The following is a 40,393-nucleotide window of genomic DNA, read 5'->3' as shown; positions in this document are numbered from 1 at the left end:
CCGTATGCCCGGTGGTGTGAGAGGACGGGGGAGGCAACTCCCCCTCCTACTCGATGTCTTTTTCGGCCCATAGGGCCGCTTGGTCAATTTAACGCCAATTGTTACCAGGCCCCGTTTTACGGTGTTGTAAGGCACCTGTCCTTAGGGTGTTAACAAACTTGTCCACAGGTACTGTGGGTAACTGGTTCGTACCATCTGTGGCCGCGTCACCAAGGTTGAACGGGCAGAAAATTCTGTCAAAACTCTGTCATCCAGCGAATCCGGTCGCTTTAATAGCTCTGTAATTTATTGAAATTAATGCTTAAAGTGATTGTGGCCTGACCATTGCTTTGTCTTAATCAATACCGTTAGATCAGCAAGGCTTCCCACAACCGGGTGGTGTCAGGAGAAAGTTATGGTTCAGCGTGCCGACATTAACAGCGTTCTTTCCGATATTCGTTCACTGCGCTCGCAAATGAATCAGAACCAGCGTATTGAACAGGACCAGTCGGTGCGTGGCCGTATCGACGGGCCACGCCAGGTTGACCAAACCCGGGAAACATCAAACTTCGGCGATATGCTCAGCAACGCCGTAAACAACGTGAATGACGTTCAGCAGCACGCCAATGACCTGCGCACCGCCTATGACATGGGTGACCCCAATGTGGATATAACCCGTGTGATGCTTGCTGCCCAGAAATCGACTGTGTCCTTTGAAGCTCTAACCCAGGTGCGTAATCGCGTGGTTAGAGCGTACGAAGACATCATGAATATGCCAATCTGATAACGGAGCACAGACATGGCCAGCGTTCCCGCAGAAACCACCTCAAACATGCCAGCCGCCCAGGGTGGTGATAGCTCCGAGAGCAACAGTGATCTTTTTCTGGGATTTAACCGTCTGAACCTGCTGCGTCAGGTTGGTTTGATGGTAGGCCTGGCGGCCAGCGTGGCGCTGGGCGTTGCAGTTGTGCTCTGGGCCCAGGAGCCAAACTACCAGCCAGTGGTGGGGGACTTGTCAGCCTACAACCCTCAGGATGTCACAACCATTCTTGAGAGCAACGGTATTGAGTACAAGATGGACACTCGTACTGGTGCTCTGCTTGTGCCCTCCGATCAGGTTTACGATGCGCGTCTGAAACTGGCAGCTGAGGGTGTAACCGATCAGAAAACCATGGGTTATGAATTACTCGATAAGGATCGTGGCCTGGGCACATCGCAGTTTATGGAAACCGTAAGCTATCGCCGCGGCCTGGAGGGCGAGTTGGCGCGAACCATTGGCAGCATGCGCGGCGTTCGCAGTGCCAGGGTTCACCTGGCGATCCCTGAGCGTTCGGTGTTTGTGCGGGATGCCCGCGATCCGACGGCCTCTGTGTTTCTTGAAGCATTTGCCGGGCGCCGCCCGGAGCAGGAGCAGATTGCAGCGATTGTGAATCTGGTTGCCGGCAGTATCCCCATGATGAACAAAGACCACGTAACGGTGGTTGATCAAAATGGCAACTTGCTGACCGGCAAGGAAAGCCGGGACGATGGGGAGCGCATGCAGGATCAGTACGAATATACCTCCAGGTTTGAGGAGCGCCTGACGCGACGTGTGGCATCCCTGATAGCGCCCATTGTGGGTGAGGGCCGATACCGGGCAGAAGTGTCTGCAGATCTGGATTTTTCGTCGGTGGAGCAGGCAGAAGAGTTGTTTAACCCGGAACAACAGGCTGTTCGCAGTGAGCGTAACCTGACCGAGCAGCGTACCTCTGGCACTAATGGTGGCGTTCCCGGGGCATTGTCCAATCAACCGCCTGCCGATGCCACTGTGCCGGAGCAGGCAACCGCAAATGCAGATGATGAGGTGGCCGCAACGCCACCCCCGGTTAATGTGCGCAAGGAATCTACTCGCAACTATGAGATGGATCGCACGGTCAGCTACACTCGTCAGGAGCTGGGACGCGTAAGGCGTGTAACTGTGGCACTGGCTGTTGATGATATGAAAGTGGTTAATCCGGAAACCGGTGCAGTGACCTATGAGCCCTGGGCTGAACAGGAGTTGCAGCGTCTGAGCATGCTGGTGCGGGATGCGGTGGGCTATTCTGCCTCCCGTGGCGACAGTGTTACTGTGATGAACACCGCGTTTGCGCCTGAAGAAACCTATGAGTTTGAAGCCCCCGGATTCTGGGAGCAGCCCTGGTTTTGGGATTTGATGAAGCAGGTATTGGCGGGTTTGGTTATTCTGGTGCTGGTGCTTGGTTTGCTGCGCCCAACCCTGAAAAGCCTGTCTGGTAGCGGGCGCCGTGAGCGCGGAGACGAACCAGATGGCGACAGTGGCAGTGGGTTGGATGGTATAGAAGGTGGCGATGCCCTGCGCGAGGCTATGACCTCGCAAGACGACTTGCTTTTGCCGGGCGCTACAGACAGCTATGATAGACATTTGAACGCGCTTAAAGGCCTGATCGCTGAAGATCCGGCGAGGGTTTCTCAGGTGATGCGCCAGTGGGTGAATATTGATGACTGATCAGTCTATGCCGTCGGGTGTTGATGCGCCCCAGAAACCCCAGCGAAAAATTCCGCGGGTAGAGCAGGCTGCCATACTGCTGATGTCTTTGGGCGAGGCAGATGCTGCCGAAGTGCTCAAGCATATGGGCCCAAAAGAGGTTCAGCGAGTTGGTGTTGCCATGGCCCAGATGCAGGATGTCAGTAAAGACGACGTATCGTTTGTTCTGAGCCAGTTTGTAGATGCGGTCGGTGGTCAGACCGGGCTGGGTGTGGGTAATGATGACTATATTCGTGCCATGCTCACCCAGGCGTTGGGCGATGATAAAGCGGCCAGTCTGATTGACCGTATTCTCATTGGCGGTAATACCACGGGTCTGGATACCCTGAAATGGATGGAGCCGAGAGCCGTTGGCGACATTATCCGTTACGAGCACCCGCAGATTCAGGCCATTGTTATTTCCTATCTGGATCCTGACCAGGCCGCAGAAATACTCGCCACACTGGATAACAAAGTGCGCCTTGACGTGATGATGCGGGTTGCCTCTTTGGAAAGCATTCAGCCCCAGGCTTTGCAGGAGCTGAACGATATTCTGGAGAAACAGTTCTCTGGCGGTTCTGCAGCCCAGACCAGCCGCATAGGCGGTGTAAAGCGCGCTGCGGACATCATGAACTTTATGGATCGCAGTATTGAAGGCTCGTTGCTCGATTCCATCAAGGATATGGACCCGGACCTGGCCACCACCATCGAAGACCTGATGTTTGTGTTTGATAATCTTAAAGATATTGATGACAGAGGCATTCAGGCGCTGTTGCGGGAAGTGTCATCCGAGGTGCTGGTGGTTGCGCTGAAAGGCGCGGACGACGGGGTTCAGGAAAAAATCTTCAAGAATATGTCCAAGCGCGCGGCGGAATTGCTACAAGACGATTTGGAAGCCAAGGGGCCGGTTCGGGTGAGCGAAGTAGAATCTGCCCAGAAAGATATCATTACCATTGCCCGTCGGATGGCTGAAGCCGGAGAAATTACGCTCGGCGGCGCCGGTGAAGAAATGATGTGATGAAAGATTCCTCCAAAGACCTCAACCGTATTCCCAAAGAACAGTTAACCGCCTACGAGCGCTGGGAACTGCCGCTGCTCGATGCCCGTGGCAATGAGGTTGTCCGTGAGGAAGAGTTGAGTGTCAAACCTCTGACGGCCGGCGATATTGCCGAGATTCGCCAGGCTGCGCAGGAAGATGGCCGGGCTGAAGGCCGGGAGCAGGGCTTGAAAGAGGGCCATACCGAGGGCTACGAGCAAGGCCACACGGAAGGGCTGGAAGCCGGGCTGGCTGAGGGAAGAGAACGCGGACACAACGAGGGCTACGAAGAAACTCAGGCCAAAGTAGCCGCTAACCAGCAGCGCCTGGAACAGTTGCTGGGCGAGTTGGTACTGCCCATCAGCCAGCACCAGGATGAACTTGAAACCTCGCTGGTCAATCTCACCATGGTGCTTGCACGGGCGGTGGTGTACCGCGAGTTGACGATTGATTCGTCGCAAATCCGGCAGGTGGTTCGCCGGGCAGTGGAAGCGCTTCCTTCAACGGCAGAGAACATTCGCATTCATGTTCATCCGGATGACTACACTGTGGTCTGTGAAGTGGCAGAGCGCTTTGAGGCGACAGCCTCTGTGGTAGAGGACGAAGGCGTCTTACCTGGCGGCTGCCGGGTACAGACACGCAATAGTCTCGTCGACTTTACCGTTGAAAAACGCTTCCAGCGTGCTGTACAAGCCATGCTTGAGAAGCAGGCCGGCGACAATGAAAACGGCGAGCCGGATGAACTGGGCCCGCTGATGGATGATTTAACAGACTTTCATCGGGATGTGCTGAGCACTCCGGACAGCACGTCGCACGAAGACAATCCCACCAACGGTGAGCGTGATGACGACCTCCCTGGCTGATCGTCTGGATCAATACCAGGCCTACCTGCGCTCAAGCCCGGAACCCGAGTTGTCAGGCCGTCTGACCAGAATGGTAGGGCTGACACTGGAATGTGTGGGTTGCCCCATGGTGGTGGGCGATCGTTGCGTGATCAAAGGCGAAGGTAACGGTACTGTAGAAGCCGAAGTGGTGGGGTTTGAGGATGACAAAGTTTACCTCATGCCGTTAACCGCTATTGAGGGCCTGAAGCCGGGGGCCAGGGTAGTTCCCTTGTCTTCCGCCAGTCGTGTCCCCGTCGGCCCTCTGATGCTTGGTCGTGTGGTCGATGGCAGCGGCGAGCCTCTTGATGGCAAAGGGCCGCTGCAGGCTGAAGCGCGGGTGCCTCTTACCGGTGAAATCATCAACCCGCTCAACCGCGCCCCGGTGCGGCAATCCATGGACGTGGGTATCCGCACGATCAACTCGTTACTGACGGTCGGGCAGGGTCAGCGCCTGGGGCTTTTTGCCGGCAGTGGCGTGGGCAAAAGTATGCTGCTGGGCATGATGACCCGGTTTACTGATGCCGACATTACTGTGGTCGGTCTGATTGGTGAGCGGGGCCGGGAAGTCAAGGAGTTTATCGAAGATATTCTGGGCGAGGAGGGGCTATCCCGATCGGTTGTGGTGGCTTCTCCCGCCGATGATTCGCCCCTGATGCGCTTGCGGGCGGCTATGCTCACCACACGCATTGCCGAATACTATCGCGATAAGGGCAAGCGCGTGCTTCTGCTGATGGATTCGCTCACCCGATACGCCCAGGCCCAGCGTGAAATTGCGCTGGCGGTAGGTGAACCACCAGCCACCAAGGGTTATCCGCCTTCCGTGTTCGCTAAATTGCCACAACTGGTAGAGCGCACGGGCAACGGGTTGCCCGGTGGCGGCTCCATCACCGCGTTCTATACCGTACTCACCGAAGGTGACGACCAGCAGGATCCGATCGCCGATGCGGCCAGGGCGATACTGGATGGCCATATTGTGCTCTCCCGCCGTCTGGCCGAAGAAGGCCATTACCCGGCTATCGACGTGGAAGCTTCCATCAGCCGGGTTATGCCTCAGGTAACAGAAACCGAGCACTTTGCCCGGTCGCAGCGCTTCAAACAGGTGTATTCGCGATACCAGCAGGCGCGGGATCTCATTAGCGTGGGCGCGTATGTGAAGGGCTCGGATCCGGAAACCGATTTTGCCATCACCCATATCGGCAATATGCGCCAATTTCTGCAGCAAGGCCTCAACGAACGTGCGCCCCTTGCAGAAAGTATTGAAGGGTTGCTGTCTGTTGTACCCGAGCGACGCTCGCCGGATCGCCGCAAATCTGTGGTTCCGGACCCGACAGCGACTAGCACTAACAGAGGGGCTGGTTAATGCTGCGTTCTCAGCGGCTGAAGGTGGTGCTTGCTCTGGAAGAGCGCAAGGAAAAAGAAGCACTGGAGCTTATGGGCAAAGCCCGTGAGCTGGTGGAGCAGCACAGTGAGCAGGTTGCTAATCTGAACCGCTACCAACAGGAATACCGGGACCAGATTCGCCGCAACCAGCACGGCGTGGTTCAGGTCAGCCGTTTGCAGGCATGGCAGGCGTTTATTGCACAGCTTGATCAGGTTATCCTGCAGCAACAAAGGCAGCTTGATCAGGTTGAAGAAGCGTTTCAGGCCCGCCGGCAAGAGTGGCAACATGCCTGGGAACGCAGGCGAGGTATGGAAAAATACATCGAAACCTGCCGTCAGCAAGAATCCAGGGACCAGGATCTGAAGGAGCAGAAGTTGTCTGATGAGGCTGCGGGTCGCGCGTTTGCGCGCCGCCGCCGCTAATGCTTGCCTGAATCAACCCTGCTTCAATGCAAACTGGTGTTGCTGCGCTATCCTTAAGTGTGCGGGGCCGCCATAAATCAATCCAGGTGGTCAGACATTTCAGTGAATACCACCGGAGGTTTTGCGGATGCCAATTCAGACCTGCCGCAGTCACGACGGCCAGTCTTTGATCATAAAGATACAAGGGCGCTTCGACTTTAGTACTCACCAGGCCTTTCGTGATGCCTATGAGCATGGCGGAAAACATGTCGGTGGTTATATTGTGGACTTATCCGAAGCCACGTATCTCGACAGCTCTGCGCTGGGCATGCTGCTTTTGTTGCGAGACTATGCCGGGGGCGACAACGCCAGCATTGCCATTGAAAACTGCAACAATGATGTCCGGAAGATTTTAACCATTTCCAATTTTGAGCAATTGTTCACCATTCGATAATTGCGCCGGCCACTGGAATCTTCCATGGATGAATCTGCAGCAGAAAGTGGCCCTCTGAACATTCTCATTGCAGACGACAGTGATAGCGATCGTCTGATATTGAAAGCCCTGCTCAGGCAGCTTGGCCATGAGGTTTTAGAGGCAGCCAATGGCCAGGAAGCAGTCGCGCTGTTTCGTTCGGAAAACCCGGATATTGTGCTACTGGATGCCTTAATGCCCGCAATGGATGGTATGGAAGCTGCCAGGCAGATCAAACAGCTTGCCGGTGAGCATTTTGTGCCACTGATTTTTGTCACCTCTTTATCCGAAGCAGAAGGGTTGGCGGGATGCCTCGAAGCAGGTGGGGATGGGTTTCTTGGTAAGCCCTTTAACCGGTTGCTGCTCAAAGCCAAGATTAATGCTTTTAATCGAATGCGCTTGATGCACCAGGCCTTGTCGGATCAAAGAGATTTAATGCATGGGCATAACCGGCAATTGCTGGAAGAGCAGCACGTGGCGCGCCGGGTTTTCGATAACGTTGCGCACACCGGGTGTCTGGACGCAGCCAATATTCGCTTTCACGCCTCTCCCTTATCGGTTTTCAGTGGCGATGTACTGTTTGCCTCCCCCCGTCCTGCAGGCGGGATGCTTGTGTTTGCAGGAGACTTTACCGGGCACGGGCTACCTGCTGCCATTGGCGCTATGCCTCTGGCAGAAACTTTTTACGGCATGGCAAGCAAAGGCTTTGACGGGGTTGATATTCTCCGGGAGCTCAATCAGAAACTGGTGCGCATATTGCCCAAGGAGATGTTTTGTTGCGCGGTGATGGTTGAGGCGGATTTCGCGCTCAACCAGTTGAATATCTGGAACGGTGGCCTGCCTGATATATGGTTGATGCGCTCGAATACCGAGCGGTTTATTTTGCCTTCCAGACATTTGCCTTTGGGTATCCTGAGCGCTGAACAATTTAACGCCGGTATGGAAATCGTCAAGTCTCAGCCTGGGGATCGGCTGCTGTTGATGACCGATGGCGTACTCGAATGTACAAATGGTAGAGGTGAGCAATTTGGCGAGCAGGGAGTGCGCCTTGCTGTGGAGCAAGCTGGCTCTGAGGGCCACCCGTTTGATGCGCTGATGAGTGAGATACAGCGATTTACCGGGCACCAGAAGTTTGGCGACGATCTCACACTTTGCTGCCTGGAAATGGTGAGTGAAACAGGCCCTGCCAAGCTGTCAGATAACGCAGAGGCTTCTACTTTGGCCGGGCCCGAAGAATGGACCTGCGTGTATGAAATCCAGGGGCGCACAATGGCCGAATTCAACCCTCTGCCGCTGCTGTTGCACATTTGTATGGAAGTGCCTGGGCTGAGGCGCAAAAGTGGAGAAATTTATACTCTGCTGTCTGAGTTGTATAATAACGCCCTGGAACACGGCGTACTTGAGCTGCCCTCTGATTTAAAGCATACGCCTGAAGGGTTTGATCGTTACTATTCCGAGCGTACTGAGCGCCTGGCGCGGTTGAGCGGCCATTATATCCGGTTTTGTTTTTATCACGAGACTATGCAACAGGGTGGCCGCCTGATTATTGTTTGTGAAGATAGTGGCCGAGGATTTGATTTCAAAAGCCATCCCGTACTGCAAGCCACGAAGATGGCACAGAGTGGCCCGCGTTATGGGGGCAGGGGGTTGGCTTTGTTAAAACGACTGACAAAATCTGTCAGATTTCATGAACATGGCAATCGTGTAGAAATTGTCTATGACTGGCATTTTCAATGAGTGCTTTCAACAGAAACAAGGGAGTTGGTCATGGTTGATACACCACACCTTGATGAAGACGCTTTGGCAGAGCTTCAGGATGTAATGGAAGACGAGTTCGATATGCTGATTCAAACCTATATCAACGACTCGAGCGACCGAATTGCGAATCTTAAGACAGCCTTGATTGAGGGGAAGGCAGATGCCTTCACCAAAACGGCTCACAGTTTTAAGGGTAGCTGTATCAATATCGGGGCGCCCCGCCTGGGTGAGTTGTGCCGGGAAGCCGAGGCAGTGGGTCGGGATGAGCGCCTGGGCGACGCTCCACCCTTACTGGCCACCATAGAGGCAGAGTTTGGACGAGTGACCGATGGTCTCCATGCTTTGATGGCCCGTGGTGTAGGGTAGGCTGACTTCAAAGCAACGGAGTCTGGCTGGCATTGCTTTTGCCTTGGCATCGCTTTTGCAGCGGTATGGGAAATCGCCTGAAAGGCAGTCTTGAATCAGACTGTATCAGGTGCCTGCGGATCAAAAGCGGCAAGAGGTTGCCATGACACAGACGGTTCTCCCCCAGACTCCTGCGCCAGGGATGCAGAGTGATGCCGGTCCATCCAAAGCCGGTTCCGGTCGTGACAGCAGTGCCAGCGAAAGCCGGTATGATTCGGTTTCCCGTGCGGAGCAAAAGCGTCTCGACCAGAAGCAATCCGAACGTAGCGACAAGGCCCGGCAAGCCGATGCCAAAAACGCCAAAAATGAAGACAGTGCGCAGCCAGCGAACCAGGCCGGATCGGGCAGAAAAGCCAGTGAATCAGGTAAGGGAGGTAAGACTGGCGCAAAGGGTGAAGGCCAAGTGGCTGAAAATAACGCTGGCAACAAGAACCCGGAGACCGCAGCTGACATGGAAGCCACCACAACCCCGCTTACCTTTGCAGAACTGCAGGCGCTATTGCACCCGGCAACCGGTTCCGGTGCGAACAGCCCTGGTCTGGCACCGGGGACCGAGTTGTTTGCCAGGCTGATCGGTGGGAAGCCGGGGCAATCAAGTGCGGGCGGCCTGCCGCTTATGGATGCCCTGATGCCGGCGGCCGGGCAAAAAGCAGGCGCTATAGATCCCTCCAGTTTGTTGACCGGTACCCGGTTTGAATCCACCCTGGACCTGGTTTCCCAGCAAGGTGCCAACGCCACCGGAAAGCTGGCGGCAGAAGCCCAGGTGCCCCTGAGAGGCTACACAACGTCGCTGGATGTGCCGGTGAACCATGCTGAGTGGGGTGACAAGCTGATGGGGAAGCTCAGTTGGCTGACTGCCAAAAACCTGTCAGTTGCAGAAATCCATCTAACCCCGCCTGATATGGGGCCAATGGAGGTTCGTGTTCGCGTTCAAAATGACCAGGCCAATATCACTGTTCATGCGGCCAATCCTGTGGTCAGGGATCAGCTGGAACTGCACTCGCACCGGCTGCGGGACATGCTGGGTGAGCAGGGCCTGGATTTGGCCCGGTTTGATGTCTCCAGCAACTCCCAAAACCAGTCAGGAGAGCAGGATGGCACCGAGGGGGATGGTTCGTCGCCTGGCTCAGGTTCCTTGCAGCCAGGTGCGGAAAACGGTGACGGAGACATGCAGGTTGGTAACCTTGATCTGAGCTGGAAGGGCGCCGTCGACATCTTCGCCTGAGTGTCTGACATCTTATTGTGAGTGGCGCTTGCCAATCTGCTTTGCCCATCCAACCATGCGGCGCTAGACTGCGTTTCTGAGCGGAGGATTGGGCCTTTCTGGCCCGCCCTTTGCAGTCAATCTGTTAAAGTCATGGAAAACGACCTTCATCGACGGATTTCTGGCGAACAAAACTATGGCAGTGAACAGCGCAGCTGAAGCGGCACCGGCTAAAAAAGGTAAACTGAAACTCATCATCCTGCTTACATTAGTGGTGGTTCTGGCCATTGCACTGTCGATTGCAGGAACTTTATGGTTTCTTGGCGACGGGCTGCCCGGAATGGGTGATGATTCCGGCGCTGAAGGTGATGTGGCGGAGGAGTCTTTTACCCCAAGCGCCTATCTGGACATCGAAAAAGCTCTGGTCACAACGGTTCAGGCAGAAGGTGGTCGTCAGCGTTATGTTCAGGTGTACACCGCTTTCGGGGCAAAAGATCCACTGGCGTTAAATGCAGCCAAGAGGCATTTGCCCTTGATCCGCAGTCAGCTCGTGATGGTGCTCGGAAACAGCCATTTTACAGAACTGCGAACGCCCGAAGGCAGGCAGGGTTTAGCCGACCGCATGTTAGTCACGGTTAACCAGATGTTGGAGCAGGAAGGCGAGCCCGCAATAAACCGGGTGTTGTTCAAGAACTTTGTAGTGCAATAGTGTAGTGCAATAGAGTGCAACATAGCCCAACCATGGGCAGGCTTTTCAGCGGCAGGACGATGTATGCAGGATTTACTGTCACAGGACGAAATTGACGCACTCCTTCATGGTGTAGATGAAGGCGACGTTGATACCTATGAAGAAAGCGACGAAGCCGGCGTAAAGAATTACGATCTTGCCAGCCAGGACCGGATTGTACGGGGCCGGATGCCCACGCTGGAAATGATCAATGAACGCTTTGCCCGTTACACCCGCATAAGTTTGTTTAACCTATTGCGCCGTAATGCGGATGTCTCCACTGGCGGTGTTCAGATTATGAAGTTCGGCGAATACATACACACGCTGTATGTGCCCACCAGCCTGAATCTGTGCAAGGTTCGCCCGCTGCGGGGAACGTCTCTGTTTGTTATGGATGCCAAGCTGGTGTTCAAGCTGGTTGATAACTTTTTTGGAGGCGAAGGCCGGCATGCGAAAATCGAGGGCAGGGAGTTCACGCCGACCGAAAACCGCATTGTGCAGATGGTGCTCAATCAGGTTTTTGCGGATATGCAAGAGGCCTGGCAGGCGGTTTTAAAAGTCGATTTTGATTACCTCAGCTCCGAAGTGAACCCGGCTATGGCGAACATAGTCAGCCCCAGTGAAGTAGTAGTGGTTAGCACGTTCCACATTGAGCTTGATGGTGGTGGTGGCGAGCTGCATTTTGCTTTGCCCTATTCGATGATTGAACCCATTCGCGACGTGCTGGACGCTGGCGTGCAAAGTGACGTTGATGATGTAGACGAGCGCTGGGTAGGTGCATTGCAGGAAGACATCAAAGAAGTTGATGTTCCGATTAATACCACGGTCTGTCGGCGCCGAATTTCCCTGAGAGAAATTGCCAAGCTCAAAGCCGGCGATATCATACCGGTGGAGGTACCCGAATATCTGACAGTGACCGCCAATGGCATTCCCATCTATAAGGCCACCATGGGTACCCGGGACGGAAAGCTGGCGCTGAGAATTCACGAGCGGGCGGCACGCCCCAAAGTAAAAAAACAACTGAAGGTAGGACGCAATGGCTGACGACAAAAAAGACGGTCAGGAGCTGAGCGAGGACGAAAAACTGGCAGCTGAATGGGAAGCCGCCATGGAAGAGTCCGGTGATGAAGGTTCCGAAGAGTCGCGAGACGATGAGTGGGCTCAGGCCATGGAAGAAGCCGGAGAAACAGGCGAAGAATCTGCGGGCGATGCAATGGGTGAAGGCACCGACAGCGATGTATTTGCGGCACCCATGGAAGAGTTTGGCGAGGGTTCTATAGCCACAGAGGACGGCGGACCACCACCCGATCTGGATGTGATTCTGGATATCCCGGTTAGTATCTCCATGGAGGTGGGTAACACCCAAATACCTATCCGCAACCTTCTGCAACTGAACCAGGGCTCGGTAATCGAACTGGATCGATTGGCCGGGGAGCCACTGGACGTGCTGGTTAACGGCACGCTTATTGCCCACGGCGAGGTGGTGATGGTTAACGAAAAGTTCGGCATACGCCTGACTGACGTGATCAGCCCGGGCGAGCGTATCAAGCGGCTGCAAAAATAGTATGTGGATAAAGACAGCGGGTGCATCACTGTTTTTTCTGGTGGCACCGGTGATTGCAGAAGAAACGGCTAAAGCCCCGCAGAGCGCTGCGGCTAACCCCGCGGGCAACGCGCCAGATACCATGGGCACTCTGCTTAGCCTGGGAGCCGGCTTGCTGGCGGTGATCGCGATTATCTATGGCTGTGCCTGGATCATCCGTAGAATGAACGGCATGACAGGCATGAACAATAATGCCATCAAGGTTGTCTCCGTGATGGCTATTGGCGCCCGGGAGCGTATAGCCCTGATTGAAGTGGGTGGCCAGCAGATTCTTTTGGGTATTACGCCTTCCGCCATACGTACCCTGCAGGTGTTTGAAGAACCGGTTGTGGATGCCGGTAACGGCAACACCGGAGACTTCGCCAGGCGCCTGCAAAGCATGATTGGTAAATCCTGGACAGCGCCGAATAAGGAATGATTAGCCCTATGATGGTGGCAAGTCTCAAACGATTCATTCCGCTTTTTGTGGTGTTGGCAGGGGTTTTCTGGGCGCCTCTGGCACTGGCAGATTTACCCGGCATTCCGGCATTTACAGTTCAGCCCGGCGAAGGCGAAGGCGTTGAAGAATACACTGTAACCCTGCAGATCCTGGCGCTGATGACCGCGCTAACGTTCCTGCCGGCCATGCTGATGATGATGACATCATTCACCCGCATCATTGTGGTGTTTGCCATACTGCGCCAGGCGCTGGGCCTGCAATCCACACCTTCAAACCAGATATTGCTCGGCCTGGCCTTGTTTCTCAGTATTTTTATCATGAAGCCCGTGCTTGAAGAAGCCAACGAGGCGGGGCTGCAGCCGTATTTGCAGGAAGAAGTGACCTCTCTGGAGGCTGTCGAGCTTGCCAGTGAGCCCTTCAAAAAGTTCATGCTCGGGCAAACCCGGGAAGACGACCTTGCACTGTTTATGCGCATTGCCGACGTTGAATACGACACCGCGCAGGATGTCTCCTTCTGGATACTCATGCCTGCATTTGTAACCAGTGAACTCAAAACAGCGTTTCAGATAGGGTTTATACTGTTTATACCGTTTCTGATTCTCGACATGGTGGTGGCTAGTGTACTGATGGCAATGGGCATGATGATGCTGTCACCCATTATTATTTCGCTGCCGTTCAAGATCATGCTGTTTGTGCTGGTGGATGGCTGGGCCCTGATTATGGGCACCCTGGCTGCCAGTTACGGGATATAGAGGAGAGCACCGTGACTCCAGAAACCGTTATCGACATCCTCCGCGAAGCACTGTGGATGATCGTTCTCTTTGCCTCTGTCATCATCGGGCCTGGCCTGGTGATTGGTCTGGTGGTCAGTACCTTTCAGGCAGCCACCCAGATTAACGAGCAAACCCTCAGTTTCCTGCCGCGTTTGCTGGTGACACTCATCGTGATTATTGTCCTTGGGCCATGGCTGCTAACCAAGCTTCTGGATCACGCGCACCGGCTTATTTCCAGCATCCCTTACCTGATTGGCTGATTCATGATCCCTGCGGAACTCAATGCAGATATGCTGGGCCAGTGGGTGGGTCAGCACCTTTGGCCCCTGTTCCGCATGGCCAGTTTTTTAATGGTTATTCCTGTTTTTGGTACCCAGCTTGTGCCTGCCCGGGTGCGTTTGGGGCTTGCGTTATTAATGACCATTCTGATTGTTCCCATGATTCCGGAGGTGCCCAAGGTGGAAGCCTTGAGTGCCGATGCGGTGGTTATCACGTTGCAGCAGATTCTGATTGGCGTGGGCATGGGGTTTGCGCTTACGGCGCTCTGGCAGTTGTTTGTCGTGGCTGGCCAGATGATCGCCATGCAAATGGGGCTGGGCTTCGCCTCCATGGTCGACCCCGCCAACGGCATCAACGTGCCCGTGCTGTCGCAAATTTATACTATTACTGTCACCTTGCTGTTCCTGGCCATGAACGGTCACCTTGTGGCGTTTGAGGTGTTTATTGAAAGCTTTCGAACTATGCCCATTGGCATGGAAGGTTTGGGGCAGGTGGGTGTGTGGGAACTGGCGCACCGAATAAGCTGGATGTTCACCTCGGCCATGTTGCTGGCGTTGCCGGCCGTGACGGCGGTGCTCATTGTTAGCATTTCCTTCGGTGTCATGACCCGGGCCGCGCCCCAGATGAACATCTTTGCGCTGGGTTTCCCGATTGGCCTGATTTTCGGGTTATTTTCTATATGGGTATTGCACGCCAATTTCCTGCCGCACTTTCAGGAATACACTGAGCAAACGTTTGAATTTATGAGAGGCTTGCAGGGGCAACCCTAGCAAGCCAGACACCTCAAGAGTCACGATATGGCTGAAGACGATAACAGTCAGGAGAAAACCGAAGAGGCCACCCCGCGAAGGCTCGAAAAAGCCAGGGAGGATGGCCAGACCGCCCGATCAAAAGAACTGGCTACCATGGCCGTACTTATGGCCGGTGCAGGTGGTTTGTTGATGTTTGGGTCGCAGCTGGGCGCCGCGATGGAAGCCATCATGCGCGACAGCTTCACTCTGGAGCGCTCCGCCATATTCGACACCCGGCACATGAGTGTTCAGCTAATCGCCTCCGCCAAAGAGGCCGCCTGGGCACTGTCGCCAATTCTCGCGATTCTGCTTATCGCCGCTATTGCCGGCTCTATAGGCATAGGCGGTTTGCTCTTCAGCGGCAAAGCCATAGCCCCCAAAGCGAACCGTATGGACCCTGTAAAAGGCTTGGGCCGGATGTTCTCCGCGCGCTCTTTGATCGAGTTGGTCAAAGCCATCGCCAAGGTGGGCCTGGTTATGGCGATAGCCATTCTGATACTGAACGCTCGCACCGAAGATTTGCTCTCCATCGCCAATGAGCCTGCAGTGCCGGCCATGGAGCACGTGCTTTGGACATTGGGTTGGAGTTTTTTCCTGCTCGCCTGCGCGACGATTATTATTTCAATGATCGACGTGCCGTTTCAGATTTTTGATCATCAGAAAAAGCTGCGAATGACCAAGCAGGAAGTCAAAGACGAATTCAAAGACTCTGAGGGCAAGCCTGAAGTTAAGGGCAAGATTCGTCAGCTTCAGCGGGAAATGGCTCAGCGCCGGATGATGCAGGACGTGCCCACTGCCGATGTGGTTATCACCAACCCGACTCACTATGCCGTGGCTTTGAAGTACGACCCTGATGCCATGGGTGCACCGATGGTGGTTGCCAAGGGTAATGATCAAACGGCTTTCAAGATTATGGAAATTGCCCGCGAGCACAAGGTTGAAATCCTGCGCACGCCGCCGCTAACCCGGGCGGTTTATCACAACAGTGACATTGGTGAAGAGATTCCGGATGGCCTGTACATGGCCATTGCTCAGGTGTTGGCCTATGTGTTCCAGTTGCGACAGTTCCGCAAGGGGCGTGGGGAGAAGCCTGGCATGCCTGATTTTCCAATTCCCTCGAGTATGCGTCGGGATGTATAAGCTTGATTCTAGCCTGCTGGTGTTGGGGGGAGAGCGGTGGCGGGTGGCCTTTTCAGGACACGCTACGAGCCCATCCATGGGGGCTTGACGGTGGCCGTCCTTGGCCACCGACAGTCCTGAAAAGGCCACCCACCACCGCTCGTCAGACCTCACGATATCGCCATAAAACGTTATTCAAATGTTAGAGATACGCATACTTATGAGTGTATTAGTTTGCGATATCTGAAAAGCTGGATAGTTTGCAGGTGAGCATCCCTCCCAAAAATGTCGGAGGCCATGGACGGCCGGAGACAAGCGCACATGGATGTGCTCGTAGCGGTTTTTGGGAGGGATGCTCACCTGCAGACAAACCTCTCAACTGGCAGGCTACAGGCAGGAAAGCGCAAGCAAGGGCCAACATCGCCGCCAGTGCCAGAAAGCACCAGCGGCGAAAACATCACTCGTTGTTATGCTCGTAAATAGCCTTGCCCCAGGCTTCGTCGCTACCCGGGAGTACCAGGTTCAGAATGATAGCGGCCACAGAGCACAGGGCAATGCCTTCCAGGTGGCCCATCACCATGCCACCAATGCCGAACACCAGTGTGACAGCGACAATTACCAGGTTGCGGGCTTGCGAGAGGTCCACCTGATGACGTATCAATGTGTTTAAGCCGACCACTGCAATGGACCCGAACAGCAGGCATAAAATACCCCCCATAACCGGCACTGGAATGGTTTGCAGTACTGCACCAAACTTGCCCACAAACGCCAGGATGATTGCCGTACCCGCGGCCCACAGCATGATTTTGGGGTTAAAGTTGCGTGTCAGCATCACCGCGCCGGTGACTTCTGAATAGGTAGTGTTTGGCGGGCCGCCAAACAGGGCCGCAGCGCTGGTGGCCAGGCCATCGCCCAGCAGTGTGCGGTGCAGGCCGGGTTTTTTCAGATAGTTTTTGCCGGTTACGTTACCAATAGCGAGAATGTCGCCAATGTGCTCAATGGCAGGGGCAATGGCCACCGGCACCATAAACAGAATGGCCCCCCAACTGAACTCGGGCGCTATAAAGTTGGGTACGGCCAGCCAGGCGGCTTCTTTAATTGGCGTGATATCCACAATCCCGGCAAACGCCGACAGAATGTATCCGACAATAACCCCGAACATAATCGGCACAAGCCGGAAAAGGCCTTTGGCCCATACCGACATAATGACCGTTACCGCCAGGGAAATCATGGCAATCCACAGTGCTGTGATTTCCGGAACCAGTTGTGTTGCGCCATCTCCGGTGCGGCCAGAGGCCATTTCCACTGCGACTGGAGCAATACCCAGACCGATGGTCATAATTACCGGGCCAATAACAACGGGTGGCAACAGCCTGCGGATAAACGCCGTACCGCGCAGGCGAACCAGCCCGCTTAGTGCGATATAAAGGATGCCGGCAGCCATCAGGCCGCCCATGGTTTCTGCCATGCCGAATTTGCCTTTGGAGGCAATAACAGGCGCAATGAAGGCAAATGACGACGCCAAAAAAATGGGAATTTGCCCGCCGGTAACAATCTGGAAAATAAGCGTGCCAATACCGGCTGTAAACAACGCTACGCTTGTGTCCATGCCGGTAATAAGCGGCATCAGCACGAGCGCGCCAAAAGCTACAAGCAGCATTTGTGAGCCGGCTAGAGCCTGCTTCCAGCTTGAGCCGTTAGTGTGGTCTTCCATGGTTAGACGTCCTTTTGCTTGGTGCCGAAGATCTTGTCGCCGGCGTCGCCAAGCCCAGGCAGGATATAACCTTTGTCGTTCAGGCAGTCATCTACAGATGCGGTGTAGATCGAAACATCCGGATGCTTGTCCAAAACGTTCTTTATGCCTTCAGGCGCCGCCACCAGAACCAGTGCGCGGATTTCTGTGCTGCCCGCTTTTTTGAGCACGTCGATGGTGGAGATCATCGAGCCGCCGGTGGCAACCATGGGATCAACGATCAGTGCCATGCGCTCGTCCAGTTCCCCAACCAGTTTTTGCAGATAGGTGCTGGCTTCGAGGGTTTCTTCATTACGAATCTGGCCTACCACACTGACCCTTGCTACCGGGATCAGGCTCAGAACGCCGTCCAACATACCCAGGCCTGCCCGGAGAATGGGCACGATGGTGATTTTTTTTCCGTGAATTTGCTCCACAGCGACAGGCCCGGCCCAGCCCTCTATGGTTTTTTCCTGCAAATTAAAGTCTTTCGTCGCTTCGTAGGTGAGCAGCGCGCCGACTTCCTGTGCCAGTTCACGGAAGTTCTTGGTGCTTATATCGGCGCGGCGCATAAGGCCGAGTTTGTGTTGGATCAGGGGGTGTCTTACCTCGTGGGTCGGCATGGGGTCACCTGCTTGGGTCTGGGAGTGTGGATTTTGGGGTTCAATGTCTTGATCAAGTGGCGCAAGGATACCGCATCTTACAAGGTGAGTCAGGCAGGCAAACCCACCTCTGCAACGAAAAGTTGAACACGGTGGTATGGATCTTGCGGTACAACCATGAAAGACGCACAAGCGTCAGAATGTCGACCCTGAAAATGCCTTCAGAAACAGTGAATCGGAGATGCTTCCGGCATGGACAAAGCGCTAGCCCTAAATAATGTCAAATCCCTGACGCAGGGCAATCTTGGCGTACCCATTATGCTGATGGGGCTGCTGGGCATGATGATTTTGCCCATGCCTGCCTTTCTGCTGGACGTATTCTTTACGTTCAACATCACGCTGTCGATTGTCATTCTGTTGGTGTGTGTGTATGCGCTGCGGCCCATGGAGTTTGCCTCTTTCCCTACGGTATTGCTGGTTGCAACCCTGTTGCGGCTGTCGCTGAACGTGGCGTCTACACGGATTGTTTTGCTGGAAGGGCACGAAGGTGGCGACGCTGCCGGTAAGGTTATCGAATCCTTTGGTGCGGTACTTATTGGTGGCAACTATGCAGTAGGTCTGGTGGTATTTGCCATTTTAATGATCATTAACTTTCTGGTGGTCACAAAGGGTGCTGGCCGAGTGTCGGAGGTCAGTGCACGTTTTACGCTCGATGCTATGCCAGGTAAGCAGATGGCGATTGATGCCGACCTGAACGCCGGTTTGGTTAACCAGGATGAAGCCAAGCACCGACGTGAAGAGATAGCGACGGAAGCCGATTTCTACGGTTCTATGGATGGTGCGTCCAAGTTTGTGAAGGGTGATGCGGTCGCCGGCCTACTGATTCTGGCTATTAATATTATTGGTGGCGTTGCCATAGGTATGCTCCAGCATGGCCTTGGTTTTGGGCTTGCTGTGGAACGCTATGCGCTGCTTACTATTGGTGACGGCTTAGTGGCCCAGATTCCGTCGCTGCTTCTTTCTACCTCTGCCGCCATTATGGTTACCCGGGTTACGTCGAGCCAGGATATGGGCGGTCAGATACTGCAACAAATGTTCACGGCACCCAGGGCATTGGCCATTGCGGCAGGTATTTTGATCCTGTTGGGTTTGATTCCGGGTATGCCCCATGTGGCTTTCCTGGGGTTGGGCAGCCTTGCCGCGGCCGCGGCCTGGTTTATTTGGAAGAAAGACCGGCAAACGGTTGAAGAGGGAGGGGTGTTCCCCGGTCGCGGCGGGGCTGGCACCCTGGCCGGCTCCGGTGGGCGCGACGCACCGTTAGCTGGCGATACCGGTGGCGACCCGGGCCGTGAGTTACCTGCGCCAGGCGAAACCCGGGAGCTGGGTTGGGACGACGTTGCAACTGTAGATATTGTTGGGCTGGAAGTTGGCTACCGGCTGATCCCGTTGGTTGATAGATCTCAGGGTGGCCAGCTGTTAAGCCGTATTAAAGGCGTGCGTAAAAAACTCTCCCAGGACATGGGTTTCTTGATGCCCTCCGTGCACATCCGCGACAACCTGGATCTTATGCCTAATGTGTATCGCATCACTCTGATGGGCGTAACCATAGCTGAGGCGGAGATACATCCGGAGCGAGAATTGGCCATCGATCCAGGCCAGGTATTCGGTAAAATAGAAGGTATAGAGGGCAAAGACCCGGCCTTTGGTCTGGATGCGAGCTGGATTGAGCCAGAAAAGAAAGATCAGGCTCAGACTCTCGGGTACACAGTGGTTGATGCCAGCACGGTTGTAGCTACGCATCTGAACCAGGTGCTGCAAAAACACGCCCACGAACTTCTGGGGCACGAAGAAGTTCAAAAGTGGTTGGATCAACTGGAAAAAGTCTCGCCCAAGCTGGCGGAAGAGCTGGTGCCAACCACCATTTCCATCAGCCTGCTGCTGAAAGTACTGCAGAATCTGCTGAAAGAAGAAGTGCCGATTCGTGATATGCGCTCCATTGCTGAGGCCATGGTGAACGTGCACCCCAAAAGCCAGGACCCAAGTTTGCTAACCACCGTAGCGCGGCAGGCGCTGCGTCGAATGATCGTTCAGAGTATTTGTGGTGGTGATCAGGAGATACCGGTTATTACTCTGGATCCAGACCTGGAACAGTTATTGCTGAAGTCTGTTCAGCAGAGTCAACAATCTGGCGGCCAGGAAGATATAGGCATGGTTCTGGAGCCAAACATGGTGGAAAAGCTGCAGCGCTCTTTGCAGGACAGTGCTCAGCGCCAGGAAATGCTTGGCAAACCTGCCATTTTGTTGGTGTCTGGCCCCTTAAGGCCGGTGCTCGCAAAATTTGCCAGTTTTGGTGTGGAGCGACTGCACGTGCTCTCTTACCAGGAAATACCGGATAACAAGCAAATTACGATCGTGGCGTCCGTGGGTCAGTAAGCCCATAGATGAAAGAACGGACAGCGCAATGACGGCGCTGCCGGTGGAGGATGCAAAATCATGAAAGTGAAACGTTTTTTCGCAAAGAGCATGGCCGAAGCACTGAAGCAAGTCAGTGAGCAGATGGGCCCGGATGCTGTCATCCTTTCTAATCGCCGGGTAGACGGTGGCGTTGAAATTGTCACCGCGTTGGATTATGACGAAAACATGGCGCGCCAAAGCTTGGGCGAGCAGGCCAGTGAAGCCACCAACGGGACCCACCTTGCCGAAATGCAGGCAGAGCGCCATCGTCGGCTGGAAGATGAGTTGAGTCGTTCTCGCTCGCGCATTCGCGAAGTACGCGAAAGCCGGGTAGAGCGTAGCCAGGGCTATCCCGGTGCGTCATTCTCTGATGTGCAAGATGCGGTTATCGACGGCTTTGATGAGCCTGCCTCCTCATCTACCAGTAGCCATGCAGACTATTCTGATGAACTTGCTCGCATGCGTTCAGAGATCAGTTCGTTGCGAGAACTCATGGGCGGCCCGCGTAATGAGCCAGCAAAAACCGGCGTTAGTGCTGTTCAGCAGCGGCTCTCAGAGCGGTTGCAAGAATTTGGCCTAAGCTCTGTGTTGGCTGGGTCGCTTTCTCGCCAATACAAGAGCGGAAAGTTGGGTGATGGTTGGAGGCAGTCTCTGAAAATGCTCGCTACGGGTGTGCGTACGCCGCGCCAGGAATGGCTGGATGAAGGTGGTGTTTATGCATTGGTTGGCCCCACGGGTTCCGGCAAGACCACCACAATTGGCAAGTTGGCCGCCCGTTATGTGCTCAAGCACGGCGCCGATTCATTGGCGCTGGTCACCACAGACCGGTATCGGGTTGCTGCACATGAGCAGCTTTTTGTATTTGGCCGCATTTTGAATGTGCCAGTTCGAGTGGTGGATGAAAGCAATACTTTGGATGACATTCTTGATGAGTTATCAGATCGTCATCTGGTGCTGATTGATACCGCCGGTCTGACCAGTTCAGATAAAGGTTACCAGGAGCAGCTGGCAGAGCTGGCACGCAGCCACCATAATGTGCGCACGCACCTGGTCGTTTCCGCAACCAGTCAGCCGCGTATTATGAAATCCGTCTGGCATTGCTATAAGATGGCTAATTTGACGGGTTGTGTGATGACCAAAATTGATGAAGCCCTTACACTGGGCGAATCTCTGGGCTTTGTTATGGAAACCGGGTTGCCTGTGGCTTACTACACAGATGGCCAGAAAATCCCCGGGGACCTGCACCATGCCGAAGCTGTGCCGCTTGTGCGCCTGGCGGTCGAGCGCCTGAAAACACTGCAACAGCAGACGGCTGCAGAAAAAATAACTGGCACTGAGCGCCCGCGCGAAACGGCTTAAAACTCTGAAGAACTGAGTTGTACCCGGCTATGAATGACATCCGGCTAAACGTGGCGAGAGATAATAAATAGTATGAAAAAAGCACATCCGGTACAGGTGATCGCCGTTTCCGGCGGCAAAGGTGGGGTTGGTAAAAGCAATATTTCAGTCAACCTTGGCATCGCTCTGGCACAGAAGGGTCGTCGTGTGGTTTTACTCGATGCTGACCTTGGTCTTGGTAACCTGGACGTGCTGCTTGGCGTTACCGCCAATTATACCCTGCAGGATGTCCTGGCTGGTAAATGCGAGCTTAGAGACGTTTTGGTTGAAGGACCTGGCGGTATCAAGATAGTTCCGGCGTCCTCTGGCACTCAGCGCATGACTCAGCTTAGCAGTATGGAGCACGCGGGGCTGATCAATGCATTTAGCGAGTTGGGTGATCAAATCGATGTGCTCATAGTGGATACCGCAGCCGGTATTTCCGAATCAGTGGTCAGCTTTTTGCGGGCCTCTCAGGAGCTACTACTGGTCGTTTGTGATGAGCCCACGTCTATTACCGACGCCTACGCCCTTATTAAATTAATGAACCGCGATTACGGCACTAACCGCTTTCGTATTCTTGCCAATCAGGTGAGTGGTGAACCGGAAGGCCGTCATTTGTTTGAAAAACTCACCCGGGTGACTGAGCGCTTTCTTGATGTGGCACTGCAATATGTGGGTATGGTGCCCTATGACGAAGCCGTGAAAAAAGCGGTTCAGCGCCAAAAGGCCGTGCTGGACGCATACCCTCGGGCTAAAGCTTCGCTTGCGATCAAAGCACTGTCTGACAAGGTCGAAAGCTGGCCGCTGCCTACATCACCCCGCGGACACCTGGAGTTTTTTGTGGAGCGGCTCGTCGAAGTCTGAAACGGATCCCGTCTAAACAAAACCGGATGCATGACATTGACGAAAAACCTGGGAATTTACCACCAGTCTGGCGTGAAAAGCCCCTCTGAACTCATCGAGGCTCACGCGCCTCTGGTCAAGAAAATTGCACTTCATCTCTTGGCGCGGCTACCGGCATCGGTGCAGCTAGACGATCTCATGCAAGCAGGCATGATCGGGCTGCTGGAAGCTGCCCAACGTTATAGCTCAACCAAGGGTGCCACCTTTGAAACCTATGCTGGTATACGCATTCGTGGCGCCATGGTGGATGAAATCCGCAGAGGCGACTGGGTTCCGCGCTCTGTTCACCGCAATGCTCGCCGGATTTCCGGCGCCATCAAGATTGTTGAAGATCGCTTGGGCCGGGAAGCCCTGGATGTTGAGGTGGCCGAAGAACTCGATATGGGGCTTGCCGAGTACCACGCAACCCTGGCCGATACCAACACCGGACGACTTTTTAGCCTTGATGAGCTCAATGAATCCGGAGAGCTGCCGATAGAAGAAACACAGGCCAGTGATAATCCGTTGGATAGTCTGTCTTCAGATGCGTTTCGAAGCAGCTTGGCTGCCGCGATTGAGCGACTTCCGGAGCGTGAAAAGCTTGTGTTGAGCCTGTATTACCAGGAAGAGCTGAACCTTAAAGAAATTGGCGCTGTGCTCGGTGTCAGTGAAAGTCGGGTTAGCCAGATCCACAGCCAGGCAGCGTTGCGGCTGAAAGGGCGGCTTTCTGAATGGCAGTCTGAAGAGCATAGCCAGGCTCGGTAAGCGTTGTAGAATCGTGCTGGTGTGTAGTATTTGGTAACCGATGCTTTACAAGCGCGATAAAGACCAGACAATAAGTGATTAAACCAGCGGCCCGCTACACTTTGAGCGTAAAGGCCAAACGAATTCCGGGTCTTACTAACGGGAGGTCCCTTTGGACAAGAACATGAAGATACTCATTGTGGATGATTTCTCCACAATGCGTCGGATTATCAAAAACCTGCTCCGTGATCTGGGTTTTACCAATACCGATGAAGCCGATGATGGCAACACGGCCTTACCCATGCTTAAAAGCGGTAAGTACGATTTTTTGGTGACAGACTGGAATATGCCCGGAATGTCCGGCTTTGATTTGCTCAAGGCAGTGCGTGCCGATGAGGGGCTGAAAACCCTCCCCATACTGATGGTTACCGCCGAAGCCAAGCGCGACCAGATTGTGGCCGCCGCCCAGGCTGGCGTAAACGGGTATGTGGTGAAGCCTTTCACGGCCGCGGTTCTCAAAGATAAAATCGAAAAAATCTTTGAGCGAATCCAGTAAACAGTTATCGGACAGCTCTTATGAGTGATGACATTAAGGGGCACCGGGGTCTTGAGCCAGAGGTGACAGAAAAGCTCCGGCGGCAGGCCGCGGAGCTCATGGAGAGTGTTGAAGGCGGTGATTACGCCCGATCTATGACTCTGATTAATGAATTAAGTGACGTCAGGGACCAGAGCCTCTATCAGGAAGTGGGCCGCTTGACCCGAACACTTCATGAGGCCATTCGCAATTTTCAGATAGACCCGCGTAGCCAGGAGCAGAAAGAAGTTCTGTCGGTGATGACCGATGCGTCTGACAGGCTGGCTTACGTGGTGCAAATGACAAGCCAGGCGGCTAATCGCACCATGGATCTGGTCGAAGAAAGCATGCCAATCGCTCATACCCTACGCGATGAAGCCGTTGTATTAAGGGAGGAGTGGCAACGTTTGCGCCGCCGTGAAATGCAACCCGCAGAATTTCGCGAGCTGTATGGCCGCATTGATGCTTTTTTTCTGAGTGTCACCAAGGATGCGGATATCATTTACAACAGTCTTTCCGAGATTCTGTTGGCACAAGATTTTCAGGATTTGACAGGTCAGGTTATTCAGCGTGTGACAGCGCTGGTAAAAGAAGTGGAAGAACAGATGCTTAGTCTGGTGGTTATGGCCAGTCATGTGGATCAGCTTACCGGCACGGTGCATCAGATTGATGATCAGGATGTATCTGCCGAGCAGGGCGTGGGGCCTCAGGTAAAGGCTGAAGAGCGCGAAGATGTAGTCTCGGGACAAAATGACGTAGACGATCTGTTGTCCAGTCTCGGTTTCTGAATATATGAGGTTAACCCATGGCGTTTGATGCCGATGATGAGATCCTGCAGGACTTCCTTATAGAAGCCGGGGAAATTCTCGAGAAGCTGTCTGAGCAGCTTGTTGATCTTGAGCAACACCCAGATGACAGCGACCTGCTTAACGCCATATTCCGCGGCTTCCATACCGTAAAGGGTGGGGCAGGCTTTCTCCAGTTGGACGCGTTGGTTAGCTGCTGCCATTCTGCCGAGAACGTGTTCGACATTTTGCGTAACCATAAGCGTGCAGTTGATTCAGAGCTTATGGATATTGTTCTGGAGGCTCTGGACTACGTTAATGCCATGTTTGACCAGGTGCGTAATGGCGAAGAGCCTACAGCCGCGCCCGACGAGCTGATTGCTTCGCTGGATGCCCTTGCTCAGCCCCAGACGGCTACCGAACAACCGAACACCGAACCTGCGCCCACCGTTGAAGCCACTGAAAGCGGGCAGGATGGCGGTGATATTACCGACGATGAGTTTGAGAAGCTGCTGGATGCCCTACACGGTGATGCACCTGTTTCTGGCGCTGGTAAAGGCCAGGCCGCCGGGCAGCCTGCGGGCAATAATGACGATGCCGGCAGTGGTTCCGGTGATGACATCACCGATGATGAATTTGAAGCACTGCTGGATGACCTGCACGGCAAAGGCAAGTTTGCGGTCCAAACTGGCACAGATAAGAGTGCCGCGGCTGCAGCGACCGATGCAGCCGCGGGTGGTGATAGTGAGCTGATCACCGACGACGAATTTGAAAACCTGCTGGATGAGCTTCATGGAAAGGGGGGAAGCCCGACCACTGAGGGCTCTGACGTTCAGCCTGTAAACCCTGCACAGGGCAGAGCTGAATCTGCTAAGCCTGAGCCGCCGGAAAAAGCCGAAGCAAACCCCGCCGCTAATACACCCGAGAAAAAGGCCGCCCCCGCCAGGGATTCAGCGCCCGCTGTAGAATCAACCGTTCGGGTAGATACCAAGCGCCTGGATGACATTATGAACATGGTGGGTGAGCTGGTATTGGTGCGCAACCGGCTCCAGCGCCTGGGTTCCGACAGTGAAGACGAGCACATGCATAAGGCAGTATCCAGCCTGGATGTGGTAACCACCGATTTACAGGCAGCGGTTATGCAAACTCGTATGCAGCCCATCAAAAAGGTGTTTGGCCGCTTTCCACGAGTTGTTCGGGATCTTGCCCGGGGTATGAAGAAAGAAGTTAACCTGGTGATGCACGGCGAGGATACAGATCTTGATAAAAATCTCGTTGAGGCTCTTTCAGATCCGCTCGTTCACCTGGTTCGAAACTCTGTAGACCACGGTATTGAATCGCCGGATATACGAGAAAAAGCCGGCAAGCCGCGACAGGGCACAGTGACGCTATCAGCAGAGCAGGAGGGCGACCATATCCTGCTATCTATTGATGACGATGGCGCCGGCATGGACCCTGAAGTGCTGCGCCGCAAAGCGGTAGATAAAGGGATTTACGATCAAGACGCCGCTGATCGACTCACGGACAACGAGTGTTTCAATCTTATTTTTGCCGCTGGTTTCTCCACCAAGGATCAGATCTCTGATGTCTCGGGCCGAGGCGTGGGCATGGATGTGGTAAAAACCAAAATTAACCAGCTTAATGGCCAACTCAACGTTGTGTCAGCACTGGGTAAGGGTTCTCGCATCGTCATTAAAGTGCCCCTGACCCTAGCAATTATGCCAACGCTGATGATTATGCTTGGCGACCAATCTTTCGCACTGCCATTGGTGAACGTGGTGGAGATTTTCCATTTGGATCTAACCCGCACCAACATTGTAGACGGCCGTGAGTGTGTGGTTGTGCGCGACAAAGTATTTCCGCTGTTCCATGTTAAGCGCTGGTTGGTTAAAGGCTCTGCAGGCAAAAACGAGACTCAAAACGGGCATGTTGTGATTGTTGCCATGGGGACTCGTCAGGTTGGCTTTGTGGTTGATCAGTTGGTGGGGCAAGAGGAAGTGGTCATTAAACCGCTTGGCCGGGGCCTTCAGGGGACGCCGGGTATGGCTGGTGCAACGATTACCGGCGACGGCCGTATCGCGCTCATTATTGATGTACCTAGCTTGCTGCAGCATTACAGCTAAGGGTTTTGTATTGAGGATTAAGGCTCTGAGAGCCAAAGGTTTTTGCTAGGAGAAACGGATGACAGTGTCTGTCCTGGTCGTTGACGACTCAGGGTTTTTTCGCAAACGACTGACGGAGATACTCACTTCGTCGGGTCAGATCCGTGTGGTGGGTGTGGCCGCTAACGGCCGGGAAGGCGTGGAACTGTCAGAATCACTGCGCCCGGATGTTATTACCATGGATTACGAAATGCCGATTATGGACGGTATTTCGGCGCTACGCGAAATCATGAAAAAGCACCCGGTACCCGTGCTGATGTTCTCCTCCCTTACCTATGAGGGTGCCAGAATAACACTGGACGCGCTTGAAGCAGGGGCGGTGGATTTTCTACCCAAAAACTTCGAAGAAATCGCTCGGGATGGTAGTCAACTCCAGAAAATCCTGATAAATCGTGTGCTTGATGTGGCTCGTAGCCAGCCGGCCAACCGTGTGTCTCCACCTGTAAAGGCTGGGCAGCCTTCGCCTTCGCGGCCGATAGCCAAACCGCCAGTTGCCAGCCGCTCTGCGACGCCTGCTCGGCAGCCCGCACAGCCGGTGCCAGAGACGCCTGTCAGGCGTTCTTCACGAAAAACCCCGGCGCGGCATTATGCGGTGGTGGGTATTGGTACCTCCACCGGTGGCCCTGTGGCACTTCAGCGAGTACTGGCTGAGTTGCCCGCATCTTTTCCTTCGCCCATTGTTCTGGTTCAGCATATGCCGGCGAGTTTTACCCCGGCCTTTGCAGAGCGACTGAGCCGGCTTTGCAAGATAAGCGTACGGCAGGCAGAAGACGGCGATATCCTTCGCCCGGGGCTGGCGCTGCTTGCCCCTGGTGGCAAGCAGATGATGATTGAAAATCGTAGTGGCCAGCCCAGGGTGCGTATACTTCCAGGCGATGATCGACTGAATTACCGGCCCTGCGTAGATGTTACCTTTGGCTCCCTTGCCCGTGCATACCCGGGTAAAACCCTTGGTGTGATTCTTACCGGCATGGGGGCCGATGGTAAAGAAGGTTGCCGAATGATGAAGCAAAGTGGCTCGCCAATCTGGTCTCAGGATGAAAAGTCGTCCGTAATTTATGGCATGCCCATGGCCGTTGCGAAGGCCGGCCTGAGTGACGAGATTCTGTCGCTAAACGAAATAGGTCCCCGCTTGGTTGAGGGTGTTTGTTGATGGATGTTCTCAGCCTGCTAGGTGTTGTTCTGGCATTCGCCGCCATTCTTGGCGGTAACCTGCTTGAGGGTGGTGCTCTTGGCTCGCTCTTTAATGGCCCGGCGGCGATCATAGTGATTGGCGGCACTCTGGCTGCGACCATTTTGCAGACTTCCTGGCCGATACTGAAGCGCGCCTGCACGCAGTTTCAATGGGTGTTTGTGCCGCCTTTTATCAATATTGAAGATGGCATTGGTAAGGTCATCGACTGGAGCGTAAAAGCTCGCAAGCAGGGGTTGTTAGGGCTTGAGGGATTGGCTGAAAAAGAGCCTGAAAATTTTGCCCGAAAAGGCCTGCAGTTGTTGGTAGATGGCGCTGAAACAGAAACCATCCGCAGCATTATGGAAATTGATCTGGAGTGCCGGGAAGAGCGGAATCTGGAATCAGCCCGAGTGTTTGAAGCCATGGGCGGTTACTCGCCAACGATTGGCATTATCGGGGCCGTGATGGGGTTGATTCAGGTTATGACCAACCTTGAAGATCCGCAGTCTCTTGGCAGTGGTATTGCTACGGCGTTTGTTGCGACTATATACGGCGTTGCGCTGGCTAACTTATTGTTTTTCCCCGTTGCAAATAAACTGCGCGGGCTGGCCAAAGAACGCTCAAGGTATGAAGACATGATGATCGATGGTCTTATCGCCATCGCGGAGGGTGAAAACCCTAAATCCATTGAATTGCGGCTGCGGGGCTTCCTGCAGTAAGCACACCCGGTTTTTATTATGCGGCGACGCAGGCCACCCCAGGACGATTTGCACAACAAAGAACGTTGGTTGATTTCCTATGCAGATTTCATAACTCTGCTGTTTGCCTTTTTTGTGGTGATGTACTCGGTGTCGTCGGTAAACGAAGGCAAGTATAAAGTCCTCTCAGAAACGCTTACCGGCGTTTTCAATGCTCCCCAAAGATCGTTTCAGCCGATTGAAGTAGGCGATCAGCCTCCGCGTCCGGATGTTGGCCCTTCTCAAGACATCATTCCCCCTGCGGTCACGGAAGCCCCCGGAAATCCGGAACAGGAGGCTCAGGACCGTACGGAGGCCCTGCGCACTATGGCGGATCAGTTGGCCATGGAGTTTGAGGAGCTGATTAACCGTGGCGTAGTTACGCTTGAAACCAGCGATCAATGGTTAGCGCTAAACCTGCCCGATAGTCTGCTTTTTGGCAGTGGCGACGCGGAGCCACACTACGATGCGTTTGATGTTATCGACAAAATAGCCAGGGTGCTCAAAGATCGTGATAACGCGTTAAAAATTGAGGGTTTTACCGACAATCAACCCATACGCACCTCTCGCTTTCCCTCAAACTGGGAGTTGTCAGCAGCGCGGGCAGCCGCGGTTGTACGCATGCTGAGCATGGATGGTATTGAGCCTGAACGCATGGCTGCCGTTGGGTACGGGCAACACCAGCCCCTGGCTCGCAACGACACAGAAGAAGGGCGTAAGCGCAACCGGCGTGTTGTGCTGCTCATTTCCCGCGATGCCAGCATACGGGGTGTTATGCGCTAAGGGCGTGTCTTCAGCGCCGTGTCTGGCATGGTTTCTGTATTACTCCATCAAGTTTCTATCAGGCGGCAACTGGCTGCCGGTTTTCCGGTTCGTTTGCGTTCAAGTTGCGCGTGAGTTGGCCGATAAACCGGTACAAAGCGGAGTTTCAGTTGGTCGCAATAATGCATTTTCCGGAGTGAACACGTGCGAATCTGGGCAGTAGCCAATCAAAAAGGTGGAGTTGGTAAAACGACGTCAGTGGTCGCTTTGGGCGGCTTGCTGGCGGAGCGTGGTAAGCGTGTTCTGGTGGTTGATCTTGATCCTCACGGCTCGCTTACCAGCTGGTTCGGATATGACCCCGATACTCTCGCGCACAGTGTGTTTGATCTGTTTCAGCATCAGGGCAAGGTACCAGAGGGTCTGCCTGCCCAGCTTATTACCGAAACCAGTTGCGCGGGAATGTCGCTACTGCCGGCCAGTACTGCACTGGCCACGCTGGAGCGCCGCATGATTGGCGTAGATGGAATGGGGCTCATTGTGTCGCGTGCGCTTGCGCAGCTATGGGATGATTTCGACTATGTTATTCTCGACAACACGCCGTCGCTTGGCGTGTTAATGGTAAATGCGCTAGCAGCTGCGCAGCACCTGATTATTCCGGTGCAGACTGAGTTTCTCGCGATCAAAGGTCTTGAGCGCATGTTGCACACGCTACAAATGATTATGCGCTCCCAGAAAAATCAATTGCCTTATACCATTGTGCCGACAATGTTCGACCGACGTACTCAGGCTTCAGTAAAGAGCTTGAACCTGTTGCGAAAAACCTATCAAGACGACCTGTGGAAGTTTGCCGTGCCTGTGGATACAAAATTCCGAGACGCCAGCCAAGCGGGGGTTATTCCGTCGAAACTGGACTCGCAAACTCACGGTGTTCGAGCGTACCGGCATTTGTTGGATGAATTGCTGGCACGAACTGGTGCTTTGAAGGAGCGTCAGCATGGCTGACGAAAAACTGACACAGCTGGCGAATCCGACCAACGCCATTGCCAGTTATCTCGATGAATTGCTCCATACGGCAACAGGCACGGCTTTGAGTGAGGACATTCGCGAGCGAGAGGCTGAGCCCGTGCCCTTGGCGGAAGCACAACCACAACCCGCAGTTATCCAAGAGGTAGTGGTTTCTGCATTAAAGCCAACAATACAACCAGAACCAGAACCAGAACCAGAACCAGAACCAGAACCAGAACCAGAACCAGAACCACCAGCGCTGCAACCGGATTGGTCAGGGCAGCCGTTTGAATGCTTGATTTTCACCGTCGCTGGCCTGCAGTTGGCGGTGCCTCTTGTGTTGCTGGGCGCTATTCACCGTATAGAAGATGACATCCGGCCCGTTCCTGGCAGCCCGCGCTGGTACATGGGGATTCGTGCAGGCACGCAGCAGAACTTAAGAGTGGTGGATACCGCAGAATGGATTATGGCCGGAAGGGTTCCGCCTAACGCCCGCGACAATTATAAGTTTGTTATTCGCCTGGATAACAGCGAATGGGGCTTGGCCTGTGACGATGTGGCTCAGTCATTTACCTTGAGCCCGGCAGATGTGCGTTGGCGAACGGCTCGCAGTAAGCGGCCTTGGCTGGCAGGAACGGTGATTGAGCAGATGTGCGCCCTTGTTGATGTGCGCACCATGGCAGATTTGCTGGTGAGGGCGGAGCAGGAGCATCATTTGGATCTGAGCTGACCGGCTTTCCCGGTTACCGAATGAAACCGTGCTGTACTGGCACGGTTTGTGCCCCTTAATTATAGTATTGGGCACTGACGATGTTTTTTTGACGATCAGGTTGCCCGCCGGGCGGCCGAACAGGAGAGACAGGCTATGGCATCCCCGAGCGGACAGCAAAATCAGGCCCAGGACGATCAGGTACTGCAGTATGTGACGTTCCGGCTGGATAACGAGACCTATGGTCTGAATGTTATGCAGATTCAGGAAGTACTGAGGTACACAGAGATAGCCCCTGTGCCGGGCGCACCGGATTACGTGCTCGGCATTATCAATCTGCGGGGTAACGTGGTTACCGTTATCGACACTCGCCGTCGCTTCGGGTTGGCGGATGCAGATGTTACCGACGCCACGCGAGTAGTCGTCATGGAATCTGCCGATCAAGTGATGGGTATTCTGGTAGATTCCGTGGCCGAGGTTGTGTACCTGAAGGCCAGTGAAATTGAGACCGCACCGAATGTGGGTAATGAAGAAAGCGCCAAGTTTATCCAGGGTGTGTGTAACAAAGATGGTGAACTGATCATATTGGTCGAGTTCGACAAAATGCTGACAGACCACGAATGGGCTGAAATCGCAGGGCTATAAACCGGAGTTGTACCGGCCAGGCCTGATGATGGGCGCCTCCCGTGGCTAATAACCGGAGCCGCTCATCATGTTTACTGAAATTCCTACCTATATTCCTTGGTCGTTGACCGCCTTGGCGATTACGCTGGTTTTTGCGCAGGGTGTTATGCTCGGTCGTCAGAATAAACACCTTAAAAATCTACTCAAAGAGCGTTGCGACACTCTTGGCCGAGAACTGCATGCCACCGCAAGCGGCAGTATGGGCGTCGGTCAGCGGGTTGTTGTGTGCGAACGCCAGCTACACGAGTTGCGCACAACTATGGATGAAATGCGCCAGAACGACCCCTTACGTATTTCCTACGATGAAGCCTCACGGCTTGTCGACCTTGGTGCGGATATAGACGATCTTATGAACACTTGCGGAATATCCCGCCCCGAGGCCGAGCTGGTATCAGCGCTGAAAAAACGCCAAGTAGCTTAAAACGGCTCGGCGGTTTTAAGTGTCGTTGCGGTGGTTGCCGGCGTCTTCGGGCGTTCGGCCGCGGATATGAAACGCAAACGCAAGAATTTCTGCAATAACCCGGTATAGATTCTCCGGTATTTCGTCGTTCAGGGACAAGCGCGCGAGAATGCCTGCCAGCTCTGCGTTTTCATAAAGAGGCACATTGTGCTCTCTGGCTATTCTGATAATTTCATCTGCCAGTTCGTACGTGCCCGTTGCTGTGATGGTTGGCGCTTTTTCGCCATCGTATTTAAGGGCGACGGCCGCGCTGGATGATTGGTCTTCGTTTTGTTGTTTCATGCTCGGGTATCCACCAGCCTGTGCTCCAACTTGGTTGTGGGGTAAGAAGGGGCGCCTCGGCGGCATTCAAGGTCCGTCACTTCCAGGCCCAAGTCTGTAAGGCTGCGCCTTAGCAGTGGCAGTTCTTCATTTACCTGCTTGAGCGTCTCCTGTTTTTCAGCCCACACCCGCGCGCTTACTTGCTCGTGCCGTAGGGCGACTTCAAAATTCAGGGCGCCGGCAAGTTCCAGATCAATGGCAAGGTTAAGGCGCCATTCACTAACGGCTGCCTTTTTATCGCGCCGGCTCCTGGACTCGGATTCTTCTTTGTGCTGCTCTATGCGCAACTGCGCCACTTTAGGTTCGTTCTGGGGGGTTACCCAGGGTAAATCCATCAGCATAGTGGAGGCCGGCGCGGGGGTGTCAGGACCACCTCTGGCGGTCAGTATTTGGCTGTGCAACTGGTTAACTGTAATTCTGTTTAACATGCCGGCTAACAGTCGCAGTGTCTGGCCCGCCGACGTGGGATCGGAGCCACCGGCAGGAGATTGCGATGCTAACGCTTGCGGGAACTGTAAGGGTGCCTGAACTAAGCCGGGGCTGGCCAGTGGCGTCAGCCGGTTAAACAATGTTGCCGAGTCGCCATTTTGCTCGGCCAGCAGGCTGGTAATCATACGGCCGATGGCAAGCTTGAGGTCGGGCAAGGTGGAGGAGGGGGCTTGTGCCAGGCGCGATTCTGCGAATAGACCGCTCTCGGCTATCCACTGGCGTATGTGCTGGACTGTATGGCTCTGCCCGCCCGCACCGGGGGTTAAAGCGTTACTGGCCGGCAGCCTGGCAAGTAATGTTTGCAGGGCTTGTCGTGCGGCTTCTGGCAACGGTTGCAATTTTTGGCCTGCGGGTAGTTGCCCGGGGCTCAGTGCAGACACCATGCCTTGGTTCAGCGCTGTCATCAGCCTTGCCAAGCCGCTGTCCAGGCTCTGCTGCCAAGGCATACGCTGCGCGAGCGCCCGTGATATGGCGGCCTCTGGTGCGCCAGCCAACTTGCCCATCAGTTGTAGTTCATTGCCAGCCCGCATCACTTTCACCCAATCTCCAGGCGTCAGTTCCGTGGCACCTATGGCTGCATTAACCTGAAGCGGCTTACCTCGCACATCTAATAAAACCTCTGCGTTGCCACCGCCCTGGCGGTTGATGACTTCTGCCACTCGGGCCAGTATGGTTTCCCGGTTGGCGAGTTGAAGTTGATTCAGTTGTTGCCGGGCAGATGAGGCGGTAGCTTCTCGATGAGGCTGTGTGGCCTCATGAGTTTGCGCCGGCTTCGAGGTCGTCGGTGTTGATGGAGGCTGTTGGCCGCTGGGTAGTTTCATCGCTGCTGACTTGATACCAGACAAGAGTAATCTGTAGACGCTTTCGTTATAATACGCCGCGCCGGCAATTATTGTCGTGAATACACCCGATGCTTTTGCGCATCGTCCTGATTACGGGGCCCAGATGTCCGAGCCGTTACCCTCGATGCCCGAGCCATTACTACAGGCTTTTAATCTGCAGTGTGAGCGGGACAAGCGGATACTTTTCCGTGAGTTATCGTTTTCCATACTGCCCGGTACGGTCACCCGTGTCGAGGGGCCAAACGGCTCCGGCAAGACCACTCTGCTGAGAATGCTGGCCGGTTTGAACGATGCCTGGACGGGTGGGCTTAATTGGTGTGGGTCGCCGATCGCCAGTCAGCGAGAAGTGTTTACGCGTAATATGCTTTATATCGGGCATCGCCCGGGCATCAAACCCCTGCTTACCCCCATGGAAAATCTCCGGGCCTTGATGGCGGGCCGCAGACCTGTGTCCGATGCAGTTTTCCGCCAGGCCCTGCAGGGCACTGGCTTGGCAGGGTTTGAAGATGTGCCCTGTCGCAATTTGTCGGCCGGCCAGCAACGCAGGGTGGCGCTGGCCAGATTGTTAATTGCGGATGAACCCCTCTGGCTGCTCGATGAAGTGTTTACCGCCATAGATGCAGGTGGGGTGCAAGCGCTTGAAGCGCTTTTGCAGCAGCGTGCCGCTGAAGGGGGCGCGGTACTGGTAACCACCCACCATGACCTGGCATTGCCCGGTATGAAGAGGTTGAATCTTGGCGCGGGAGGCGTGTCTGATGAACGCTGAAGCTCACCCGATCGCTCGCCTCGCCAGCACAAACGTGGGCGCCCTGGCTGCCATGAGAGGGGTCTTTGCGCGGGATATGAAGGTCGCATTCAGGCAGAAGCAGGACCTGCTTAATCCGCTGCTGTTTTTTATTATGGTGGTTACCCTGTTTCCGTTAGGTGTCAGCCCGGAAGTATCATTCCTGAGTGTGGCCGGAGCGGGTATTCTTTGGGTTGCGGCGCTGCTTTCTGTGTTGCTGTCGTTGGATCATCTGTTTCGCCATGATTTTGACGACGGCACCCTGGAGCAACTTGTGCTTCAGCCGCAGCCTTTGTTTTTGTTGGTTTTGGCAAAAACCCTGGCGCACTGGATGCTGACAGGACTGCCTTTGGTGCTACTGACGCCGGTTCTTGGCGTAATGCTGCATCTCGAGGGGAACTCCATCGCTGTTTTGTGTCTAACGTTGCTGATTGGTACGCCGGTACTGAGTCTGATTGGCGCCATTGGCGCCGCATTGACCCTTGGTTTGCGATCGGCAGGTGTGCTCTTGTCTCTGCTGATCATTCCGCTGTACATTCCTGTGCTGATTTTCGGCACGGGCACAGTGGCGGCAGCCGCAGAGGGTGCGTCCGTAGGGGCCTATCTGGCTCTGATGGGGGCTTTTCTGATGCTCGCACTGACTCTGGCGCCGTTTGCAGCGGCAGCAGCGTTGAGAATTAGCTTGTCGAACGGGTAAACAAGGTAAACGGTAGGACGGTACCAACTGATGTGGCAAATTTTTCACAAACTGGGTTCTCCCAAATGGTTTTTCGGGATTTCCACCCGGTTCATGCCCTGGCTTCTTGTGGGTGGCGTACTGTTGCTGTTGGCCGGTGCTATCTGGGGCCTCGCCTTTGCACCTGAAGATTACCTTCAGGGCAATAGTTATCGAATCATTTTTATACATGTTCCGGCGGCATTTCTGGCCCAGTCTATCTATATCATGATGGCTTCGGCGGCCATTGTGACGTTGGTATGGCGCATGAAACTGGCCGATGTGTTCGTGAAGGCGGTTGCACCTGTAGGGCTGGTGCTTACGTTTTTGGCGCTGTTTACGGGGGCTGTTTGGGGCAAGCCTACCTGGGGCACCTGGTGGATTTGGGATGCCAGGCTGACCTCCATGCTTATACTGCTGTTTTTGTATGGCGGCGTTATTGCACTGGATCGCGCCATTAATGATGACAAGTCGGCCGCCCGCGCAGTAGCCGTGCTGGTGTTGGTGGGTGTCGTGAATATTCCCATTATCAAATATTCTGTGGAGTGGTGGAATACACTGCACCAGCCCGCAACGTTCAAGCTTACAGAAAAGCCGTCCATGCCGGCGGAGATGTGGGTGCCCTTGTTACTGTCGATATCAGGCCTGTACCTGATTTTTGGCTGGCTGGCCTGTGTTCGTATGCAAACAGAGATTCTATCCCGGGAGCAACGCACCCGTTGGGTAAAAGAGATTGTCATGAAGGGAAGGGGCTGATTTATGGCGTTTGATTCCTTTTCTGCGTTTATCACCATGGAAGGCCACGGACCCTACGTATGGGCCTGTTACGCAGTGTTTTTTGTTTTGTTGGTAACGATGATGGTTTGGTCTGCCCTGGCCAAAAAAGCCATTGTAGAATCCTGCCGTCGTCGTTATGAGTTTCAGGCTGAAAAGAGTAAAGTAGTCGCTCCGACATCTTCTGCTTCATTCGCGCGCGTAAACGTTTCCCAAGACTGACTAACAGGTATGTAAATGCACCCTATCCGTAAAAAGCGGCTGACGATTATTTTGTTTTTGCTGGCAGGTCTTACCGTTGCAGTGGGTCTGACAACCTATGCACTGCGCCAGAATATTAACCTGTTTTACGATCCCAGCCAGATTTCTGCCGGGGAAGCGCCGGTTGATGTGCGAATTCGCGCAGGCGGCATGGTAGAAGAAGGTACGGTAAAGCGGGATGCGGACAGTTTGAAAGTGGAATTTTTGGTGACCGATTACAACGCCTCGGTGCCTGTGGAGTACATTGGTATCCTGCCGGATCTGTTTGCAGAAGGGCAGGGCATTGTTGCGATGGGCCGGCTAAACAAAGAAGGCCGGTTTGTCGCAGACCAGGTTCTGGCCAAGCATGATGAAAACTATATGCCGCCAGAGGTCTCTGATGCCCTTGAGAAGGTCTCAAAACAGCAAAACAAGGCCGCAGCGCAAAGCACCAAGCCTGCAACCTATTAATCACATCACAATCAACAGCCTGATACCTGGAGAGCTTTGATGTACCCCGAACTTGGACAACTTGCACTGATACTCGCGTTGTTATTAGCAGTGCTTCTTTCAGTTGTGCCCCTGGCGGGGTCACTCACCGGCCGGGATAACCTGCAGGCATTTGCCAGACCCTTGGCCTCAGGCATGTTCGTGTTTGTGGGGTTATCGTTTGCTGTGCTTGCCCACGCGTTTTTAACCGACGATTTCTCAGTAGCCTACGTTGCCAACAACAGCAACAGCATGCTGCCCTGGTATTACAAATTCAGCGCGGTTTGGGGAGGACATGAAGGCTCGCTTCTGCTTTGGATACTGATGCTGACCGGCTGGACCATGGCAGTGGCCATTTTCAGCCGCCGCCTGCCATCGGTGATGATTTCTCAGGTGTTGTCTGTGCTCGGCATGGTCAGTGTCGGGTTCATACTCTTTATTGTCGTGACATCTAACCCGTTTGATCGTTTGTTGCCCAACGTGCCGGCCGACGGCGCAGACTTGAACCCGCTGCTGCAAGACTTCGGCCTGATTGTTCACCCGCCAATGCTGTATATGGGTTACGTGGGTTTCGCGGTGGCCTTTGCCTTTGCCATTGCCGCGCTGATTAATGGTCGCCTCGACGCTGCCTGGGCCAGGTGGTCGCGGCCCTGGACCACCGTTGCCTGGTCCTTCCTTTCTGTGGGTATCGCCCTGGGTAGCTGGTGGGCGTACTACGAGCTTGGCTGGGGCGGCTGGTGGTTCTGGGATCCGGTTGAGAATGCCTCCCTGCTGCCATGGCTCTCTGGCACCGCCCTGATGCACTCGTTGGCAGTGACGGAAAAACGCGGTGTCTTCAAAAGCTGGACAGTTCTGTTAGCGATCGTGACATTCTCGCTGAGCCTGTTAGGCACCTTTTTGGTTCGCTCCGGGGTGCTTACATCGGTGCATGCCTTTGCTTCTGACCCTGAGCGCGGTACCTTCCTGCTGGGGTTGCTGGCATTCACTATTATCGCAAGTCTGGTGCTTTATGCATTCAGAGCACCGGTGGTTCATGTGCGTTCCCGCTACGGATCCTTGTCCCGTGAAATATTCCTGCTGCTGAATAACGTGTTGCTGGTGTCTGCAACATTGCTGGTGGCGGTTGGTACCCTGTATCCACTGGTTCTTGATTTCTTTGAGTTGGGCAAGATCTCCATCGGCGAGCCGTTCTTTAATCTTACCTTCAGCCCCCTTGCCGTAGCCGCCGGCCTGTTGCTGGGCGTTGGTACCTTTTCCCGGTGGAAAAAAACAGACGTTGGCTGGCTTGCGCGCAAGCTGCTGTGGCCTTTGGCGGCAAGTATGCTGGTCAGCACGGCGGTTATGATGGTTTACGGTGGCTTCAAGCCATGGGCGTTCATGGGTGTGTTTACAGCCGTATGGGTAACCACCACAACATTCTGGGATTTGTGGGACAAGTCCTCTTCCAGGAAGGGGCGCATCCACGGCCTCAAGCGCCAGTCCCGAAGTTATTATGGCATGGTGCTTGGCCATCTTGGTCTGGCCATTACCATGGCCGGGGCTACGGTTGTGTCCAATTACGGCATAGAGCGCGATGTGCGAATGGTGCCGGGTGATATAGCCGAGGTGGGAGATTATCAATTCCGCTTTGTGGATATTGGCGAACGCCAAGGCAAAAATTTCACGGCTCAGTACGGCAGCTTCGACGTTATGCTCGATGGCGAGCCGGTTGCCAGATTGCACCCGGAAAAGCGCCAGTATGCCGTTGGAATGAGCGTGATGACCGAAGCGGATATTGATGGTGGCCTTTTCCGGGATATCTTTGTGGCAGTGGGTGAACGTATTTCTGATAATGCCTGGGCCATTCGGCTTCAGTACAAGCCGCTCATCCGCTGGCTATGGCTAGGGGCGCTGTTTATGGCGGCCGGTGGCTGTCTGGCTATATCCGATCGCCGATACCGCATACGTGAAAGCGCCAAAGAGCGCTCCTCAACATCGCCTCCGGCTCCAAAAGACGCAGTTGGGGCAACTTCATGAAGCGGGCTCTGCTTTTTCTGCCTTTGCTGGTAGCCGTGATAGTGGGTGTTGTTCTGTTCAGAGGCATTGGTAAGGATCCGACAAAACTGGATTCTGCGCTGGTGGGCAAGCAGGTTCCTGCGTTCATACTCAAAGATCTGCAAAGCCCTGAGAGCAAACTGGATGAGAGCCTGTTCCAGGGTGAGATTACATTGTTAAATGTTTGGGGCACCTGGTGCCCCTCCTGCCGTGACGAGCATGACGATCTGATGTGGCTGGCCCGGGAAAAAAAAGTTTCGATTATCGGGTTGAATTATAAGGATAATCGCGACGACGCGCTGAACTGGCTGGACAAACTGGGTGACCCGTACAGCACGGTTATCTATGACCCGAAAGGCACACTGGGTTTCGATCTGGGCGTTTACGGTGCGCCGGAGACCTTTGTGATTGATGCCTCAGGCGTGGTGCGTTATCGCCATGTGGGGGTTGTGAACCCCCAGGTCTGGAAGCAGGTATTGTTGCCGGTGATCAACGAAGCGCGGGAGAATAGTTAATGCTCCGTATTGTGTGTTTACTGGTAGCGATGATGGCACCAGGCATGACTGCTGCCGATGTAGATGCCGTCTACGATTTTGACAGTCGCAGCGAAGAGCAACGCTACCAGAATCTTATTTCGGAACTGCGGTGCCCCAAGTGTCAAAACCAGAATATTGCAGACTCGAATTCGCCGATTTCCAAAGATATGAGAAATGCGGTGTATCAGATGATGCTGGATGGCAAAAGCAACGACGACATTGTTGACTCTCTGGTGGGCCGCTTTGGTGAGTTTGTGAAATACAAACCGGATCTGGAAAGTCGTACGTTTGTGCTTTGGGCAACGCCTTTCATCGCTGTACTGGGGGGCATTTTATTGGTGGTGGGCGTGGTTATCCGCTCCCGTAGAGCTGGCATGGCAGCGCCGGAATTGAGCGCTGAAGAGCAAGCCCGCATTGATAAAATGCTTGCGGAACGAAATCAGAACGGCAACGACTGAACCGCATGCAGAGCAACTGCGATTCTGGCAACAACACACACCGCTTTATTCATTTTGAATCTGTGACGATATCTCCATGACCGAAACCTTTTG

The 40,393-nt window shown here is 54.3% G+C and carries 44 protein-coding genes; 40 read left to right on the top strand and 4 right to left on the bottom strand.

The genetic code is table 11. From position 1 onward, the window contains the following. The first annotated feature begins 394 nt into the window (after window positions 1-394). From fliE to flhB, 18 genes are all read left to right on the top strand, one after another. Window positions 395-763 carry a flagellar hook-basal body complex protein FliE gene (gene fliE / locus ACTHYN_RS11840; RefSeq protein ID WP_441812656.1) on the top strand — a complete coding sequence of 123 codons (369 nt, stop codon included), beginning with the start codon at window positions 395-397 and terminating at the stop codon, window positions 761-763. A gap of 15 nt (window positions 764-778) precedes the next feature. Beyond that, window positions 779-2,482 carry a flagellar basal-body MS-ring/collar protein FliF gene (gene fliF / locus ACTHYN_RS11835; protein WP_441812655.1) on the top strand — a complete coding sequence of 568 codons (1,704 nt, stop codon included), beginning with the start codon at window positions 779-781 and terminating at the stop codon, window positions 2,480-2,482. Between the two features lie 7 nt (window positions 2,483-2,489). Further along, window positions 2,490-3,518 (top strand): flagellar motor switch protein FliG, encoded by a 1,029-nt coding sequence (gene fliG, locus ACTHYN_RS11830; protein WP_441812658.1) that lies wholly within the window; start codon window positions 2,490-2,492, stop codon window positions 3,516-3,518. Beyond that, window positions 3,518-4,399 (top strand): flagellar assembly protein FliH, encoded by an 882-nt coding sequence (locus tag ACTHYN_RS11825; protein WP_441812654.1) that lies wholly within the window; start codon window positions 3,518-3,520, stop codon window positions 4,397-4,399. The genes fliG and ACTHYN_RS11825 overlap by 1 nt, the downstream gene beginning before the upstream one ends. Continuing rightward, the gene (gene fliI, locus ACTHYN_RS11820) at window positions 4,380-5,780 is read left to right on the top strand and encodes a flagellar protein export ATPase FliI (RefSeq protein ID WP_441812653.1); all 1,401 of its coding nucleotides are present in this window, start codon (window positions 4,380-4,382) and stop codon (window positions 5,778-5,780) included. Before ACTHYN_RS11825 ends, fliI begins: the two co-directional genes overlap by 20 nt. Further along, window positions 5,780-6,223 carry a flagellar export protein FliJ gene (fliJ, locus tag ACTHYN_RS11815; RefSeq protein ID WP_441812652.1) on the top strand — a complete coding sequence of 148 codons (444 nt, stop codon included), beginning with the start codon at window positions 5,780-5,782 and terminating at the stop codon, window positions 6,221-6,223. Before fliI ends, fliJ begins: the two co-directional genes overlap by 1 nt. Before the next feature lie 127 nt (window positions 6,224-6,350). Then, window positions 6,351-6,656 (top strand): STAS domain-containing protein, encoded by a 306-nt coding sequence (locus ACTHYN_RS11810; RefSeq protein WP_441812651.1) that lies wholly within the window; start codon window positions 6,351-6,353, stop codon window positions 6,654-6,656. Window positions 6,657-6,680: 24 nt separating this feature from the next. Then, window positions 6,681-8,411 carry an ATP-binding SpoIIE family protein phosphatase gene (locus ACTHYN_RS11805; protein WP_441812650.1) on the top strand — a complete coding sequence of 577 codons (1,731 nt, stop codon included), beginning with the start codon at window positions 6,681-6,683 and terminating at the stop codon, window positions 8,409-8,411. A 30-nt stretch (window positions 8,412-8,441) separates the two neighbouring features. Continuing rightward, window positions 8,442-8,798, top strand: coding sequence for an Hpt domain-containing protein (locus ACTHYN_RS11800; RefSeq protein WP_441812649.1), 357 nt, complete (start codon window positions 8,442-8,444; stop codon window positions 8,796-8,798). Between the two features lie 142 nt (window positions 8,799-8,940). Next, complete coding sequence (locus ACTHYN_RS11795) at window positions 8,941-10,062, top strand: flagellar hook-length control protein FliK (RefSeq protein WP_441812648.1); 1,122 nt, start codon at window positions 8,941-8,943, stop codon at window positions 10,060-10,062. Between the two features lie 175 nt (window positions 10,063-10,237). Then, window positions 10,238-10,750, top strand: a complete 513-nt coding sequence (locus ACTHYN_RS11790) for a flagellar basal body-associated FliL family protein (protein WP_441812647.1) — start codon at window positions 10,238-10,240, stop codon at window positions 10,748-10,750. A gap of 63 nt (window positions 10,751-10,813) precedes the next feature. Further along, complete coding sequence (gene fliM, locus ACTHYN_RS11785; protein ID WP_441812646.1) at window positions 10,814-11,812, top strand: flagellar motor switch protein FliM; 999 nt, start codon at window positions 10,814-10,816, stop codon at window positions 11,810-11,812. Further along, window positions 11,805-12,332, top strand: a complete 528-nt coding sequence (fliN, locus tag ACTHYN_RS11780) for a flagellar motor switch protein FliN (RefSeq protein WP_441812645.1) — start codon at window positions 11,805-11,807, stop codon at window positions 12,330-12,332. Before fliM ends, fliN begins: the two co-directional genes overlap by 8 nt. A gap of 1 nt (window position 12,333) precedes the next feature. After that, window positions 12,334-12,789 (top strand): flagellar biosynthetic protein FliO, encoded by a 456-nt coding sequence (gene fliO, locus ACTHYN_RS11775; protein WP_441812644.1) that lies wholly within the window; start codon window positions 12,334-12,336, stop codon window positions 12,787-12,789. 8 nt (window positions 12,790-12,797) lie between these two features. Further along, window positions 12,798-13,562, top strand: coding sequence for a flagellar type III secretion system pore protein FliP (gene fliP / locus ACTHYN_RS11770; RefSeq protein ID WP_441812643.1), 765 nt, complete (start codon window positions 12,798-12,800; stop codon window positions 13,560-13,562). An 11-nt stretch (window positions 13,563-13,573) separates the two neighbouring features. Then, window positions 13,574-13,843 carry a flagellar biosynthesis protein FliQ gene (gene fliQ / locus ACTHYN_RS11765; protein ID WP_441812642.1) on the top strand — a complete coding sequence of 90 codons (270 nt, stop codon included), beginning with the start codon at window positions 13,574-13,576 and terminating at the stop codon, window positions 13,841-13,843. A 3-nt stretch (window positions 13,844-13,846) separates the two neighbouring features. Further along, a complete protein-coding gene (gene fliR / locus ACTHYN_RS11760) occupies window positions 13,847-14,632 on the top strand; it encodes a flagellar biosynthetic protein FliR (protein WP_441812641.1) in 786 nt (261 codons plus the stop codon). Window positions 14,633-14,659: 27 nt separating this feature from the next. Continuing rightward, window positions 14,660-15,793 carry a flagellar biosynthesis protein FlhB gene (flhB, locus tag ACTHYN_RS11755; RefSeq protein WP_441812640.1) on the top strand — a complete coding sequence of 378 codons (1,134 nt, stop codon included), beginning with the start codon at window positions 14,660-14,662 and terminating at the stop codon, window positions 15,791-15,793. A 436-nt stretch (window positions 15,794-16,229) separates the two neighbouring features. On the opposite strand, the gene ACTHYN_RS11750 is transcribed toward flhB, so the two are convergent. Both ACTHYN_RS11750 and upp read right to left on the bottom strand, forming a co-directional pair. Further along, the gene (locus tag ACTHYN_RS11750; protein ID WP_441812639.1) at window positions 16,230-17,486 is read right to left on the bottom strand and encodes a uracil-xanthine permease family protein; all 1,257 of its coding nucleotides are present in this window, start codon (window positions 17,484-17,486) and stop codon (window positions 16,230-16,232) included. Between the two features lie 2 nt (window positions 17,487-17,488). Continuing rightward, on the bottom strand, window positions 17,489-18,127 hold the full coding sequence (upp, locus tag ACTHYN_RS11745; RefSeq protein ID WP_441812638.1) for a uracil phosphoribosyltransferase: 639 nt from the start codon (window positions 18,125-18,127) through the stop codon (window positions 17,489-17,491). A gap of 231 nt (window positions 18,128-18,358) precedes the next feature. Between upp and flhA the strand changes: the two genes are divergently transcribed. The 14 genes from flhA to ACTHYN_RS11675 all read left to right on the top strand — a co-directional run bounded on the left by flhA (window position 18,359) and on the right by ACTHYN_RS11675 (window position 32,579). Next, window positions 18,359-20,539: a flagellar biosynthesis protein FlhA gene (flhA, locus tag ACTHYN_RS11740; protein ID WP_441812637.1), complete on the top strand. Its 2,181-nt coding sequence runs from the start codon at window positions 18,359-18,361 to the stop codon at window positions 20,537-20,539. Between the two features lie 60 nt (window positions 20,540-20,599). After that, window positions 20,600-21,919: a flagellar biosynthesis protein FlhF gene (gene flhF / locus ACTHYN_RS11735; RefSeq protein ID WP_441812636.1), complete on the top strand. Its 1,320-nt coding sequence runs from the start codon at window positions 20,600-20,602 to the stop codon at window positions 21,917-21,919. Between the two features lie 72 nt (window positions 21,920-21,991). Next, window positions 21,992-22,804 carry a MinD/ParA family protein gene (locus ACTHYN_RS11730; protein ID WP_441812635.1) on the top strand — a complete coding sequence of 271 codons (813 nt, stop codon included), beginning with the start codon at window positions 21,992-21,994 and terminating at the stop codon, window positions 22,802-22,804. Between the two features lie 30 nt (window positions 22,805-22,834). Next, window positions 22,835-23,587, top strand: a complete 753-nt coding sequence (locus ACTHYN_RS11725; RefSeq protein WP_441812634.1) for an RNA polymerase sigma factor FliA — start codon at window positions 22,835-22,837, stop codon at window positions 23,585-23,587. A gap of 151 nt (window positions 23,588-23,738) precedes the next feature. Then, window positions 23,739-24,122 (top strand): chemotaxis response regulator CheY, encoded by a 384-nt coding sequence (gene cheY, locus ACTHYN_RS11720; protein WP_441812633.1) that lies wholly within the window; start codon window positions 23,739-23,741, stop codon window positions 24,120-24,122. A 20-nt stretch (window positions 24,123-24,142) separates the two neighbouring features. Further along, the gene (locus ACTHYN_RS11715; protein WP_441812632.1) at window positions 24,143-24,928 is read left to right on the top strand and encodes a protein phosphatase CheZ; all 786 of its coding nucleotides are present in this window, start codon (window positions 24,143-24,145) and stop codon (window positions 24,926-24,928) included. A gap of 17 nt (window positions 24,929-24,945) precedes the next feature. Then, window positions 24,946-27,048: a chemotaxis protein CheA gene (locus tag ACTHYN_RS11710; RefSeq protein WP_441812631.1), complete on the top strand. Its 2,103-nt coding sequence runs from the start codon at window positions 24,946-24,948 to the stop codon at window positions 27,046-27,048. 58 nt (window positions 27,049-27,106) lie between these two features. Further along, a complete protein-coding gene (locus tag ACTHYN_RS11705) occupies window positions 27,107-28,240 on the top strand; it encodes a protein-glutamate methylesterase/protein-glutamine glutaminase (RefSeq protein WP_441812630.1) in 1,134 nt (377 codons plus the stop codon). Next, window positions 28,240-28,980, top strand: coding sequence for a flagellar motor protein (locus tag ACTHYN_RS11700; protein ID WP_441812629.1), 741 nt, complete (start codon window positions 28,240-28,242; stop codon window positions 28,978-28,980). The genes ACTHYN_RS11705 and ACTHYN_RS11700 overlap by 1 nt, the downstream gene beginning before the upstream one ends. An 18-nt stretch (window positions 28,981-28,998) precedes the next feature. Further along, entirely contained in the window at window positions 28,999-29,781 is a 783-nt protein-coding gene (motD, locus tag ACTHYN_RS11695; protein ID WP_441812628.1) for a flagellar motor protein MotD, read from the top strand. Window positions 29,782-29,964: 183 nt separating this feature from the next. Further along, entirely contained in the window at window positions 29,965-30,762 is a 798-nt protein-coding gene (locus ACTHYN_RS11690; protein WP_441812627.1) for a ParA family protein, read from the top strand. After that, entirely contained in the window at window positions 30,755-31,495 is a 741-nt protein-coding gene (locus ACTHYN_RS11685; protein WP_441812626.1) for a chemotaxis protein CheW, read from the top strand. Before ACTHYN_RS11690 ends, ACTHYN_RS11685 begins: the two co-directional genes overlap by 8 nt. 135 nt (window positions 31,496-31,630) lie before the next feature. After that, window positions 31,631-32,119 (top strand): chemotaxis protein CheW, encoded by a 489-nt coding sequence (locus ACTHYN_RS11680; RefSeq protein ID WP_441812625.1) that lies wholly within the window; start codon window positions 31,631-31,633, stop codon window positions 32,117-32,119. Between the two features lie 67 nt (window positions 32,120-32,186). Then, window positions 32,187-32,579 (top strand): DUF2802 domain-containing protein, encoded by a 393-nt coding sequence (locus ACTHYN_RS11675; RefSeq protein ID WP_441812624.1) that lies wholly within the window; start codon window positions 32,187-32,189, stop codon window positions 32,577-32,579. 15 nt (window positions 32,580-32,594) lie between these two features. Here the strand turns inward: ACTHYN_RS11675 and ACTHYN_RS11670 are convergent, their stop codons facing one another. Next, window positions 32,595-32,900 (bottom strand): EscU/YscU/HrcU family type III secretion system export apparatus switch protein, encoded by a 306-nt coding sequence (locus tag ACTHYN_RS11670; RefSeq protein WP_441812623.1) that lies wholly within the window; start codon window positions 32,898-32,900, stop codon window positions 32,595-32,597. Then, complete coding sequence (gene fliK, locus ACTHYN_RS11665) at window positions 32,897-34,249, bottom strand: flagellar hook-length control protein FliK (RefSeq protein ID WP_441812622.1); 1,353 nt, start codon at window positions 34,247-34,249, stop codon at window positions 32,897-32,899. Before fliK ends, ACTHYN_RS11670 begins: the two co-directional genes overlap by 4 nt. Window positions 34,250-34,394: 145 nt before the next feature. Between fliK and ccmA the strand changes: the two genes are divergently transcribed. Genes ccmA through ACTHYN_RS11625 form a run of 8 tightly spaced genes read left to right on the top strand, consistent with a single transcriptional unit; the run spans window position 34,395 to window position 40,300 of the window. Then, entirely contained in the window at window positions 34,395-35,036 is a 642-nt protein-coding gene (gene ccmA / locus ACTHYN_RS11660; protein WP_441812657.1) for a cytochrome c biogenesis heme-transporting ATPase CcmA, read from the top strand. After that, entirely contained in the window at window positions 35,026-35,751 is a 726-nt protein-coding gene (gene ccmB, locus ACTHYN_RS11655; protein ID WP_441812621.1) for a heme exporter protein CcmB, read from the top strand. The genes ccmA and ccmB overlap by 11 nt, the downstream gene beginning before the upstream one ends. 30 nt (window positions 35,752-35,781) lie before the next feature. After that, window positions 35,782-36,525, top strand: coding sequence for a heme ABC transporter permease (locus ACTHYN_RS11650; protein ID WP_441812620.1), 744 nt, complete (start codon window positions 35,782-35,784; stop codon window positions 36,523-36,525). 3 nt (window positions 36,526-36,528) lie between these two features. Next, complete coding sequence (gene ccmD / locus ACTHYN_RS11645; RefSeq protein ID WP_441812619.1) at window positions 36,529-36,765, top strand: heme exporter protein CcmD; 237 nt, start codon at window positions 36,529-36,531, stop codon at window positions 36,763-36,765. 15 nt (window positions 36,766-36,780) lie between these two features. Then, window positions 36,781-37,254 (top strand): cytochrome c maturation protein CcmE, encoded by a 474-nt coding sequence (ccmE, locus tag ACTHYN_RS11640; protein ID WP_441812618.1) that lies wholly within the window; start codon window positions 36,781-36,783, stop codon window positions 37,252-37,254. Window positions 37,255-37,293: 39 nt separating this feature from the next. After that, complete coding sequence (locus ACTHYN_RS11635; RefSeq protein WP_441812617.1) at window positions 37,294-39,288, top strand: heme lyase CcmF/NrfE family subunit; 1,995 nt, start codon at window positions 37,294-37,296, stop codon at window positions 39,286-39,288. Beyond that, window positions 39,285-39,821: a DsbE family thiol:disulfide interchange protein gene (locus ACTHYN_RS11630; RefSeq protein WP_441812616.1), complete on the top strand. Its 537-nt coding sequence runs from the start codon at window positions 39,285-39,287 to the stop codon at window positions 39,819-39,821. Before ACTHYN_RS11635 ends, ACTHYN_RS11630 begins: the two co-directional genes overlap by 4 nt. Beyond that, window positions 39,821-40,300 carry a cytochrome c-type biogenesis protein gene (locus ACTHYN_RS11625; protein WP_441812615.1) on the top strand — a complete coding sequence of 160 codons (480 nt, stop codon included), beginning with the start codon at window positions 39,821-39,823 and terminating at the stop codon, window positions 40,298-40,300. The genes ACTHYN_RS11630 and ACTHYN_RS11625 overlap by 1 nt, the downstream gene beginning before the upstream one ends. Window positions 40,301-40,393: the final 93 nt, after the last annotated feature.

The organism is Marinobacter sp., from assembly GCF_052091845.1.
Lineage (GTDB): Bacteria > Pseudomonadota > Gammaproteobacteria > Pseudomonadales > Oleiphilaceae > Marinobacter.
Note: the sequence above shows the minus strand (reverse complement) of the source record. Positions and strands in the feature narration are given on the sequence as shown.

Excerpts from the sequence above, each read along its gene's own strand:
- fliE (WP_441812656.1), top strand. The coding sequence starts at position 395 with ATGGTTCAGCGTGCCGACATTAACAGCGTTCTTTCCGATATTCGTTCA.
- fliF (WP_441812655.1), top strand. The coding sequence starts at position 779 with ATGGCCAGCGTTCCCGCAGAAACCACCTCAAACATGCCAGCCGCCCAG.
- fliG (WP_441812658.1), top strand. The coding sequence starts at position 2,490 with ATGCCGTCGGGTGTTGATGCGCCCCAGAAACCCCAGCGAAAAATTCCG.
- ACTHYN_RS11825 (WP_441812654.1), top strand. The coding sequence starts at position 3,518 with ATGAAAGATTCCTCCAAAGACCTCAACCGTATTCCCAAAGAACAGTTA.
- fliI (WP_441812653.1), top strand. The coding sequence starts at position 4,380 with ATGACGACCTCCCTGGCTGATCGTCTGGATCAATACCAGGCCTACCTG.
- fliJ (WP_441812652.1), top strand. The coding sequence starts at position 5,780 with ATGCTGCGTTCTCAGCGGCTGAAGGTGGTGCTTGCTCTGGAAGAGCGC.
- ACTHYN_RS11810 (WP_441812651.1), top strand. The coding sequence starts at position 6,351 with ATGCCAATTCAGACCTGCCGCAGTCACGACGGCCAGTCTTTGATCATA.
- ACTHYN_RS11805 (WP_441812650.1), top strand. The coding sequence starts at position 6,681 with ATGGATGAATCTGCAGCAGAAAGTGGCCCTCTGAACATTCTCATTGCA.
- ACTHYN_RS11800 (WP_441812649.1), top strand. The coding sequence starts at position 8,442 with ATGGTTGATACACCACACCTTGATGAAGACGCTTTGGCAGAGCTTCAG.
- ACTHYN_RS11795 (WP_441812648.1), top strand. The coding sequence starts at position 8,941 with ATGACACAGACGGTTCTCCCCCAGACTCCTGCGCCAGGGATGCAGAGT.
- ACTHYN_RS11790 (WP_441812647.1), top strand. The coding sequence starts at position 10,238 with ATGGCAGTGAACAGCGCAGCTGAAGCGGCACCGGCTAAAAAAGGTAAA.
- fliM (WP_441812646.1), top strand. The coding sequence starts at position 10,814 with ATGCAGGATTTACTGTCACAGGACGAAATTGACGCACTCCTTCATGGT.
- fliN (WP_441812645.1), top strand. The coding sequence starts at position 11,805 with ATGGCTGACGACAAAAAAGACGGTCAGGAGCTGAGCGAGGACGAAAAA.
- fliO (WP_441812644.1), top strand. The coding sequence starts at position 12,334 with ATGTGGATAAAGACAGCGGGTGCATCACTGTTTTTTCTGGTGGCACCG.
- fliP (WP_441812643.1), top strand. The coding sequence starts at position 12,798 with ATGATGGTGGCAAGTCTCAAACGATTCATTCCGCTTTTTGTGGTGTTG.
- fliR (WP_441812641.1), top strand. The coding sequence starts at position 13,847 with ATGATCCCTGCGGAACTCAATGCAGATATGCTGGGCCAGTGGGTGGGT.
- flhB (WP_441812640.1), top strand. The coding sequence starts at position 14,660 with ATGGCTGAAGACGATAACAGTCAGGAGAAAACCGAAGAGGCCACCCCG.
- ACTHYN_RS11750 (WP_441812639.1), bottom strand. The coding sequence starts at position 17,486 with ATGGAAGACCACACTAACGGCTCAAGCTGGAAGCAGGCTCTAGCCGGC.
- upp (WP_441812638.1), bottom strand. The coding sequence starts at position 18,127 with ATGCCGACCCACGAGGTAAGACACCCCCTGATCCAACACAAACTCGGC.
- flhA (WP_441812637.1), top strand. The coding sequence starts at position 18,359 with ATGGACAAAGCGCTAGCCCTAAATAATGTCAAATCCCTGACGCAGGGC.
- flhF (WP_441812636.1), top strand. The coding sequence starts at position 20,600 with ATGAAAGTGAAACGTTTTTTCGCAAAGAGCATGGCCGAAGCACTGAAG.
- ACTHYN_RS11730 (WP_441812635.1), top strand. The coding sequence starts at position 21,992 with ATGAAAAAAGCACATCCGGTACAGGTGATCGCCGTTTCCGGCGGCAAA.
- ACTHYN_RS11725 (WP_441812634.1), top strand. The coding sequence starts at position 22,835 with ATGACATTGACGAAAAACCTGGGAATTTACCACCAGTCTGGCGTGAAA.
- ACTHYN_RS11715 (WP_441812632.1), top strand. The coding sequence starts at position 24,143 with ATGAGTGATGACATTAAGGGGCACCGGGGTCTTGAGCCAGAGGTGACA.
- ACTHYN_RS11710 (WP_441812631.1), top strand. The coding sequence starts at position 24,946 with ATGGCGTTTGATGCCGATGATGAGATCCTGCAGGACTTCCTTATAGAA.
- ACTHYN_RS11705 (WP_441812630.1), top strand. The coding sequence starts at position 27,107 with ATGACAGTGTCTGTCCTGGTCGTTGACGACTCAGGGTTTTTTCGCAAA.
- ACTHYN_RS11700 (WP_441812629.1), top strand. The coding sequence starts at position 28,240 with ATGGATGTTCTCAGCCTGCTAGGTGTTGTTCTGGCATTCGCCGCCATT.
- motD (WP_441812628.1), top strand. The coding sequence starts at position 28,999 with ATGCGGCGACGCAGGCCACCCCAGGACGATTTGCACAACAAAGAACGT.
- ACTHYN_RS11685 (WP_441812626.1), top strand. The coding sequence starts at position 30,755 with ATGGCTGACGAAAAACTGACACAGCTGGCGAATCCGACCAACGCCATT.
- ACTHYN_RS11680 (WP_441812625.1), top strand. The coding sequence starts at position 31,631 with ATGGCATCCCCGAGCGGACAGCAAAATCAGGCCCAGGACGATCAGGTA.
- ACTHYN_RS11675 (WP_441812624.1), top strand. The coding sequence starts at position 32,187 with ATGTTTACTGAAATTCCTACCTATATTCCTTGGTCGTTGACCGCCTTG.
- ACTHYN_RS11670 (WP_441812623.1), bottom strand. The coding sequence starts at position 32,900 with ATGAAACAACAAAACGAAGACCAATCATCCAGCGCGGCCGTCGCCCTT.
- fliK (WP_441812622.1), bottom strand. The coding sequence starts at position 34,249 with ATGAAACTACCCAGCGGCCAACAGCCTCCATCAACACCGACGACCTCG.
- ccmA (WP_441812657.1), top strand. The coding sequence starts at position 34,395 with ATGCCCGAGCCATTACTACAGGCTTTTAATCTGCAGTGTGAGCGGGAC.
- ccmB (WP_441812621.1), top strand. The coding sequence starts at position 35,026 with ATGAACGCTGAAGCTCACCCGATCGCTCGCCTCGCCAGCACAAACGTG.
- ACTHYN_RS11650 (WP_441812620.1), top strand. The coding sequence starts at position 35,782 with ATGTGGCAAATTTTTCACAAACTGGGTTCTCCCAAATGGTTTTTCGGG.
- ccmD (WP_441812619.1), top strand. The coding sequence starts at position 36,529 with ATGGCGTTTGATTCCTTTTCTGCGTTTATCACCATGGAAGGCCACGGA.
- ccmE (WP_441812618.1), top strand. The coding sequence starts at position 36,781 with ATGCACCCTATCCGTAAAAAGCGGCTGACGATTATTTTGTTTTTGCTG.
- ACTHYN_RS11635 (WP_441812617.1), top strand. The coding sequence starts at position 37,294 with ATGTACCCCGAACTTGGACAACTTGCACTGATACTCGCGTTGTTATTA.
- ACTHYN_RS11630 (WP_441812616.1), top strand. The coding sequence starts at position 39,285 with ATGAAGCGGGCTCTGCTTTTTCTGCCTTTGCTGGTAGCCGTGATAGTG.
- ACTHYN_RS11625 (WP_441812615.1), top strand. The coding sequence starts at position 39,821 with ATGCTCCGTATTGTGTGTTTACTGGTAGCGATGATGGCACCAGGCATG.